At 63.2% G+C, this 56,519-nt stretch carries 60 protein-coding genes and 2 tRNA genes (2 of these 62 only partly in view); 16 read left to right on the top strand and 46 right to left on the bottom strand.

All coding sequences use genetic code 11. From position 1 onward, the window contains the following. The 3 genes from HYR72_03890 to HYR72_03900 all read right to left on the bottom strand — a co-directional run. Positions 1–511: the 5' portion of a DHH family phosphoesterase gene (locus tag HYR72_03890; protein ID MBI1814095.1), read on the bottom strand. It extends 509 nt beyond the left edge of the window; only the first 511 of its 1,020 coding nucleotides appear in the window; it begins with the start codon at positions 509–511; its stop codon lies beyond the left edge, outside the window. A 65-nt stretch (positions 512–576) separates the two neighbouring features. After that, on the bottom strand, positions 577–789 hold the full coding sequence (locus HYR72_03895; GenBank protein ID MBI1814096.1) for a hypothetical protein: 213 nt from the start codon (positions 787–789) through the stop codon (positions 577–579). A 63-nt stretch (positions 790–852) separates the two neighbouring features. After that, positions 853–1,158: a hypothetical protein gene (locus HYR72_03900; GenBank protein MBI1814097.1), complete on the bottom strand. Its 306-nt coding sequence runs from the start codon at positions 1,156–1,158 to the stop codon at positions 853–855. Between the two features lie 95 nt (positions 1,159–1,253). Between HYR72_03900 and tldD the strand changes: the two genes are divergently transcribed. The 6 genes from tldD to HYR72_03930 all read left to right on the top strand — a co-directional run bounded on the left by tldD (position 1,254) and on the right by HYR72_03930 (position 7,862). Then, positions 1,254–2,705 (top strand): metalloprotease TldD, encoded by a 1,452-nt coding sequence (gene tldD / locus HYR72_03905; GenBank protein MBI1814098.1) that lies wholly within the window; start codon positions 1,254–1,256, stop codon positions 2,703–2,705. Further along, the gene (locus HYR72_03910) at positions 2,702–4,054 is read left to right on the top strand and encodes a TldD/PmbA family protein (GenBank protein ID MBI1814099.1); all 1,353 of its coding nucleotides are present in this window, start codon (positions 2,702–2,704) and stop codon (positions 4,052–4,054) included. The genes tldD and HYR72_03910 overlap by 4 nt, the downstream gene beginning before the upstream one ends. Positions 4,055–4,105: 51 nt before the next feature. Continuing rightward, entirely contained in the window at positions 4,106–4,759 is a 654-nt protein-coding gene (locus tag HYR72_03915) for a septal ring lytic transglycosylase RlpA family protein (protein MBI1814100.1), read from the top strand. After that, on the top strand, positions 4,756–5,403 hold the full coding sequence (locus HYR72_03920; protein MBI1814101.1) for a CPBP family intramembrane metalloprotease: 648 nt from the start codon (positions 4,756–4,758) through the stop codon (positions 5,401–5,403). The genes HYR72_03915 and HYR72_03920 overlap by 4 nt, the downstream gene beginning before the upstream one ends. A gap of 172 nt (positions 5,404–5,575) precedes the next feature. Beyond that, positions 5,576–6,685, top strand: coding sequence for a type IV pilus twitching motility protein PilT (locus HYR72_03925; protein MBI1814102.1), 1,110 nt, complete (start codon positions 5,576–5,578; stop codon positions 6,683–6,685). Positions 6,686–6,692: 7 nt separating this feature from the next. After that, complete coding sequence (locus tag HYR72_03930; GenBank protein ID MBI1814103.1) at positions 6,693–7,862, top strand: PilT/PilU family type 4a pilus ATPase; 1,170 nt, start codon at positions 6,693–6,695, stop codon at positions 7,860–7,862. Between the two features lie 16 nt (positions 7,863–7,878). Here the strand turns inward: HYR72_03930 and HYR72_03935 are convergent, their stop codons facing one another. From HYR72_03935 to HYR72_03965, 7 genes are read right to left on the bottom strand one after another with little or no spacing between them, the layout of a single operon-like run. Next, on the bottom strand, positions 7,879–8,472 hold the full coding sequence (locus HYR72_03935; GenBank protein ID MBI1814104.1) for a hypothetical protein: 594 nt from the start codon (positions 8,470–8,472) through the stop codon (positions 7,879–7,881). After that, positions 8,472–10,559: an elongation factor G gene (fusA, locus tag HYR72_03940; GenBank protein ID MBI1814105.1), complete on the bottom strand. Its 2,088-nt coding sequence runs from the start codon at positions 10,557–10,559 to the stop codon at positions 8,472–8,474. Before fusA ends, HYR72_03935 begins: the two co-directional genes overlap by 1 nt. A gap of 12 nt (positions 10,560–10,571) precedes the next feature. After that, positions 10,572–11,339 (bottom strand): type III pantothenate kinase, encoded by a 768-nt coding sequence (locus HYR72_03945; GenBank protein ID MBI1814106.1) that lies wholly within the window; start codon positions 11,337–11,339, stop codon positions 10,572–10,574. Positions 11,340–11,356: 17 nt separating this feature from the next. Beyond that, a complete protein-coding gene (locus HYR72_03950; GenBank protein MBI1814107.1) occupies positions 11,357–12,121 on the bottom strand; it encodes a type III pantothenate kinase in 765 nt (254 codons plus the stop codon). Between the two features lie 7 nt (positions 12,122–12,128). Continuing rightward, positions 12,129–12,953, bottom strand: coding sequence for a biotin--[acetyl-CoA-carboxylase] ligase (locus tag HYR72_03955; protein ID MBI1814108.1), 825 nt, complete (start codon positions 12,951–12,953; stop codon positions 12,129–12,131). A gap of 5 nt (positions 12,954–12,958) precedes the next feature. Further along, a complete protein-coding gene (nadC, locus tag HYR72_03960; protein ID MBI1814109.1) occupies positions 12,959–13,828 on the bottom strand; it encodes a carboxylating nicotinate-nucleotide diphosphorylase in 870 nt (289 codons plus the stop codon). Positions 13,829–13,840: 12 nt separating this feature from the next. Further along, positions 13,841–16,507 carry a valine--tRNA ligase gene (locus HYR72_03965; protein MBI1814110.1) on the bottom strand — a complete coding sequence of 889 codons (2,667 nt, stop codon included), beginning with the start codon at positions 16,505–16,507 and terminating at the stop codon, positions 13,841–13,843. Positions 16,508–16,729: 222 nt separating this feature from the next. On the opposite strand from HYR72_03965, the gene HYR72_03970 reads away from it, so the two are divergent. Next, a complete protein-coding gene (locus tag HYR72_03970) occupies positions 16,730–16,960 on the top strand; it encodes an RNA-binding protein (protein ID MBI1814111.1) in 231 nt (76 codons plus the stop codon). 86 nt (positions 16,961–17,046) lie between these two features. After that, positions 17,047–17,247 (top strand): hypothetical protein, encoded by a 201-nt coding sequence (locus HYR72_03975; GenBank protein ID MBI1814112.1) that lies wholly within the window; start codon positions 17,047–17,049, stop codon positions 17,245–17,247. Here HYR72_03975 and HYR72_03980 read toward each other — a convergent pair. Together HYR72_03980 and HYR72_03985 are read right to left on the bottom strand one after the other, a co-directional pair. Beyond that, positions 17,244–17,594 carry a hypothetical protein gene (locus HYR72_03980; protein ID MBI1814113.1) on the bottom strand — a complete coding sequence of 117 codons (351 nt, stop codon included), beginning with the start codon at positions 17,592–17,594 and terminating at the stop codon, positions 17,244–17,246. The genes HYR72_03975 and HYR72_03980 overlap by 4 nt on opposite strands. 216 nt (positions 17,595–17,810) lie before the next feature. Continuing rightward, positions 17,811–18,920 (bottom strand): STAS-like domain-containing protein, encoded by a 1,110-nt coding sequence (locus tag HYR72_03985; protein ID MBI1814114.1) that lies wholly within the window; start codon positions 18,918–18,920, stop codon positions 17,811–17,813. A gap of 163 nt (positions 18,921–19,083) precedes the next feature. Between HYR72_03985 and HYR72_03990 the strand changes: the two genes are divergently transcribed. The 3 genes from HYR72_03990 (at position 19,084) to HYR72_04000 (ending at position 20,575) form a co-directional block, all read left to right on the top strand. Next, the gene (locus tag HYR72_03990) at positions 19,084–19,938 is read left to right on the top strand and encodes a DDE-type integrase/transposase/recombinase (GenBank protein ID MBI1814115.1); all 855 of its coding nucleotides are present in this window, start codon (positions 19,084–19,086) and stop codon (positions 19,936–19,938) included. Then, on the top strand, positions 19,935–20,405 hold the full coding sequence (locus HYR72_03995) for a hypothetical protein (protein ID MBI1814116.1): 471 nt from the start codon (positions 19,935–19,937) through the stop codon (positions 20,403–20,405). Before HYR72_03990 ends, HYR72_03995 begins: the two co-directional genes overlap by 4 nt. A gap of 86 nt (positions 20,406–20,491) precedes the next feature. Continuing rightward, positions 20,492–20,575, top strand: a tRNA-Leu gene (locus HYR72_04000). Positions 20,576–20,951: 376 nt separating this feature from the next. Here the strand turns inward: HYR72_04000 and HYR72_04005 are convergent. The 3 genes from HYR72_04005 to HYR72_04015 all read right to left on the bottom strand — a co-directional run bounded on the left by HYR72_04005 (position 20,952) and on the right by HYR72_04015 (position 23,772). Next, on the bottom strand, positions 20,952–22,046 hold the full coding sequence (locus HYR72_04005) for a hypothetical protein (protein MBI1814117.1): 1,095 nt from the start codon (positions 22,044–22,046) through the stop codon (positions 20,952–20,954). 423 nt (positions 22,047–22,469) lie between these two features. Beyond that, a complete protein-coding gene (locus HYR72_04010; GenBank protein ID MBI1814118.1) occupies positions 22,470–23,075 on the bottom strand; it encodes a VOC family protein in 606 nt (201 codons plus the stop codon). A gap of 127 nt (positions 23,076–23,202) precedes the next feature. Next, positions 23,203–23,772: a pyridoxamine 5'-phosphate oxidase family protein gene (locus HYR72_04015; protein MBI1814119.1), complete on the bottom strand. Its 570-nt coding sequence runs from the start codon at positions 23,770–23,772 to the stop codon at positions 23,203–23,205. 125 nt (positions 23,773–23,897) lie between these two features. Between HYR72_04015 and HYR72_04020 the strand changes: the two genes are divergently transcribed. Continuing rightward, entirely contained in the window at positions 23,898–24,545 is a 648-nt protein-coding gene (locus HYR72_04020; protein ID MBI1814120.1) for a TetR family transcriptional regulator, read from the top strand. 170 nt (positions 24,546–24,715) lie between these two features. Here the strand turns inward: HYR72_04020 and HYR72_04025 are convergent, their stop codons facing one another. Together HYR72_04025 and HYR72_04030 are read right to left on the bottom strand one after the other, a co-directional pair. After that, on the bottom strand, positions 24,716–25,036 hold the full coding sequence (locus tag HYR72_04025; protein MBI1814121.1) for a transcriptional regulator: 321 nt from the start codon (positions 25,034–25,036) through the stop codon (positions 24,716–24,718). A gap of 18 nt (positions 25,037–25,054) precedes the next feature. Beyond that, positions 25,055–25,372, bottom strand: a complete 318-nt coding sequence (locus HYR72_04030; GenBank protein ID MBI1814122.1) for a type II toxin-antitoxin system RelE/ParE family toxin — start codon at positions 25,370–25,372, stop codon at positions 25,055–25,057. 505 nt (positions 25,373–25,877) lie between these two features. Between HYR72_04030 and HYR72_04035 the strand changes: the two genes are divergently transcribed. Beyond that, positions 25,878–26,996 (top strand): hypothetical protein, encoded by a 1,119-nt coding sequence (locus tag HYR72_04035; protein ID MBI1814123.1) that lies wholly within the window; start codon positions 25,878–25,880, stop codon positions 26,994–26,996. 112 nt (positions 26,997–27,108) lie between these two features. On the opposite strand, the gene HYR72_04040 is transcribed toward HYR72_04035, so the two are convergent. From HYR72_04040 to HYR72_04050, 3 genes are all read right to left on the bottom strand, one after another. Beyond that, a tRNA-Ala gene (locus tag HYR72_04040) sits at positions 27,109–27,181 on the bottom strand. Between the two features lie 184 nt (positions 27,182–27,365). Further along, positions 27,366–27,689 (bottom strand): hypothetical protein, encoded by a 324-nt coding sequence (locus tag HYR72_04045; protein MBI1814124.1) that lies wholly within the window; start codon positions 27,687–27,689, stop codon positions 27,366–27,368. Positions 27,690–27,775: 86 nt separating this feature from the next. Continuing rightward, on the bottom strand, positions 27,776–29,125 hold the full coding sequence (locus HYR72_04050; protein MBI1814125.1) for a replication-associated recombination protein A: 1,350 nt from the start codon (positions 29,123–29,125) through the stop codon (positions 27,776–27,778). Between the two features lie 235 nt (positions 29,126–29,360). Between HYR72_04050 and HYR72_04055 the strand changes: the two genes are divergently transcribed. From HYR72_04055 to HYR72_04065, 3 genes are all read left to right on the top strand, one after another. Further along, positions 29,361–30,218: an NAD(+)/NADH kinase gene (locus HYR72_04055; protein MBI1814126.1), complete on the top strand. Its 858-nt coding sequence runs from the start codon at positions 29,361–29,363 to the stop codon at positions 30,216–30,218. Positions 30,219–30,370: 152 nt separating this feature from the next. Continuing rightward, positions 30,371–32,089: a DNA repair protein RecN gene (recN, locus tag HYR72_04060; GenBank protein MBI1814127.1), complete on the top strand. Its 1,719-nt coding sequence runs from the start codon at positions 30,371–30,373 to the stop codon at positions 32,087–32,089. Positions 32,090–32,225: 136 nt separating this feature from the next. After that, on the top strand, positions 32,226–33,491 hold the full coding sequence (locus HYR72_04065) for an OmpA family protein (GenBank protein MBI1814128.1): 1,266 nt from the start codon (positions 32,226–32,228) through the stop codon (positions 33,489–33,491). Between the two features lie 47 nt (positions 33,492–33,538). On the opposite strand, the gene truA is transcribed toward HYR72_04065, so the two are convergent. The 26 genes from truA to HYR72_04195 all read right to left on the bottom strand — a co-directional run. Beyond that, entirely contained in the window at positions 33,539–34,276 is a 738-nt protein-coding gene (gene truA / locus HYR72_04070; protein ID MBI1814129.1) for a tRNA pseudouridine(38-40) synthase TruA, read from the bottom strand. Between the two features lie 50 nt (positions 34,277–34,326). Beyond that, the gene (locus HYR72_04075; GenBank protein MBI1814130.1) at positions 34,327–35,349 is read right to left on the bottom strand and encodes an aspartate-semialdehyde dehydrogenase; all 1,023 of its coding nucleotides are present in this window, start codon (positions 35,347–35,349) and stop codon (positions 34,327–34,329) included. Then, complete coding sequence (leuB, locus tag HYR72_04080; protein MBI1814131.1) at positions 35,349–36,443, bottom strand: 3-isopropylmalate dehydrogenase; 1,095 nt, start codon at positions 36,441–36,443, stop codon at positions 35,349–35,351. Before leuB ends, HYR72_04075 begins: the two co-directional genes overlap by 1 nt. Before the next feature lie 65 nt (positions 36,444–36,508). Further along, positions 36,509–38,056, bottom strand: coding sequence for a 2-isopropylmalate synthase (locus tag HYR72_04085; protein ID MBI1814132.1), 1,548 nt, complete (start codon positions 38,054–38,056; stop codon positions 36,509–36,511). Continuing rightward, positions 38,041–38,946 (bottom strand): hypothetical protein, encoded by a 906-nt coding sequence (locus HYR72_04090; protein ID MBI1814133.1) that lies wholly within the window; start codon positions 38,944–38,946, stop codon positions 38,041–38,043. The genes HYR72_04085 and HYR72_04090 overlap by 16 nt, the downstream gene beginning before the upstream one ends. A 241-nt stretch (positions 38,947–39,187) precedes the next feature. Further along, positions 39,188–39,994, bottom strand: coding sequence for a CDP-diacylglycerol--serine O-phosphatidyltransferase (gene pssA, locus HYR72_04095; protein ID MBI1814134.1), 807 nt, complete (start codon positions 39,992–39,994; stop codon positions 39,188–39,190). A 35-nt stretch (positions 39,995–40,029) separates the two neighbouring features. After that, positions 40,030–40,680: a phosphatidylserine decarboxylase family protein gene (locus HYR72_04100; GenBank protein MBI1814135.1), complete on the bottom strand. Its 651-nt coding sequence runs from the start codon at positions 40,678–40,680 to the stop codon at positions 40,030–40,032. Positions 40,681–40,852: 172 nt separating this feature from the next. Then, positions 40,853–41,869 carry a ketol-acid reductoisomerase gene (gene ilvC / locus HYR72_04105; protein ID MBI1814136.1) on the bottom strand — a complete coding sequence of 339 codons (1,017 nt, stop codon included), beginning with the start codon at positions 41,867–41,869 and terminating at the stop codon, positions 40,853–40,855. After that, the gene (gene ilvN, locus HYR72_04110; GenBank protein ID MBI1814137.1) at positions 41,866–42,381 is read right to left on the bottom strand and encodes an acetolactate synthase small subunit; all 516 of its coding nucleotides are present in this window, start codon (positions 42,379–42,381) and stop codon (positions 41,866–41,868) included. The genes ilvC and ilvN overlap by 4 nt, the downstream gene beginning before the upstream one ends. Before the next feature lie 4 nt (positions 42,382–42,385). After that, positions 42,386–42,610: a DUF465 domain-containing protein gene (locus tag HYR72_04115; GenBank protein MBI1814138.1), complete on the bottom strand. Its 225-nt coding sequence runs from the start codon at positions 42,608–42,610 to the stop codon at positions 42,386–42,388. Between the two features lie 95 nt (positions 42,611–42,705). After that, the gene (gene tsaB / locus HYR72_04120; GenBank protein ID MBI1814139.1) at positions 42,706–43,392 is read right to left on the bottom strand and encodes a tRNA (adenosine(37)-N6)-threonylcarbamoyltransferase complex dimerization subunit type 1 TsaB; all 687 of its coding nucleotides are present in this window, start codon (positions 43,390–43,392) and stop codon (positions 42,706–42,708) included. Positions 43,393–43,398: 6 nt separating this feature from the next. After that, positions 43,399–44,472, bottom strand: coding sequence for an RIP metalloprotease RseP (gene rseP / locus HYR72_04125; GenBank protein MBI1814140.1), 1,074 nt, complete (start codon positions 44,470–44,472; stop codon positions 43,399–43,401). A gap of 19 nt (positions 44,473–44,491) precedes the next feature. After that, on the bottom strand, positions 44,492–45,307 hold the full coding sequence (locus tag HYR72_04130; GenBank protein ID MBI1814141.1) for a phosphatidate cytidylyltransferase: 816 nt from the start codon (positions 45,305–45,307) through the stop codon (positions 44,492–44,494). Further along, positions 45,294–46,001, bottom strand: a complete 708-nt coding sequence (locus HYR72_04135; GenBank protein ID MBI1814142.1) for an isoprenyl transferase — start codon at positions 45,999–46,001, stop codon at positions 45,294–45,296. The genes HYR72_04130 and HYR72_04135 overlap by 14 nt, the downstream gene beginning before the upstream one ends. 61 nt (positions 46,002–46,062) lie before the next feature. Next, on the bottom strand, positions 46,063–46,620 hold the full coding sequence (gene frr / locus HYR72_04140; GenBank protein MBI1814143.1) for a ribosome recycling factor: 558 nt from the start codon (positions 46,618–46,620) through the stop codon (positions 46,063–46,065). Further along, positions 46,617–47,375 (bottom strand): UMP kinase, encoded by a 759-nt coding sequence (locus tag HYR72_04145; protein MBI1814144.1) that lies wholly within the window; start codon positions 47,373–47,375, stop codon positions 46,617–46,619. The genes frr and HYR72_04145 overlap by 4 nt, the downstream gene beginning before the upstream one ends. Before the next feature lie 12 nt (positions 47,376–47,387). Further along, positions 47,388–48,242 carry an elongation factor Ts gene (locus HYR72_04150; GenBank protein MBI1814145.1) on the bottom strand — a complete coding sequence of 285 codons (855 nt, stop codon included), beginning with the start codon at positions 48,240–48,242 and terminating at the stop codon, positions 47,388–47,390. Continuing rightward, the gene (rpsB, locus tag HYR72_04155; protein MBI1814146.1) at positions 48,239–49,021 is read right to left on the bottom strand and encodes a 30S ribosomal protein S2; all 783 of its coding nucleotides are present in this window, start codon (positions 49,019–49,021) and stop codon (positions 48,239–48,241) included. Before rpsB ends, HYR72_04150 begins: the two co-directional genes overlap by 4 nt. A gap of 85 nt (positions 49,022–49,106) precedes the next feature. Then, positions 49,107–50,399 (bottom strand): transcription termination factor Rho, encoded by a 1,293-nt coding sequence (rho, locus tag HYR72_04160; GenBank protein ID MBI1814147.1) that lies wholly within the window; start codon positions 50,397–50,399, stop codon positions 49,107–49,109. Positions 50,400–50,545: 146 nt separating this feature from the next. Next, positions 50,546–51,643 (bottom strand): RluA family pseudouridine synthase, encoded by a 1,098-nt coding sequence (locus HYR72_04165; GenBank protein MBI1814148.1) that lies wholly within the window; start codon positions 51,641–51,643, stop codon positions 50,546–50,548. After that, positions 51,644–52,576, bottom strand: coding sequence for a bifunctional riboflavin kinase/FAD synthetase (locus HYR72_04170; protein ID MBI1814149.1), 933 nt, complete (start codon positions 52,574–52,576; stop codon positions 51,644–51,646). A gap of 45 nt (positions 52,577–52,621) precedes the next feature. Next, entirely contained in the window at positions 52,622–53,473 is an 852-nt protein-coding gene (gene ybgF, locus HYR72_04175) for a tol-pal system protein YbgF (GenBank protein ID MBI1814150.1), read from the bottom strand. 1 nt (position 53,474) lies between these two features. Continuing rightward, positions 53,475–53,993, bottom strand: a complete 519-nt coding sequence (gene pal, locus HYR72_04180; protein MBI1814151.1) for a peptidoglycan-associated lipoprotein Pal — start codon at positions 53,991–53,993, stop codon at positions 53,475–53,477. Between the two features lie 55 nt (positions 53,994–54,048). Beyond that, positions 54,049–55,359, bottom strand: coding sequence for a Tol-Pal system beta propeller repeat protein TolB (gene tolB / locus HYR72_04185; GenBank protein MBI1814152.1), 1,311 nt, complete (start codon positions 55,357–55,359; stop codon positions 54,049–54,051). Positions 55,360–55,367: 8 nt separating this feature from the next. Next, on the bottom strand, positions 55,368–56,399 hold the full coding sequence (tolA, locus tag HYR72_04190) for a cell envelope integrity protein TolA (GenBank protein ID MBI1814153.1): 1,032 nt from the start codon (positions 56,397–56,399) through the stop codon (positions 55,368–55,370). Further along, positions 56,396–56,519, bottom strand: the end of a protein-coding gene (locus tag HYR72_04195) for a biopolymer transporter ExbD (protein ID MBI1814154.1). The gene runs 224 nt beyond the window's last position; the window shows 124 of its 348 coding nt (coding positions 225–348); the start codon falls outside the window, past its right edge; it ends in the stop codon at positions 56,396–56,398. The genes tolA and HYR72_04195 overlap by 4 nt, the downstream gene beginning before the upstream one ends.

The raw sequence follows: 56,519 nt of genomic DNA on the forward strand, positions 1-56,519 counted from the left end.
TTTCCGCCGCGATCCCGTAAAAGAGCGCGGTGGCGATTTTCGGTTCGATTTCCAACCGCGACTCTTGCAGGTACTCGGTGAGAATCGTGGAGGTGGCGCCGTACTCATCACGCAAGTCGAAGAATGGAACCTGATGCGTATCGCAGTAGGCCGGGTGATGATCGATCACCACCGCCGGCGGGAAGCCTTCGGGAAGCGAGTTGTTGGTACGCCCCGGTTGCGTGTCGACCAACGCGACGACGGTGTCGCGCGCGAACGGAATGTCGCCGACCGGAACGAGATTGATGTTGAGGTAGGTTAGCATCGCGCGGTTCTCTGCCCGCCCGACGATCCCGCCGAGGGCGATGACGGAATCCTTCCCGAGCCGATGCTTGACGATGTACTGTAGCGTCGCGGCGCTGGCGAGCGCGTCGGGGTCCGGGTTGTCGTGCGGCAGGATGACAAACGGGCCGGCCTGCTCCACCACGTCGAGGAGAGCCCCGAGCGCCCCTTTACCCGAGTTATTGGGCATACGCGGCGGTTATAGTCCGCCCCGTGCCGCGCTCGCAACCGGCGCGAGCGAGCGATGACTCGACCTCATCGACTCGACGACTCGACGTGGCCCTGCAGCTCCGCGCGGGCCGCCATGTGCGCGGCGCGCAGACCGGCGAGCTGGCCGTCTTCGTAGTTGAACTCCGGATCGCGCACGAGCGCGGGAAAATCGTGCGGGTTGCGGAGATCCTCGGACGTGAGATCGGGAACCACTTCACGCGCCATGCGCAGCAGCTTGCTCTCCTGCTGCGCGATCATTTGCGTGAACAGCCGATCGAGCGCGGCGAGCGTGTCCTCGGCCACCGACACGATCCATCCGATCTAGGCGAGTAAGGCGGCGAAGCGGCGCAGCAGGTTCGCGCGCACCGACTCCGGCACTTCGTCGTCGGGCGCGCGCGTCAGCGTGCTGTGATACCACTGGCACGCCGCCACGTAGAAGTAGTCGAGCACAACATCGAAGACGATGCGGACGGTCAACGCGAACTCATCCTCGCGCAGCGCCAGTACCGATTGCTCGTCGTCGAGAAAGACGCCGGGCGTGTGCATCGCGCGAAAGACATTGACCCGCAGCCCCACGCATTCGTGCAGACTCGCGTATGGTGCTGCGTCGAGCAACCGCTGACTCACGTTCCCCTCCCCCGTGAACTGCGCATGACCGGCTCGTGTACTTGACGGCGGCATGCTATCCAGTTTGAGAAGTCAATTGCAAGGATGAATTTGCCATGAGCACCACACCGCCGGTCGTCGCGCCGGAACGATTCTTCCTCGATCGCTTCGGCTTGAGTCAGAGTCTGCTCGAACAGATCGTCGGCGGCGCGATCGCGCGCCAAGCCGACTTCGCCGATCTCTACTTCGAGTTTCGTACCGTCGAGAGCTTCAGTCTCGAAGACGGCATCGTCAAGAAGGCCAACAAGAACGTCTCGCAAGGCGTCGGCGTGCGCGTGGTTGCGGGCGACAAAACCGGCTACGCCCATTCCGACGACGTCACGGTCGAGAACCTGCAACTGGCGGCGCGCAGCGCGCAAGCGATCGCGCAAGAAGGCGGCGCGAGCCAGTCGGTCGCGATTCGCGGACAGACATTGGGGCACGACCTCTACCAACTCGATCATTCACCGCTCGACGTCGCGCTGAACGAGAAGATCGCGCTACTGAACCAGATCGACATCGCCGCGCGGCGCCACGATCCACGCATCAAAAACGTGTTCGCGTCGCTCGGCGTCGAGCGCAAACTGGTGCTGATCGCCGGCTCGGCCGGCTTCATCGTCGGCGACGTGCAACCGCTCCTGCGCCTGAATGTCACCTGCATCGCGGAGGAAGGCTCGCTGCGCCAGCACGGCACGTACGGCGGCGGCGGCCGCGTCGAGTTCGACTTTCTCACCGAAGGCGAGCGTTACCTGCGCTTCGCGCGCACTGCCGCCGAGCAAGCGCTGCGCAACCTGCACGCGGTCGACGCGCCGGCTGGATCGCTCACCGTCGTCCTTGGGCCAGGCTGGCCCGGCGTCTTGCTGCACGAAGCCGTCGGTCATGGACTCGAAGGCGATTTCAATCGCAAGGGCACGTCGGCGTTCGCCGGTTGCATCGGCGAGCGCGTGGCCTCGGAGCTCTGTACCGTGGTTGACGACGGCACGATCGCGAATCGTCGCGGCTCGCTCAACGTCGACGACGAAGGCACACCGACCGGTCGCACCGTACTGATCGAGAAAGGCATCCTGCGCGCCTACCTGCAGGATCGCCTCAACGCGCGCTTGATGGGCGTGCCGCTCACCGGCAACGGGCGGCGCGAGAGTTTTGCGCACCTGCCGATGCCGCGCATGACCAACACCTTCATGCTCGCCGGTGACTCGACGAAGGACGAAATCATTCGCTCGGTCGATCACGGCCTCTACGCGGCGTACTTCGGCGGCGGACAGGTGGACATCACCAACGGCAAGTTCGTCTTCTCGGCCACCGAGGCGTACCTGATCGAAGGTGGGCAGATCACGCGGCCGGTGAAAGGCGCCACCTTGATCGGCAGCGGACCCGAGGCGCTCAAGCGCGTCAGTATGGTCGGCAACGACCTGCAGCTCGACGAGGGCATCGGCACCTGCGGCAAAGATGGGCAGTCGGTCCCGGTCGGCGTTGGGCTGCCAACCATTCGCATCGACGGTATCACCGTGGGTGGAACGCGCACATGAGCGCGCAGGCCCTCGAAGACATCGCTGAGGTGTTGCTCACCGCGGCGAAGCGCCACGGCGCTACCAGCGCTGACGTTGTGGTCGCCGAGGGCGATTCGCTGTCGGTCGGCGTTCGCTTGGGCGAAATCGAAAAGATCAAACGTGCGCGCGCCAAGCATCTCGGCTTGCGCGTGTTCGTCGGGCAATCGACCGCGATCTCCGCCACCGCCGACTTCAGCCGCGACTCGCTGACACAGCTAGCGGAAGAAACCTGCGCCCTGGCGCGCGTCACTGCACCGGACCCGTTCGGCGGTCTGCCGCCAGCGGAGGATCTCGCCCGTGCGATTCCCGATCTCGACCTGTACGATCCCGACGCGGAAACCGTCACACCCGAGCACGGAATCGAGCTGGCGCGTCGCGCCGAAGACGCCGCGCGCGGCGCAGACCCACGCATCACCAATTCCGAAGGCGCAGAGTTCGGCGCCGGACACGATCGCGTGCTCTATGCCTCCAGTACCGGATTCGTCGGCGGCTATCGCGATTCCGGTTTCTCGCTGTCGGCGGTACCGATCGCCACCGAGAACGGCAGCATGCAACGCGACTACTGGTATTCGTCACACCGCAAGCTGGCCGCGCTCGAATCGCCCGAAGCTATCGGCCGCAAAGCCGCCGCGCGCACGGTGCGCCGCCTCGGTGCGCGCCAAGTGCCGACCTGCGAAGTCCCCGTCGTCTTCGACCCCGAGACCGCGGGGAGTCTGTTGCGCCACTTGGCCGGCGCGGTGTCGGGCTATTCACTCTACAAGGGCAGCTCGTTCCTCATCGGTAAGTTGGGCGAGCGCATTGCCCCGGAGTTTCTCACCGTGTACGACGATGGCACGCTCGTCGGTGGACTCGGCTCGAAGCCGTTCGACGGCGAAGGTCTCGCGACGCGGCGCAACACCATCATCGACCGCGGCGTGTTGACCAGCTACCTGTTCGATACCTACTCCGCCCGCAAGCTCAGCAGCCGCAGCACCGGCAGCGCCAGTCGCTCGATCGGCGATGCGCCGCACGTGGGCACCACCAACATGTTTCCAGTTGCCGGTACGTTGTCGGCGGCGGAGATCATTCGCAGCGTACCGGCGGGACTCTACGTCACTGAGTTGATCGGCATGGGTGTCAACCCGGTGACCGGAGACTACTCGCGCGGAGTCGTCGGTCAGTGGATCGTCAACGGCGAGTTGGCATACGCGGTGGAAGAGATCACCATCGCCGGCAACCTGTTGGAGATGTTCCGCACCATCGAATGCCTCGGCAGCGATCTCGATCTGCGACATTCGGTTTCGGCGCCGACCATCAAGATCGCGCGCATGACCGTCGCTGGAACTTGAGAGCGGCGGGCGTTCGTCAAAACCTACCGGCTCCGGTATAACTCGCCACGTATGCGGCGGTGGGTGGTAGCGGCCGCGGCCGTGACCGCGATTGGGCTGTCCGGATGCGGGCTGTTCGGAGGCCCGCGCCCTGCGTCGAGCAGCGCCGTTACCGGCACAACCCAGACCGGCATCGCGTCGTGGTACGGCCCAGGCTTTCATGGCAACCCAACGTCGAGCGGCGAGATCTTCGACCAAGACGAGTTGACCGCCGCGCACCAGACGCTGCCATTGGGCACGCGCGTCGCGGTCACCAACATGGAGAACGGCCGCTCGGTTGAAGTTCGCGTCAACGATCGCGGGCCGTTCGTCGACGGTCGCATTATCGATCTGTCGCATGCCGCGGCACGATCGCTCGGCATGATCGGACCAGGCACCGCCCCCGTCCGACTCGAAGTGCTCGGCCAGCGGAACGCCCGGACGGAGACCGCGGCATTCGCGCTCCAAGTCGGTGCGTTCGCCGATCCGCGCAACGCGGAACAGCTCAAAGCCAGCCTGGAGAAGCGATTCGCCTATGTCCGTGTGGCGACGCTCAAGGGCGAGCAAGGGTGCTACTACCGCGTACGCGTGGGACGGTTTGCGCGACGAGTTGACGCGGTCGAGATCGCGCGCACGATCACACCGCTCGGGTTGCCCACCGTGATCGTCGAAGATCCGGGACCGTGAAGCGCGCCGACACCGATATCCTGCCGAAGCTCTGGAGTCCCAGCCTCGAAGCGCTCGCGCTGCTGGCGGTCACGTTGCCGCTGGCGCTGTACGCGCGCGAGCCCGCTCTCTGGTTTTTGGTACCGTTCGCCGTCATCACGATGCAACGGCGCACCTATGCCGACTACGGATTGGATTTCTCAGCGCGCACGATGTGGGGCACACCACGATTCCATCTGCTGACCTGTGCGATCATCTTCGTCCCCTACGCGATGGGACATATCCTGTTGGCGCGCGTGTGGTTCGGGCAACACTTCACGTTCGCCCTGCCGGAACGGTTACCGATGTTGTTGTGGGACCAGCTGCTGGGAGTCGCGCTGCCGGAGGAGTTCTTCTTCCGCGGCTATTTGCAGTCGCAACTGAACGCGAGTTTCGGCCGCCCCTACCGCACGTTCGGCGCCGCGTGGGGTCTCGGCCTGGTGTTCGGCGCGGCGCTGTTCGCACTCTGCCACGTCCCGTTGGGCGGGCCCGGACAACTCATCGTCTTCTTTCCCGGACTATTGTACGGCTGGCTGCGTGAGCGTACCGACAACGTCTTGGTGCCGACGGTCTACCACGCGGTGAGCAACGTGCTGCTCAAGACGATGCTGCTGAGTCTCCACTAACGGCTGCGGACCGTTCTCGGGACGCGTTACCTAATTAACGATCAACGACCTTTCGCCGGCACGGATCTGGGCTCCAGCTGGCCACTCAGGCCCGCGTTTTCCCCGTCGGCACGCACTGGCGTGTGGCGTGTTGATTGCTTAGAGCAGTGCCATTCGACGGAGGGGTCGAGGTATGGATATCACGCAGTTACTCACGTTCGCACATCAGCAAGGCGCCTCGGACGTTCATCTGAGCGCTGGCGAACCGCCGATGTTGCGTCTGCACGGGGACATGAAGCGGCTCGAACACGCTGCCCTGGGGGCGGAAGAGACCCGGCATATGGTGTTCGACATCATGTCGGACTCGGTACGCAAGGCCTACGACGAGACCCACGATGTCGATTTTTCCTTCGAGTTGGGCGATCTGGCGCGCTTCCGCGTCAACGTCTTTCGCCAACGCAAAGGCGATGCTGCGGTGTTCCGGCTCATCCCGTCAAAAGTCATGACCATGGACCAGCTCAGCCTGCCCCCGATCTTGAAGGACATCTGCGAAAAGGAGAAGGGACTGGTGTTGGTGACCGGTCCGACCGGCTCGGGTAAATCGACGACGCTGGCGGCCATGATCGACTTCATTAACATTACCTACGAAGGTCACATTCTGACCATCGAAGATCCGATCGAGTTCGTCCACGAATCGAAGAAGTGCCTGATCAACCAGCGCGAACTGGGCCCGCACACGCAGTCGTTTGCCAACGCATTGCGCGGCGCGCTGCGCGAGGATCCCGACGTGATTCTGGTCGGCGAAATGCGCGACCTCGAAACCATCTCGCTGGCGTTGACCGCGGCCGAAACCGGGCATTTGGTGTTCGCCACCGTCCACACCTCGAGCGCACCGAAGACGGTGGACCGAGTCATCGACGTGTTCCCTGCCGCGCAGCAAGAGCAAATCCGCACGATGTTTGCGGAGTCGATTCAGGCGGTCATCACCCAGACGTTGCTGAAGCAGCGCGTCGGCGGACGCATCGCGGCGTTGGAGATCCTGATGGGCACGCCGGCGGTGCGCAACCTAATCCGCGAAGGCAAGGTCCACCAGTTGCCATCGGCCATGCAGACGGGTCAGAATGTCGGCATGCAGACGCTGGACATGGCGCTGGTCGATCTGGTCAACAAGAACATGGTGACCATTGAAGAGGCGCAGTCCAAGACCCTGACCCCCAACTTGTTCAAAGCCGCCGGTGGAGAAGCGCGAGCGAAGCTCGTACCGCCGCCCCGCTCCGCCAGCCCGCTGGTCGGACGCGCGTGACCAATCGATGCACGACATCCGAACGCTCCTGAGCGAGATGGGCGTGCGTGGCGCGTCCGACCTGTATCTCACCGCCGACAGTCCACCGGTGTTGCGCATCGAAGGCATCACGGAGAACTACGGGGACGAAATCCTCACCGCGCCCGAGGTCGAAGAGCTCGCCAACGCGGTAATGACCGAGCGCCAGCGTGCCACGTTCGAAGAGCGGCTCGAGATGAACCTCGCGTTGGCGTCCGGCCGGCTCGGCCGCTTTCGCGTCAACGTCTTCCGCCAACGCGGCGCGGTCGCCGTCGTAATCCGCCAAATCAAAACGCAGATTCCCAGCATCGACGAACTGTGCTTACCCGCAGTGCTGAAACGCATTGTGCTCAGTCGCCGCGGACTCGTGCTCGTCACCGGAGCCACCGGCTCCGGTAAATCGACGACCCAGGCCGCGATGATCGACTACCGTAACGATCACACCCGCGGTCACATCGTCACGATCGAAGATCCAATCGAATTTGTCCACCCGCACAAACACTGCCTCATCAGCCAACGCGAAGTCGGCTTCGACACCGTCTCGTTCAGCGAGGCCCTGCGTAACACCTTGCGCCAGGCACCGGACTTGATCCTGATCGGCGAAGTGCGCGACCTCGAGACGATGGAAGCCGCCATCACCTTCGCCGAGACCGGCCACCTGTGCGTCGCGACCCTCCACTCCAACAATGCCAACCAGGCGATCGAGCGGGTGATGAACTTCTTCCCGGCGATGCGTCACCCGGAAATTTTCCTCCAACTGTCGCTCAATCTGCGCGCGATCATCTCGCAGCGCCTGGTGCAGGGGGTCGATGGCAAACGGGTCGCTGGGCTCGAGATCCTGATCGATACGCCGCGCATCCGCGACCTGATCAAGAAGGGTGAGGTCGACGTCCTCAAAGACGCCATGCAGCAGAGCATGCTCGAAGGCGGGCAGACATTCGACCAGGCGCTCTACGATCTCTACGCCGAGGGTCGAATCACCGAAGAGCACGCGCTGGCCAACGCCGACAGCGCGAACAATCTGCGCATCCGCATCAAAAACCTCGACCTGCGCGAAGCCGCCAAGGCCGATGCCGGCAAGCCCTCTCGGCACAGCAAGCCTGACAAGGACGATTTGCGTATCGAAGGCGTCCCGACTGTCAACGTCCGCCGCCTGTAAGGACCCGCGCCCGCGCTCAGTGGCCGGTTCGCGCCAACAAAATCCGCTTCGCGCTGCCGGCCACCGCCGAGGGAATGTTTTTACTCTTGGCGAGCAGACGGAGTTCGCGCTCACTCAGTGAGTTGACGAATTTCAACGCCACCGCGATTGGGGTCTTGGGGTTGCCGACCAACGCACTGCGTATCTGCGGATTGCGACCCCACTCCTTGTCGTCGCCGATGATGCGCAGCAGGTCCGCATCGATATTGCGGTTGCGTGAGACGGCTACGATCTCATCGTCGGTGATGCGGGGATTCTGCATGACGAAGCGCGGCACGATGTGGCTGGCATCGCGGATCAGGATGTTGCGCGCATCGCGATTGCCTTTCAACGCGAGCTTGATCTTCTCGCCGACGGTCAATCGCATGACTTGATTGTACAGGCTCTCGTTGATCTTCGGTTCCACCGGTTCGCCAGCGATCAACTCCTCGGGCGCGACTGGGGCCGGGCGTGGCGCCGATGCGGGCTCTGGATCTTCGATCAAGACTTCGGGCAACTGATATGGATCCTCGCCGCGGTCGATCTGGTCGACGAGCGCAGCGAGTTCTTCGGCGCTGATCTCACCTGCCATTAGGCTTTCGCGGCGCGCGCCGCCTCCGCTTCTTTGACGATCTTCTCGGTGAGGTGCGCCGGCACTTCGTCGTAGTGATCGAACCCGATCGTGAACGAACCCCGGCCACTCGTCATCGAGCGCAGGTCGGCGGCGTACTTGAGCACTTCCGCCATCGGAACGAGCGCACGAATCACCTGTCCACCCGCTTTGGTGTCCACACCGAGCACCTTGCCGCGACAACTGTTGAGGTCACCGATGACGTCACCCATGCAATCGTCCGGCACGGCGATCTCCATGGTCATCACGGGTTCGAGCAGGATCGGCTTGGCCTGGCTCATCGCGGCCTTGAACCCGAGCGACGCGGCGATCTTGAACGCCATTTCCGAGGAATCGACGGCATGAAACGAACCGTCGTACAGCGTCGCGCGGACATCGACCACCGGGTAATGCGCCAGAATGCCTTCGCCGAGCGCTTCGCGGATGCCCTTTTCCACTGCCGGAATGAATTGCCGCGGGACCACGCCGCCGACTATAGCATCGACGAACTCGAAGCCGCTACCGCGCGGCAGCGACTCGACCTTGAGCCAGGTGTCGGCGAACTGTCCGCGACCGCCCGATTGTTTCTTGAGTTTGCCCTGCGCCTCGGCGCGGCCCTTGATCGTCTCGCGATACGGAACCTTGGGCGCCTTGAGAGTGACCTCTACACCATACTTGCGCTTGAGCTTCTCGACCGCCACCTCGATGTGCAGCTGTCCGACACCCGACAGGATGATCTCGCGCGTCTCCGCATCGCGCGTCACGTGCAGCGTGAGATCTTCCTCCATCATCTTGTGCAGCGCCAGGGTCGCCTTCTCTTCGTCGCCCTTCGACTTGGGTTCCACCGCGAAGGACATCGACGTGGGGATCTCGATCAAGCCGGGATACAGGATGGGCGCCTTTTCATCCGCCAACGTATCGCCCGATGCGGTTTCCTTGAGCTTTGGCACCGCAACGATCTCGCCCGCGATCGCGTACGCGATTGCTTGCTGCTTCTTGCCTTCGAGTTTGAACAAGTGGCCGAAGCGCTCCTTGGCGTCGCGGCTGACGTTGAGCACCGTCGCGTCGGCGTTGACCCGGCCCGACAACACGCGAAACACCGAGAGCTTGCCGGCGAACGGATCGACGATGGTCTTGAACACCAGCGCGGAGAACGGCTCATCGATCGCCGGGCGACGGCTGATCGGTTCGCGTATTTTGGGATCGCGGCCCTCGGCCTCGCCCCGATCGGCGGGTGACGGCAAGTACGAAACGATCGCGTCGAGCAACGGGGGAATGCCGATGTTCTTCGCCGACGAACCGCACAACACCGGCACCAGTTTGCCCGCGACCGTACCCACGTGCAGGGCGTGTTGGATCTCCTCGGTGGTCAACGCGCCCGCGTCGAGATATTTTTCGAGCAACTCATCGTCGGCTTCCGCCACCAGTTCCATGAGCTGCTCGCGCGCCGCCTTGGCGTCGGCCTGCATGTCGGCGGGAATCGGCTCCTCCGCCATCGTGCCGTTCTCCTTCGCCACCAGCGCACGCATACCGACGAGGTCGATCACACCGCGAAACGTCTCCGCGGCGCCGAGCGGCAATTGAATCGGCACCGCCTTCGCACCGAGGATCGTCTTGAGATCGTCGACCGCCGCTGCGAAGTCGGCACGTTCACGATCCATCTTGGTCACAAACGCGATGCGCCCGAGTTGCAACTGATCGGCACGCTGCCACAGATTCTCGGCTTCGACTTTGATCTCGCCGTGCGCCGCAGCCAACACGAACACCAACCCGCTGGCGGCGCACATGCACGCCAGGGCGTCGGGGACGAAGTTGGCGTAGCCCGGCATGTCGAGCAGCGTGACATCGTGCTTACGCCAGGTCAGGTGATGAAACGCGGTGGTCAGTGTGAGTTGTCGACGCACTTCCTCCGGCTCGTGGCCGAAGGCGGAGGTGCCGTCATCGAGCCGCCCGATGCGTGTCGTGGCGCCGCCATCGAACAGCATGGTTTCTCCGAGGGCGGTCTTGCCGACACCGCCCTGACCAACAATGCCAAGGTTGCGAATCGATCCAACGTCCTCGACGGGCATAGTCCCTCCAAGTCAGTTTCCGACACGATTGCGTTCAAAAATCAGCCGCAGACCTTCCAGCGTGAGAAACTCGTCCACCTCTTCGATGGTTTCCGATTCCGGCGCCAACAGACCGGCGAAGCCGCCCGTCGCGATCACACGCCCACGCACGCCCTGTTCTTTCCGAATCCGCTCTACCAAGCCATCGACCATCGCCACATAGCCATAGATCAAACCGGATTGAATGGCATTCACCGTATTGCGCCCGACCACGTGCTTGGGCTTGGCCAACTCGACCCGGTAAAGCTTGGCGGCGCGCTCGAACAACGCCTCGCTGGCGATGCCCAACCCCGGCGCGATGATGCCGCCGACGTACTCGCCCTTCTCCGAAATGTAGTCGAAGATCGTCGCGGTACTGAAATCCACGACGATGGTGGTGGTCCGCGTGCGCTCGAACGCGGCGATGGCGTTGACGATGCGGTCGGCACCGACTTCGCGCGGGTTGTCGTAGAGAATCGGCATGCCGGTCTTGACGCCAGGCCCGATGAACAGCGGCGCCGTGCCGAGGTAGTCGCGGCACATTGCCTCGATCACACCCGTCATCGCCGGCACCACGCACGACACAGCGATGCCCGCGACCTGCGGTCCGAACTCCGCGCCGAGCAAGCCGCGGACGAGGAAACCGTATTCGTCGGCGGTTCGTTCCACGTCGGTCATCACCCGCCAATGCCGCCGCAAGCGCCTGCCCTCGTACAGTCCGAGCAGAGTCTGCGTGTTGCTTACGTCGATGGCCAGAAACATGGGCGCGGCTCCACTCCTCAGTTCATCGCGTTGCGCTTGTAGATCAGCCGAATGCCATCGAGGGTGAGGAACTCGTCGACTTCGTCAATGGTCGCCGATGCGGGCGCGAGCAAACTCGAGAACCCGCCGGTCGCGATGATGCGGGCCGTAACGCCGCACTCGCGCTGAATGCGCGCGACCAGTCCGTCGATCATCGCCACGTAGCCGTAGAACAGTCCCGATTGAATCGCGGTCATCGTGTTGCGGCCGACGACCTGCGATGGCTGGCTCAGCTCGACCCGCGAGAGCAGCGCGGCGCGGGCGAACAGCGCGTCACTCGCGATGCCGACGCCCGGGGCGATGACTCCGCCGATGTACTCGCCGTCGGCCGAGATGTATTCGAACTTGGTCGCCGTGCCGAGATCGACCACGATGGTAGCAGCGTGTGTCCGCTCGTAGGCCGCGACCGCGTTCACGATGCGGTCGGCGCCGAGTTGGCGCGGGTCGTCGTACAGGATCGCCATACCGGTCTTGATGCCGGGCCCGACGAAGAGCGGCGCCAGCCCCAAGTAGTCGTGGCACACGGTGGCGATCGTTCCAGTCATCGCCGGCACCACCGAAGCCACCGCGACGCCGGCGAGGCCGCTCCCGGTCGATTCGCCGAGCAGACTGCGCAACAGAAACCCGTACTCATCGGCGGTGCGCGCGGGCTCGGTGACCAACCGCCAGTGGCGCTGCAACCGCGCACCGTCGTAGAGCCCGAGCACCGTGTTCGAGTTGCCGATGTCGATGGCGAGCATCATGGCTGACTTAGTCGGTCCTCGCCTCTCGCAATTGATCGTAGCCACCCAACACGGTCACGTCGCCCGCCACCACGCGGCACTCGCGGCCATCGGCGCCACGCACGCGCAAGGCTCCATCATCGGCCAAGCCCAGCGCGACCCCCTCGATACGTTCCGACTTTCCATGCACATCGCTCTGCACCACAATCGGCTGGTCCGTCAAACACGAGAAGCGCTCCCATTCGGGCGCCAACGTCGCAAACCCATCGCGCTGCCATTGATCGTAGCGTGCCTCGCAGCGGTTCAACAGCCGCGCCGTGAAGCGTGCGCGATCGATCGCCGCGCCGGTGATCATCGACAGCGAGGTGGCGATGCCGCGCACCGCGGGTGGAAAATCCTCGGGCGCGCTGTTGAGGTTGACACCGATGCCGGGGATGACGAAACGGACGCCGGACTCGTCCGCCACCATCTCGGTGAGAATGCCCGCCAGCTTGCGCCCGCCGCTGACCAGATCGTTCGGCCATTTGATCGCGACGTTCGATGTCCACTCGCGGACGGTCTCGGCGGCGGCGAGACCCACAACCAAGGTGAGCTGTGGAATCACTTCGGACGGCAGCCTCGGCCGCAACACCAACGACAGATAGAGATTGCGCTGCGGCGGCGACACCCACTGCCGGCCCAGCCGTCCACGCCCGCGGCGTTGACTCTCCGCGATCACCACGGTGCCCTCTTCCGCGCCCGCCTCGGCCAACTCGCGCGCGGTTGTGTTGGTCGAGTCGACCTCCTCGAACACGTGCAGGCGGCGACCGAAGCGCCGCGTCGTCAGGTGCGGCTCGATGTCGGTGGCCTGCATGCCATTCACCCCGCGCCTCTTCCAGAAAGAGTAGGGGGAGAGATCTTCATGCTGAAGTCGAACGCGGCGGCGGAATGCGTCAGCGCGCCGACCGAAATCAGATCGACCCCCGCGGCGGCGACTGCCCGCACGCGTCCGAGAGTCATGTTGCCCGACGCTTCAACCAGCGCGAGGCCGCCGATCTGCTTCACCGCAGCGGTGGTCATCGCCACGTCCATGTTGTCGAGCAAGATGCAGTCGGCGCCGGCCGCCAACGCCTCTTCGACTTGTTCGAGCGTGCCGCACTCGATCTCGATCTTGAGCGTGTGCGGCGCGCCGGCGCGCGCACGCTCGACCGCCGCGGCGACTCCGCCGGCGGCGGCGATGTGATTGTCTTTGATCAGAATGCCGTCGGAGAGATTGAAGCGATGATTGCCGCCGCCACCGACGCGCACCGCATATTTCTCCAGCAGGCGCAGACCCGGCAGCGTTTTGCGCGTGTCGACAATGCGGCAACGCGTGCCGTCTACCGCTTGCACAAACGCGTTGGTGAGCGTGGCGATGCCCGAGAGGTGCTGCAAGAGATTGAGCGCAACCCGTTCACCGTTCAGCAACGCGCGAGTCTTGCCGCTCAGCGCCGCCACCACCGCGCTCTCTTCGAGCGGATCGCCGTCCTGATAGTGCGGCTCGATCCTTACATCGCCGAGGACATCGTAGACGCGCTGCACGAGCGGCAAGCCGGCGAGCAATCCGCCCTGCTTGGCAATGATGTACGCGGTCGAACGGCTATTCGCGGCGACGGTGAGCGCCGTAGTTACATCGCCGGAACCGAGGTCTTCCGTCAACGCGGCTCTGACTAAGTCGACAACGGCAGGCAGGCTGAGCACGTCGTCCATCAACAAGTCCGTTCACGACCCGCGCCGCAAGGTCTCCAAGTGTCTCGTCAAGGTGGCGCTGCGCTCCGCCAATGCCGCGGCACGCGCGCGTTCTTTCTCGACCACGTCGGCCGGCGCTTTGGCGACGAAGTCGGGGCGGCCGAGTTTGGCATCCACCGACTGCAGATCCTTGCTCACTTTCTTGAACTCGTTCTCCAAGCGCTTGCGCACTTCGGCCGGATCGACCGCGCCGCGCAGCGGCACGAACACTTCGCCGACCTCGGGCACCACCGCCGAAGGTTCGTCCGGTGGCCGCTCCGACGCGGCGAGCACATCGATGCTGGTCACGCGGGCCAGCGCCTTCAAGTACGGCTCGTAGACCGCGACACCATCGGCTCCCGCGCTCGGCGCAATGCGCGCCGTCACCGCAGTCGTCGGGGCAATGCCGAGCTCCGCACGGATGTTGCGGATGGCGCGCACGATGTCGATCATGCGCGCCACCGCCGCATCGGCGGCGGGATCACGCAGCGCGTCATCCGCCACCGGATAAGGCGCCACCATGATGCTGTCCGATGAACGCGCGAGCGGGAGCGCTTGCCAGATCTCTTCGGTAACGAACGGCATGAACGGATGGAGTAGGCGCAGAATCTGTTCGAGCGTGTGCAGCAACACCGAGCGTGTTCGCTCTTTGGCCGCCGCGTCGTCGCCGTAAAGGCTGAGCTTGCTGAGCTCGACAAACCAATCGCAGAACTCGCCCCAGATGAACCGATAGAGCGTCATCGCCGCTTCGTTGAAGCGATACGCGTCAAGCGACGCCCGCACTTCGTCAGTCACCGCCTGCATGCGGGACAAAATCCATCGCTCAGGTAAATCCAACATCACCAAATCCGCACTGCCTACTGCCGTCTGCTCACTGCCTACTGCTTCCAGGTTCATCATGCAGAAGCGCGCGGCGTTCCAAATCTTGTTGGCGAAGTTGCGGCCGAACTCGACGCGATCGTCGGCGAAGCGCACGTCCTCGCCCAGCGGCGCGGCCGACACGATTGTGAAGCGCAGCGCGTCGGCGCCGTAAGTGTCGATGACCTGCAACGGATCGGGCGAGTTGCCGAGCGACTTCGACATCTTCCGTCCCTGCATGTCGCGCACGATGCTGGTGAAGAAGACGTCTTGGAACGGACACTCACCCATGAACTCGTAGCCCGCCATCACCATGCGCGCGACCCAGAAGAAAATGATGTCGGCGGCCGTGATGAGCGTATCGGTCGGATAGAAGCGGCGCAGCGTCGGCGTCTCGTCCGGCCAGCCCATGGTAGAGAACGGCCACAGCCACGAGCTGAACCAGGTGTCGAGCACGTCGTCGTCTTGATGAATCTTCGCTGAGCCACACTGCGCGCAGTGTGTCGGGTCTTCGCGCGCCACTGTCAGCTTTGGGCAGTTGTCGCAGTACCACACCGGGATGCGATGGCCCCACCACAATTGGCGGCTGATGCACCAGTCGCGGATGTTAGTCATCCAATGGAGGTACACCCCCACCCAGCGTTCGGGGTAGAAGCGCAGGCGGCCGCTCTTGATCGCTTCGATCGCGGGCCGGGCGAGCGGCTCCATGCGCACAAACCACTGATCTGACAGATACGGCTCGATGATCGTGTCGCAGCGCTCGCAGCGTCGCACCGGCACGCGATACGGTTCAGTCTTCACCAACAACCCGTGCGCTTCGAGATCGGCGACGATGCGTTTGCGCGCCTCGAAGCGATCGAGACCGCGATAGGCGCCGCCGTTGTCGTTGATGTGGCCGTCGGTGGTCATGATGCACAGCGGCTCGAAATGATGGCGCTGGCCGATGTCGAAATCGTTGGCGTCATGCGCTGGCGTGACCTTCACCGCGCCGGTGCCGAAGGCCGGATCGACGGCGTCGTCGGGGACCACCGGGATCGGCCGGTTCATCAGCGGCAGGATCACGTTGCGACCAAGCAGGCCGGCGTAGCGCGCGTCGCTCGGATGCACCGCAACGCCGGTGTCGCCGAGCATGGTTTCGGGACGCGTGGTTGCGACCACGACGCCCGGGCCACCGTCTTCAGCGGGGTAGCGGATGTGCCACAGGCTGCCGTTCTCGCCGCCTTCGGTGGTGATGGCTTCTTCGTCGGAGAGCGCAGACTGGCAGCGCACGCACCAATGGATGATGCGATGGCCCTTGTAGATGAGGCCCTTCTCGTACAGTCGGACGAACACTTCGCGCACCGCGCGCGACAGGCCGGGGTCCATGGTGAAACGTTCGCGCCGCCAGTCGCACGAGGCTCCGAGGCGGCGCAGTTGGAGGAGGATCGTGCTGCCGTATTTTTCTTTCCAACCCCACACGCGTTCGAGAAATTGCGCGCGCCCGAGGGTATGACGATCGAGTCCTTCTTTCGCGAGCGCCTTCTCGACCACGTTCTGCGTCGCGATGCCGGCGTGATCGGTGCCTGGCATCCACAGCGCGACCTTGCCGTTCATCCGCTGGTAGCGGATCAGGATGTCTTGCAGCGCGTTGTTGAGCACGTGCCCCATGGTGAGGCTGCCGGTGACGTTGGGCGGCGGGATGACGACGCAGAAGCGCGCGCCCGGCTGGTTCTCGTCGGCGTGAAAGTAGCCTCGATCTTGCCAGAACTCGTACCAGCGCCGTTCGACGGTGGCGGGATCGTACGTCTTATTCAGCTCGGCCATGGGCGAAACAGATGCGTGCTGTCGCTACCGGAATCGAGTGCGCTGAGCAAGTGATGGTAGGCAGCTTCTGGTCTGTGGTTTCTGGTTTCTGGTCTGTGGTTTCTGGTCTCTGGCTTTCAGCTTTCGGCTTTCCGCTTTCAACTTCTTCCCTGCCTAGGTAGTGTCTCAGTTTGAAAATTCAACGGGCTTGGAACGACCCGGCAATCGTGCGATCTTGTCCGCATGCCGAAGGGACCGCAAGGCCAGCGCAGACCCGCCGACGTGATCGGCAACGCGGTCCACGTGATGCGGATTGCGACCGGCGAGATTGAGGATACGCCACGCGACCCCGGCAAAGAGTACATGCGCAAGGGTGGGCTGAAGGGCGGGAAGGCGCGGGCGGCGACGCTCAGCAAGAAACGGCGGACGCAGATTGCAAAAAATGCCGCTCGGGCACGATGGGAGAAACCGTGAACCAAAACAAACAACGAAATTGCGGCGTGGTAGGCAACTTGCTGTCGTCTCCGAACATGGCGGATACAGTCGAACGAGTCGTTCTCTTGGCCGAGATCGAAAAGGGCCTCCGGAGTCGCGTTGCTGGAATTGACGGATGGCTGGCTGAAATTGGTAGCTCCTGTAAAACGGACCAGCGTCATTGCGAAGAGGGGACGGTCGAGCGCGCCTATTGGCACTACGGCTATGCCGTAGCGATCAAGGACGTGCTCGACCTCCTTCAGTCAGCGGCGATGCCGATCAACTAAGCACCACACGCCGGGCAGTGGTTCCAGGCGTAAGGCTTCGCCGGATGGATCTCGTTGTCCAGCCGCCCCTGCGCACCACCGAATGCATGGTAGAGGAGGCATTCCTTTTCGTAAGCGGCCGTTGCATTAGGAAAGTGGCCGTACATGAAGTACCGGTATTTGCCGATCCAATCCTTCAGACGGCCGTTCAAGTCGTCGTCGGATCGTCCGGCATAGCGAATGGTCAGCGAGTTATCGGGAAGGAGCACATCACCAAGAAGATAAGCGCCGATCGACCTGCTGACGTTCGCATCAATTTCTGAGCGTGTCAGGCTAAAGATTCCGGAAAGACCAGTTGCAATTGCCATTGCAAACCTCATCATCTGCGGTTCGTGACCGCCGTAAAGGACTTGCCAGGAATTCATGGACTCGCTAAGAAGGCTTCTGCTCGGCTAATTCTGGCAAACCCGAGTTGATACCACCGACAAGGCCGCTGCGTGGGGCAGCGGCCTTGTCGCCTTGATGGGACTGAATCTTCTTGTACGGCACTTCCAGATAAGCGTCCTCCCTTCCCCTTCTGCACTCTAAGCTATTTCCGTCTCCCCCTTTGGGCGCGGTCCTTCGCCATTCTCGCTCAGTGGCGTCATGCCGGGCAGAAATGGTGTTTCGGTATTGCCGCCGTCGCTCTTGACGTGCAGAATCATTCGCACCACGTCGGAACTAGCGTTCACTTGCCAGATGTGAATGTCTGGATGCTCGCGGGCGAACACTCGAAATATCTCGTCAGCGAATCCCTGGCCAATACTTTCAACCCCAGAGAAGTCGAGAACGACCTCCCTAAAGTGGTCAACCCGCTTGAGGAGTCGGCGCGCCTGCGATCGAGAAACCAGCATCTCGCCGTCATGCTGAGCAAGGCTTGCGACCAAGTGGGTGCGCGTAAACCCGTAGTGGTCGGTGCTCGGCGCAAATTGGTTGAACACTTCCAACGCTGTTCGCAGCGACAGAGGATGGATGGTCATGTGGACATGGGTCCCTGCCGCTGGGGCCGGGTCTATCTCTAACAGCCAGTCCTTTTCGTCACGGTGCGCGAAGTACAACTGGGCCGACATGATGCCGAACAGATCGAACATCCTGGAAGTAAAAAAGATGCCTTCGCCACTGTGGTGGGCATGGTCGGTTGTGAGTTTTCCCTTTGAGAGTTCCAATACAGCGTGTCGCGGATCATCAAGTCCGAAGGCCCTTTGGAGCTTGGCGAAGATTCCGACGCCGTGGTCGACGACGGTCAGCCCGATCGCTGCGGCCGTGCGGCTGATACCAACGACAAATGCGGGAGACTCTGAATGCACGATCGCGTTGTTCACGATTTCCGTGATCCCGTGTTGACAAATGGTTCGCACGTTTGCCGGTACGTCCTTCAGGTGCGGTAGAATCTCATTTCGCCATACCTCATCTTCGTTGACGCCAGGACCGATCTCTCGTCGTGCGACATGGTTCACCAGTTGGGCGAGACAATACGATCTGCCCTTTGTATCTCCATTGGGAATGAGCCAACCCATCTGGACAAGATCATGTAGGTGGCGATGTACTGCCTGCCGACTCACATCGAAGTGTTCCGCAGTCACTCTGGCGATGTCACCAGGATGGGCCGCGACATTGTCCACAATCCACCGCTGCATGGACTCCTGCTCTGACATGGCCGTATTTGAAACCATGATCGCGCGTTTGTCAACCTACACGCTTTGATTTGGCAACGGGACATGGTAGATTTGCGCCGTTCTTCGGTTTTTGGTGGTAACGATGGCTCCAAATAGTCAATTGATGCTTGACACTCAAGCAAAAATATCATATACTCCGGGCATGAACAGATTGCCCCTAGCCAAGCGCGCCCAAATCCTCTCGCTGCTCTGTGAAGGTTCGTCGATGCGCTCAGTGTCGCGGCTCGTGGACGTGTCGATCAACACCGTCACCCGCGAGCTGATCCTTGCCGGCCAGGCATGCACGGCATTCCACGATCAGGTGGTGCGCAACGTGAACTCCAAGCGCATTCAGTGTGATGAGATTTGGTCGTTCTGCTACTCCAAGGCGAAAAACGTCCCGGAAGAGAAGCGAGGGAAGTTCGGGTACGGCGACGTGTGGACGTGGACGGCAATCGACGCCGATTCCAAGCTCTGTCTTTCGTGGTTTCTTGGCGGACGCGATGCGGGCGCGGCCTACTACTTCATGATGGACCTATCGGAACGCCTCACGTCGCGCGTGCAACTCACGACCGACGGGCACAAGACGTACCTCAGCGCCGTTGAATCCGCGTTTGGCATCGGGATCGACTATGCGATGCTGGTGAAGATTTACGGCGCATCGCCCGAGGGCGAAACGCGCTACAGCCCAGCGGTCTGCATCGGCACCGAACGCCACGCGGTCACGGGCGACCCGGACCCCGAGCACATTTCAACGAGCTACGTGGAACGCTCAAACCTCACGATGCGGATGCACATGCGCCGCTTTACTCGCCTCACCAACGCCTTCTCGAAGAAGATCGAGAACCACGGCCACATGGTTGCGCTCTATACGGTCTGGTACAACTTCGTGAGAATCCACAAGACGCTGCGGATGAGTCCGGCGATGGCTGCTGGTGTTACGTCGGCCCTCTTGTCGATGGAAAACGTGGTCGAGATGGTCGATCAGTGGGAAGCGGCGAAAAAGACCGCGACGTGATAGAGACCAAAGCCGCAATGGAAACAGAGGACAACCCACCACCGCGCGCCAGCGTGAACTACCGACGCGGCCTAACACGCTTGTATGTTGTGATCTCGGCCCTCTGGATTGCATTTGTCCTAGTCGGCGTGCCGTGGTGGGCACGTGATACATGGATACGGAACGCTAGCGTGGCTTTGGAGCAGAAAAAGCAGGAGATGTCCTCCCGCGACGCGGCCCTGAAGAAGTCCCCGATCGACCAACGCGAAGCGGATGAGCATCAACGCCTCGCCGACGAACATCAGCGTGACGCCGAGTGGTTCCGGCAGCACGCAGACAACTGGTGGTCAGAAACCTGGCTTGCCCCGCGCCTGTTGTCGCTTTGGGCAATCGCCCTCGGCGCAATACCAATAGCTCTCTATGGCATTCTCTACGCACTGATTTCGGGACTGGACTGGGCCAAGCGCGGCTTCAGAAATTCAAACTGAGACACTACCCCTGCCTACTGTCCCTTGACCGTGTCGCAGCGGGAAGCTATCACCGTCGCGCGCTAGCCGACAGTGTTCACACCCATGCGAAAGTGGCGGAACTGGCAGACGCGCAGGATTCAGGATCCTGTGGGGTAAAACCCGTGGGGGTTCAAGTCCCCCCTTTCGCACTTCGTCCGTTGAGCGCTAACGCATTTGCCAGATCTACCTGACGCTGCGTTTGTTGCTGTTTCTCGCTACCACCCAGCAGGCCCACGACCCGCATCGCAGCGCTTCGCGAAGTAAGATGCGATAGCCGGAAGCTAACACTCCGGAACGAATAGAGGACCCCTTCCCTCCCCGAGCGCCTGTTCGGCGATCTAGGGAGCGTCGTCGCTGGCATCCCACGACATGCGCCGGCGCGCCAACTATCAGCGACACGATCACGGCCGCGCCGCGTCTGGCCATCATCTACCACGATCTCTCGTGACGGCATCCTCGATACGGTCGGACAGGGAGCGATGCCGTTGCCGACACACACCCCGTTTGTGTTACCGCGCGATCACCCTATTGGCACGCGAACGTGCCGGTGACGACGACGTCACCGGTTTGCTCGTCCAGGTTGCCGAATGCGCTCACCTGCGACGAGCCGCTCAGTCCGTCCATCGGATTGCCCGCCATGATCTTACCGCAGTCGAGCGCCGACCCGGTGACCTTGGTCCGGCAGTGACTCGCGCCGCAGACCTGCCCGTCGGCGATGCTGGTGCCCTGGATATCGCTGGTGTTCAGGATTTGCGCCGTCGCCGTTCCGGTGGTGGTCGCCAGCAGGTTGGGCTTCCCTATGCCGACATCGTCGGCGGTACAGGGAATGCCGTCCGGCCCCTCTGGGGCGCCCGCCGTGTTGGGCGGCACGGTCTTGCACGTACCGCCGTCCGGCAACAGGCTGACCGACGTATTCGAGTTGATCACCGCCGAACCAGTCGGGCCGGAGCCGCTGAAGGTAGTCACCGGCATGGCGTTGCACGCCGGCTTGCTGCTGCATAGGCTAGGGTTGTGCGGATGCATATCCGAACCGTCTTCCGGCGTCCCGCTTGTGCAATTCGGATCGGGGTCGGGCGTGTCGCAGTGCGTGTCGTGGTCGATGCTGTAGAGGTAGTTCACATTCGCCAAGCCGGCGGAGCCGCAGCCGGCTTTGCCTTCGGCGGAGTTCATGCCGCCGAAGGCGGCCACCGGCACGCTGCGCACGCAGGCGCAGCCCACGCCGGACACCTTGACGGGATCGAACGTCATATCGGGCGCCGCGATGACGATCGGCACCTCCATCGCGGCGAAGGCAGGCGTCGATGACCCGGCGTAGAAAGTGGAATCCGTCCGTGGATGCCCAGTGGTGAGCGTTTGCTGGCCGGTGAGGCGGAGCTGGATCGCGAAGATGGCCGTCTGCACCTTGGAGACGGTATCGGGGCCGAACACGCACAAGCGGCGGTTTTCCACCGTGCAATTGGCCGCACAGCCGTCGCCGCCGATGGTATTGCCATCGTCGCATTCCTCGGAACCTTCCATCACGCCGTTGCCGCAGACAGCGCCTGTACTGGAGGGCGTGTTCGCCGGGGTAGCCGTCCCGCCTTCGTTATCACCGCCGCAGGCGGCGAGGAAGATCGCCATGCCGCCGGCCGCGAGGATCGCGCCGAACCACTGGTTCCGAGTCTTCATGTCATCCTCCTCAACTAGTGTACCCCGTGTCGATCTCGTGATGGCCAGGATCGAGCAGCGTGTTCAGCGACTGCGGAGTCGGCGACAGGGCAGCGGCGGGATCGATCGGAGCCGCCCGAGCCGGCAGCGCGGCACCGTGCAGTCACAGATCCCCGTCGAAGTATTTTTGGTACGTCTTACCGCGAATCCGCTCGCGGTTGATCGCGAACTGCCGCTGTGTGGCGACCGGATAGTACGTGACCCGGTTCTTCATGCTCCCTTCCGTGGGAACGGGTGTGCGCCAAGGTAGTGCGCATGCCACTCCGCGGTGAGGCGGGAGAACGTCGGCGCGGTGAGCTCGGCGGGGCGATGTCCAGCGGGCTGCCATCGTGGCGCTCAGAAGCGGAGCATGTCGACCGGGCCTGTGCCCTCGGGAAGCGGCGGTCGCGCCGTGAGTGTCTCGATCGGCTCGCCGGCCTCGTAGCGCGCGACGAGTTCCTCCGGATCAAAGATCACGCCGATCGGATTGGCGGAGAACTCGCCGCTGCGCATCCAGGCGTCAATCGCCCGGGCGGAGGGCATGCTGTCGACCTGCAGCTCGACGCGGTTGCCGTCGGGATCCTTGTAGTACAGCGAGGTGGTCGGCCCGCGGTTGATGCACCAGTACGGCTCGATACCGGCTGCCTTGAGGCACCGGAAGGTGTGCAACAGATCGCCGAGATCCGCGTAGCTGAACGCGATGTGATCGGTGCCAGCAGCCATCATTGGCTGCTCTTCGAGCCCAGGAATACTCGCGATGGCGATCCGATGGTGCTCGTCGTCGTAAGTGAGAAAGGCGAGTACGCCGTCGGAGTGCACCACCTCGGCGCCGAGGACAGTGCAATACCAACGTACCAACTCGTCGAAGCGCGCGGTACGACGCACGACGTGTGCAAGCTGGCGCGGCTTCACCACGCCGCGATTCACGGACAGCCGACGTTGGCGGTCTTCCCGAGTGCTCATGTGTTCTCCTGTCTCCTGCAGGTCCTTGGCCGTTCGTTGAAAACGTCCCTCTTGGATCGGGGCCGGACCAGAACGAGGAAATCTTCCTGCGTGGAAATCGCGCTCGTGCCGCGACCCCGTGCTCCGTTCAGGGGGAGGGACGTGCATCGTCGCTGGCATCCCACGACATGAGCGAGCTCACCCAGTGCGTGATCGGCTCCTCTTGGTCGTTGCGGTGGAGATGGCGCGGAGGCTGCGCGAACGTCTCATAGGGCTGGCAGCGGAGGACGACCCGGCCCTCCTGCTCCGCCATCGCTTGGACCATGGGGCGCGCGTGATCGGGAAGGGGCTGGCCCGACATACGACCGGCCACGGCCATCATGACGTCGACCACCAGCTCCGGATCGGTCTCGACGCGAGCGTCGCAATAGACTTGAAGATAGGCGAAGGGCCAGCGCTCGTCGAGGATGCACAGGCTCACCTTGCCGTTGCGAGCGACCGCCTTCGCCTTGGCACGACCGCGCATGGTGGAAACGAGCAGCTCATCGCCGTCAGTCGGCACGTAATACACGATAGACATAGCTGGACCGTCCAGGCGACGGGCGTTGCCGAAGACGCAGGTGCGGTGGGTCCGGACGAAGGTCCGCCGCTCGGACGGTAGCATGTCGCGATCGGTTGGGGTCGTGAAGGGTTCAACGGGCCACGGTAGCAAGTGCATTTGGGGCTCTCCTTCGGAGCAGATTGTATTATCGATCGATAATACTATATCGTAGCTCCGTGAGTTACACAAGCAAGGGCCGCCCCCGCGTTCGTCGCGATCGCAAGAACCTGCGCTCACAGTTGTTGGACGCAGCGCTCGTCGAATTCGGCGCGAAAGGATTCACCGGCGCATCGACGCGAGCCATCGCCCGGCGCGCCAACGCCCACCAGCCGCAGATCAACTACCACTTCGCCTCGAAGCGCGCGCTGTGGAACGCGGCGCTCGAGCACCTCTTCGCTCTGCTTGGCGACGCCATGGGCGGCGTCGTAGTGCCCCCGCGCACCGGCCGGAGGCACGACGTCCAGGCGCTTGCGGATGCGTTCGCCGAGGGTATCCGATGCTTCGTGCGGTTCGCGGCCGCGCACCCTGAGCTGAACCGGATCGTGGTGCACGAGGCGACGGCGGCGAGTGAGCGACTCCGTTGGATGACGAAGCGACACGTGCGGCCGTTCTACGAAACCGTCCGCGCGCTCTGGCGTCCGCTGCGCGCCGCCGGGATCGCGGCGCCCATCGACGAGAAGCTGGTGCACTACGTGCTCGTCGGTGCCGCCTCGCTACCCTACGTCAATGCTCCCGAGGCGCGGCTCCTCACCGGCGCCGAGCCAACCGATCCGGCCTGGGTTGAAGCGCACGCGGATGCCCTGGTGGCGACGTTGCTGCCCGGGCGGACCGAGAGGCCGCGAGCAGCGCGGCGGGAGGTTGCTTTCGCGAGACGCCGTCGGACCAAGTGACGGAGAAGAACGGACGCTGACGGCAGCGTCTGCATTCTTTCATGCTTAGCCCGCTGACCCTGTGGGGCAAGACCCGTGGGGGGTTCAAGTCCCCCCTTTCGCATCTAAATTCCTGCTCGACAAATCTCGCCGAGTTGCGCGCCCGCCGCGGCATGGCCGCGTAGAGTCACTCAAGCCGCCTTCGCCGTGACGGACAATCTAACGCGCGTCTTCTTCTGCAGGGTACGGACGATGCCGAAGAAATTTTCGGTGCTCGGATTTCCGTGCGGTGCCAGCATCCGATGGAGGCTCTTGCTCGGTTTGTTGACTGCCGCCGCGAGGGCCTCGAAGCCGACCGTCGCGTTAACCAAATCGCGCAAGATAGCCTTGCCAGTAGATGTGTCGCCGGCGAGATAGGCGTTGATCGCTTCGCTAAACAGCGCTTGACGGAATCGCGCATCGCGCTGGGCTCGTGCCAGGATGGTTTCCCTGAAATCTCGTGTGAGCGCCATAATCTCCTCTCTGACAATTCACGCCTTCCGGCGCCGGTAGTCGGCCCATCGCGCTCTTGCCGAGGCGATGGCTTCCTGCTGTCGTTGCTTGCTGCTCCCACCCAGCAAGATCACCAGGGCATCTCCATCTCTGCCGAAATAGACGCGGTAGCCAGGACCAAACTCGATCTTCCGTTCGAACACACCGGAGCCAACACCTTTCACGTTCGAAAAATTGCCAGCGGCCAGCTGATGGACAGCCGCAGCCACTTTGGCCGCCGCCGGCGCATTCAACGAGTCGAACCACCTCGCGTAGGCGGAACGGCCGTGGCCATCGAGGTATTCAACGAGCCGGATCGGCGCCACGCATGAAAGTAACATAAATGTTACCATTGTTGCAACCGCGGCATCGGCGGGCACCATCCATAGATCCGGCGGAGCCTCCTCGAACCGGGCGGGATTTCGGCGGCATGGCCGCGTCGAGTCGCTCAAGCCGCCTTCGCCGTGACGGACATGCCGGAATCGCGACCGAGGCACATCGCGCATCTGGCTTGGGGCACTTCCCCCAGCAAACGTTGGAGAGCGTAGTGTCTGCCTTCGATCGCCAGTTCCTGTACCAAACTCCTCTTGGCCGGACTCTTGCGTTACATTCATTCGACGCCTCGAAGATGCGCAACAACATTCCCCTTAGTTCGTTGCCATCCAGGCAGGGGTGAATACGGCCAGGCACTCATCGCGGGGAAGTTCGGTATTTCAGCTCAGATCAAGGGGAGGAATGAACGGTCACATGGAAAGGACAATGAAGGCGTCGCACGTCCTGCTCACGTCGAGAAGACTATCATTCTTGCCGATCTTTGGACTCGTGTTGGTCGCGTTGAATACGGGAGCTACGTTACAGGCACAATTCCCTGCTCGCGGAGACGATGTTACGCCGTCGCTCGGCCAATTTAATGTCGTCGTTGATCCCCACTTCGAGGCTGCAATCCAGAGCAATCCCGCGTATGGCCCGTTTCTCTCCAACAAGGGCGGTAACTTGAATTTCACCAGCCCGATCCTCTTTGATCCGACAACAACGATCGGGCGAAGTGACCCGCTCAGCGCAGGTTCGGCTGAGGATATCGCCGGGGTGCTGTCGGGGACTTTGGCGCCGCGCCTGCTTCAAGACGGCCAATTCACGGTGAGGCCCTCCTTTGCGGAGGGCCCCGACGGCACGCACGAGGTTCACACTTTCATCGAATCCCTCCACCTGATGGGAAATGGATTCGAAGTGAAGGCCGGAGACCAAGCTCCGCGGCGGCCAATCAGCGTGGGTGAGGTGGAGTCTCTGTCCGGCAACAGCGGGAATCCGATTCAGGACTTCCCGGCTAACAGCTTTTTCGATGTCTTCGTTGAGGTAGACGTTCCCGCTCTGGGGGGATTTCCGAGTGTCCAGTTGGTCAATGTCGATCCCCTCTTGGTTCAAAGCGACAGTATCACCAGCTTCCCGCCAACCGTTCTCTATGTACACGGGAACTCTTCCGCCGTGCCGCTATACTTCTACGCGGACATACCTGTTTTCGGCGTTCATCGAGGGGACCTGTTCGGCCAACTGACTGTGGCCGGCCACGGGGTCGGCTTCACCGAGGCGGACGTGGCGGAGTTCGAAGCCAAGGAAATGGAATCCGAGCAGCATCGTGGTCGTCTGCCGCTTCAGGCCAATCCAATCCCGCACGTGACCATTGTCGATGAGGTTTTGAACACTCCCACACCAACACCGACACCCACACCAACAGCGACCCCGACAACGACCCCTCCGCCCTGTATCGGCGATTGCGATGGCTCGCGCTCCGTGACCGTCGAGGAACTAATCATCGGGGTCAACATCGCGCTGGACCAAGCACCGCTCAGCGGCTGCATGAACTTCGACAGCGACAACAGTCAGACGGTCACCGTCGAGGAACTGGTGCAGGCAGTCGGCAACGCGCTGGGCAACTGCCCGTAGGCGGGAGCCATCCATAAATCGGGCGGAGCCTCGGCAACCCCGGCCTGAGGCTGGCCCGGGATGCCATCCGCGGTTACCTCGAATGCCCTGTGTATCAACGAGAAGAGAAAAGTGGAGCTGAACGGAATCGAACCGTCGACCTCCTGAATGCCATTCAGGCGCTCTCCCAACTGAGCTACAGCCCCACAGGTGAGTGGACGCAAAAGTTGTAACCGAAACGCTACGGCAGGGCAAGGTTTTGGATTGCGGATTGGGGATTGCGGAGTGCGGAATGCAGAGTGCGGAATGCGGAATGCCACCACGGTCCGCGCGAATGAGTCACGAACACGACTCACCAGTCACGAATCACGATTTCACGATCTCACGACCTCACGGTCCGCGCAGACGGATGTCGTCTTTGCCCTCCATCATCTCGGGCGTGACGATGTAGGTACCGCGGCAGGCGTTGTCCCAGATTTTCTGCGTGGCATCCGCATCGCCGAGGGTGACCGCGTACACCAGCACGCCGGTGACACCACCGATGATCGAGTAGACCAGCTTGAGCGGCAGGTAGACGATGTTGGTCAGCACCGCACCGGTGATCACGATCGGACGGTGTCCCTCGTCTTCTGCGTCTCGCCGTACCGCGTGAGCCGGCGCCACGAGCAGTGCGATCACGATGATTGCGATGAACGTTCGACTGCTCCCACGCATCCGCCACCTCCTCGTCCGCAGAATACGGAGTCCAAACCTCAAAGTCCAAGGTTCAAAGTCAACTCTTGGGCTTGGAACTTTGGACTTTAGACCTTGGACTTTGGACTCATCTTTTCCCGCCAGCGCTCGAGGCGCTCTTTGATCGCGCGCTCTTCGCCAATGTCGGTGGGCTCGTAGTAGCGGCGGCCGGCGAGCCGGTCGGGCAGGTGTTGCTGCGCGACGACGTGTTCGTCGTAGTCGTGAGCATACTTGTAGTCGCGCCCGTAACCCAATCCCTTCATCAGCGGCGTCGGCGCGTTGCGCAAGTGCAGGGGAGTGGACAACGCGCCGTGTTCCTTGACGTCGGCGGCGGCCGCCAGCATCGCCTTGTACGAGGCATTCGATTTCGGTGCAGTGGCCAAGTACGTCACCGCTTGCGCGAGCGGGATACGACCTTCGGGCAAGCCGATAAAATGGAACGCGTCCTTCGCCGCCACCGCGATCTGCAACGCGCGCGGATCGGCGTTGCCGACATCTTCGGCCGCAAAGATCACCATCCGGCGCGCGATGAAGAGCGGATCTTCACCGGCTTCGATCATCCGCATCATCCAATACACCGCCGCGTCGGGATCGCTGCCGCGCATGCTCTTGATGAACGCCGAGATGACGTTGTAGTGCTCTTCGCCCGCTTTGTCGTAGAGCAGCGCGCGGTGCTGCGAAGCTTCTTCGGCGTGCGTCAACGCGATCACCGGCGTGCCCGCTCGGCCGGCGAGATCGGCGGCCGCTTCGAGCACGTTGAGGGCGGAGCGCGCGTCGCCGTGCGCTTGCTCGGCGATAAACGTGCGGGCCGCCGCATCGAGGGTCAGACGGCGCTCGCCCAAGCCGCGCTCGTGATCGTGGAGAGCGCGATCAAGCAAGCCCGCGATTTCCTCGGCCGTCAGCGCCTGCAGCACAAGCACCGAGCAGCGCGACAGCAACGGCGCGATCACCTCGAACGAAGGATTCTCGGTGGTCGCCCCGATCAACACGATCGAGCCGTCTTCGACGTGGGGCAGAAACGCATCCTGCTGCGCCTTGTTGAAACGGTGGATCTCGTCGACGAACAGAATCGTGCGGCGCCCGTTGAGCCGTAGGGCCTCGTGCGCTTCTTCGATGACCTGACGCAATTCCTTCACTCCCGAGAGCACGGCGGAGAAGTGGGTGAAGTGGCACTGCGTCGAGTGCGCGATCAGCAGCGCGAGTGTGGTCTTGCCGGTGCCTGGAGGTCCCCACAGAATCAGCGCGTGCAGCCGTTGGCCGTCGATCATCTCGCGCAGCAAACGGCCGGGCGCGATCAGATGACTCTGACCGATCACTTCGTCGAGACTGCGCGGCCGGATGCGATCGGCGAGCGGGGCACCCTCCTGGCGCACGCGCTCGGCCTCGGCGGTGAACAAATCCGGCCCGCTGCCGCGCATGGGAGATCGCTTGGGCATGCGCATTCAATAGATGGTCTGCGTCGTGAGGTCCACTCGCGCAGATGTCGCGTTCCCCTGTAGGGGTGACGCATGCGTCGCCCGCGATCGAGGTGGTCGACCGCGGAGAAGACGGAGGGCGATGCATGCATCGCCCCTACGTTTCAGAGACGGCCGCGTCTCCGTGGCAGCGGCACACGCGGTATGGTAGCGTTCGCGGCGTGACGGGATCCAACTGATGCAGCGCATCGGGGTGGTGGTGAAACGCGGGCGGGCCAAAGCGCTGGCCCTTGGTCGCGAGTTGGTCACGTGGCTGCGCCAACGCGATCTCGTCCCGCTGATCGATGCCGACAGCGCCACCGAACTGCACGACGGCACGGGCGTCTCCAAGGCCGAAATGGCGGCGACCGCCGATCTCATCGTCGTCCTCGGCGGCGATGGGACACTGCTCAGCATCGCCCGCTGCCTGCGCGAGCGCGCGGTGCCGATCCTTGGTGTCAACCTCGGCGGCCTCGGTTTCCTCACCGCCGTCACCTCGGACGAATTGTTCCCTGTGCTCGCCGAAGTACTCGCCGGCAAGTACACGGTCGAGCAGCGCATGACACTGGCGGCTTCGCTGCGGCGCGGCGGTAGCGTCATCGGGACGTATCAAGCGCTCAACGACGTGGTGATCACCAAGGCCGTGCTCGCCCGCATCATTGATCTCGAGACCAACGTCGATGGCCAACACGTGGCGACGTACAAGGCGGACGGCTTGATCGTCGCCACCCCCACCGGCTCGACTGCGTATGCGATGTCCGCCGGAGGCCCGATCGTCTACCCATCGCTCGGTGTCATGGTGCTGTGCCCGATTTGCCCCCACACGCTCACCAACCGGCCGATGGTGTTGCCGGAAACCTCGGTGCTGCAAGTAACAGTACGCTCCGACGCGCAGCAGGACGTGGTCCTCACGCTCGACGGACAAGAGGGCTACCCGCTGCACAACGGCGACGTGGTCGAGATCCGCAAAGGCGCGAGCGTGGTGCCGCTGATCGACTCGCCCGACCGCCGCTACTTCGAAGTGCTGCGCCAGAAGCTGCGCTGGGGCGAGCGGTGAGGCGCATGCGCCGGCAGATGGCTGATCGCCGATGGCTGATCGCAGAGCGAGCGTTCCGACTGGTTTTGCGGTTCTCCCTCCCACCATCAGCCATCAGCCATGTGCCATCAGCCACTCCCGCCATCAGCCACACGCCATAAGCCACCGCGGCCATGCTCCGTTCTCTTCGCATCGCGAACTTCGCCATCATCGACGAGCTGGCGCTGGAGTTTGCGCCCGGCCTCAACGTCCTGACCGGCGAGACCGGTGCCGGCAAGAGTATCATCATGCAGGCGCTCGGGTTGCTCTGCGGAGCGCGCGGATCGGCCGACCTCATCCGCACGGGCGCCGACGAAGCGGCGATCGACGCGGTGCTCGATTTGTCTGCCGATGCCCGTACGGCCGCAACGGAGTTGGGCCTCGACGGCGACGACGAACTGAGCTTGCGGCGCATGATCGCGCGCGCCGGCAAAGGGCGGCTGCACCTCAACGGCAGTCCGTCGACGCTGGCGGTGCTGACGCAACTCGGGTTGCGGCTGCTGCACATCTACGGTCAGCATGAGTATGCGCTGCTGTTGCACCCGGATACGCATCTCGACTTGCTCGATGACCTTGGCCGGCTTACGGCGCCTCGGCACGAGTTCACCACGGCGTATCGTGCCCTGGTGGCTGCGCACCACAATCTGACGGCGCTCACACAGGGCGGGCAAGCGGCGCGCGCGCACGCTGAGCTGCTGCGTTTTCAAATCACCGAACTCGAAGCCGCGGCACCGGAGCCGGACGAAGAATCTCACCTTCAACAGGAACGCGAAGTGCTGCGCCACGCCGAGCAATTGGCGCAAGCGTGTGACGGCGGCGAGGCGGCACTGTACTCGGGCGACGATGCGGCGGCGCCGGTTGTCGCCCGCATCCGCACGCAATTGCGCGACCTCGCCCGCATCGACCCGCGCCTCAGCGAGATCGCCGCGTTGCTCGACGCTGCGCATACGCAACTCGACGAGGCGGCGCTGCAGTTGCGACAATACGCCAATCGCATTCATCACGATCCAGACAGATTGGCGGCGGCCGACGAGCGGCTCGCGCTGCTGCGCCAGTTGGCGCGCAAGCACAACTGCCGCGGCGACGAATTGGCCGCGCAGCTCGAGACGCTACGCGCCGAATTGGATCGCGTCACCGGTGCCGGGCTCGATCTCGAATCGGCACAGCAGGCGGTGACCGTCGCCGCCCGCGCGGCCTGGCGAAGCGCCGCCGCCCTCTCTGCGGTGCGGCGCCTCGCCGGGTGCGAACTCGAGCGGCGCATGCACGCCGAGCTACCGACTCTGGGGATGGAAGGGGCAACCTTCACCGTGCAGTTTGCCAGCGAGATGAACGCCAGCGAGCCGTCGGCGAGTGATCCGTTCGTCCTTGGCGAGGCGCGGCTGAGCGAACGCGGCGGCGATCGCGTCGAGTTTCATCTCAGCGCCAACCGCGGTGAGGCGCCGCGCCCGCTCGCCAAGGTCGCCTCGGGCGGTGAGCTGTCGCGCATCATGCTGGCGCTCAAGGTCCTCACCGCCGGTGCCGGCGAAGTCGACACGCTGATCTTCGACGAAGTCGACACGGGGATCGGGGGCACCGTGGCCGACGCCGTTGGGCGCCGGCTCAAGGCGCTCGCATGCGAGCGGCAGATCCTGTGCATCACGCATCTGCCGCAGATTGCGGTCCACGCGGATCACCACTTCGCAGTCGAGAAGCGCGTGCGCAAGGGCCGCACGGTGACCAGCGCAAAGGCGCTGAGTCCCGACGAGCGCGTTGTTGAGTTGTCGCGCATGTTGGGCGGTGCCGTCACCAGCCGCGAGGCGGAACGCTACGCGCGCCGCCTGATCTCCGAGGCGCACAAGGGGTCTCCAGCCTGACCCTCGCCGTTAATCGCAGAACAAGCTTGACATGTTTGCGAGGGTCGGCGTAGCATCCGCGCGCTTTTTGAGTTTGGGACGGGCCAGCATGCGGAGACGCCAGGGGGGAAACCTGGCCCCGTTGAAGGAGGAGGCGATGAAGGGTGTAGCTCGCACGGTGATACTGGCAGGACTCGGGGTTCTCGGGTGGTCAATCGCCGCCCGCGCGTCGGACGCGTCAGCGGTACAGGTGACCGATGAAGACCGCACATCGCGGAACTTCACGCGCGATAGCGCCACCGTCGGCGACGGAAAAATCCGGCTCGAAGTTCGCGCCATGGCGTTGAACGACGAAGGCGACACCCGGCTCAATCTGCTGGGATTCCCGGCGCGCGAGGAAGTCTCCCGCGAGAACGGCGGCATCTTCGACGTGATCGGCTCCTACGGCCTCGGTAAATCCACCGAGCTGGGCTTCTCGGTGCCGACGTTCATCGAGAAGCAGCGCGTGGGAGACTCGACGACGCAGAACAAGGATGTCGGTGATGTGCTGCTGTATGGGAAGTTCAAACACGACGTGGCGACGCACTGCAGCATCGCCGGCGGTGTTGAACTCACGATCCCGACCGGTATCGAGCGCAAGAGCTTCGGCACCGGAAATTATGCCACCAATCCTTTCGTGTCGACCCGCTACGCGAACGGCCGCTTCTCGATCGGCGCGCATGCCGGCTACCAGATCTACGCCGGTGACACTCCTGACGTATACAACTACAGCGCAGACATCATTCTGCGCGCAAGCCATGAGTATGCGTTGCGGGTCGAGATGTCGGGCCGGATGTTCCAGCAATCCGGGTTGAAGTACAACGACCTTGTGGTCATGCCCGGCATCGACTACTTCCTGACGCCTGATTTCGTCATTCGACCAACCGGCCTCGCTGGCATAACGACCGAAGCGCTCGATTGGGGCATCGGCTTGGGCCTCGTGTATACCTTCCAGGCACCGAGCTTCAGTCTGCCACAGGCGCCGCCACCAGCAGTCGCGCAGGCAGCGGAGCCGCCGCCCGCTCCGGCGCCGGTAATGAAAAAGAAGATCGTGCTGCGCGGCGTCAACTTCGATTTCAGTAAGTCCAACATCCGTCCGGACGCGGTACCGATCTTGGATCAAGCCATCAGCACGCTCAAGGAGTCGAGCGGCATCACGATCTCCGTCGAAGGACACACCGACGACATCGGTTCCGACGAGTACAACCAAGCGCTCTCGCTGCGGCGCGCCGAAGCGGTGCGCGACTACCTGGCATCGCACGGCATCGCCGCCTCGCGCATGACCGTACAGGGCTTCGGCGAATCGAGCCCGGTGGCCACCAACGATACGGATGAAGGCCGGGCACAAAACCGCCGGGTCGAGTTGCGCGTAACTCAAGAATAGTCGATTCGGCCGGTGACGAGTCCGCGCGACTCGTCACCGGCCACGATTCATCTTTCGTACGTCACCGCCATCAGACACAATCCCTGCGCCGGAGCGGTCGGGCCCGCTTGGCGCCGATCCCGCTGCCCCAGCAGGTCGCGAAACTGCGCGACACTGCGCGTGCCGTCGCCGACCTCGATCAGGGTTCCGATCAGGTTGCGGACCATGTGCCGCACGAACGCGGTGGCCTCAACGGTGTAAACGAGCTGCTCGGGCTCGACGCTGAAGTCGCTCCGCAGCACGCGCCGGATCGCGTGGTCCGCGTCGCAATCCGCGGCTTGGAACGAGGTGAAGTCGTGCTCGCCGATCAACGCCGCCGCGGCCGTGCGCAGCGCATCGACATCCAACGGTGCGCACACATGCCAGCTGTAACGGTGCCAAAACGGGGAGCGCCAGCGCGGCCGCCAGAGACGATAGCAGTACGTGCGACTGGAGGCGTGGCGCCGCGGATCGAAGTCGTCTGCGACCACCTCGACCGCGGCAATCGCGATACCGTCCGGCGTGAGCGCATTGAGCGCGCGCTGCAGGTCGGCGACCGGCATCGCCTTGAGGGCGCGAAAGCACGCGACTTGTCCCAGTGCATGGACGCCGGCATCCGTGCGACCGGCCGCAGTCACGCGCGCGGGCGCACCGAACAGCCGTTGCACGGCCGACTCCAACGCCCCTTGAACCGTCGGCCCCTGCGGTTGCAGCTGCCAACCGAGAAAGTCGGTTCCGTCGTACTGGACGATGAGCTTGTAGTGCATTGCTTGGTCCAGGGTTCGAGTTGGATACCCCTTGAACCCTCGAACCCTTCCTACAAGTACTCGCGAATCAGAATCTCGGCGATCGCCACGGCGTTGAGCGCGGCACCCTTGCGCAGGTTGTCGCCGACGATCCACAGATTGAGCCCATTGTCGACCGACTCGTCATCGCGGATGCGGCCGACGCACGTCGCCTCGCCGCCAATCGTTGTCATCGGCGTCGGATACTCGTTGGCGCCTGCGTCGTCTTGCACCAACACCCCAGGCGCACTGCGCAGCACTTCGCGCGCGGCGGCGGCGCTCAGTGGTTCGGTGGTCTCGACGTTCACCGACTGGCTCAGCCCATAGAAAAGCGGCACTCGCACGCTCGTGGCCGTCATCGCCAGCGCCGGGTCGTCGAGCACGCGCCGCGTTTGCGCCATCAGATTCTGTTCAGCGCGCGTGTAGCCACCGTCGAGAAACTCGCCGACCTGCGGGAAGACGTTGAAGGCGACACGGTGCGGGAACAGCGCGCTGACTACGTCCTGTCCGTTGAGCAACGCGACCGTCTGTTGGCTAAGCGCGTCGAGCCCGGCGCGGCCAGCATCCGACACCGGCTGGTAGCTCGACACTACGACGCGTTTCAACCCGGCGGCATCGCGCAACGGCTTGAGCACCGCGGCCAGTTGCACCACCGCGGCGTCCGGACTGGCGATGATTCGGCGGCCGGAGTACTCGGCAACAACCGCCGCATTGACTTCGGAAACCACCAGCGGCACCGCAACGTCCTCAGCGTACAATCGACTCAAGTCGATGACGACGGCGTCGGCGGCAGTCGCGCGCCCGGCCCATTCGGCGGTAATTTGTTCCGGCGTCGCGAAAAACACGATGTCGACGCCGTGGAACTCCGCTCGCGCCAGCAGTTCCACGACAACCCGCACACTGCCGGCGGACACATCATCGCCCGCCGTTCGTTCGGACGCGTAACAGGTCAGCTCGCCGAGCGGGAACTCGCGTTCTGCGAGCACGGTGAGGATCTCGGCCCCGACCAAGCCGGTCGCACCCACCACCGCAACGTTGTACGACGCGCGACTCATCAAGGCGCCAGGTGCTCGCGCACGGCGGCGCCCATCGCGCTAGTGTTCACCGCGCGCCCGCCCGCCGCCATGATGTCGGGCGTGCGATAGCCGGCGTGCAGCACGCCGGCGACCGCGGTCTCGATCGCCGCGGCCGCCTGCGGCTGGGCGAGCGAGTAGCGCAGCATCATCGCCACCGAGAGAATCGCCGCCAACGGATTGGCCTTGCCCTGCCCGGCGATGTCGGGGGCGCTGCCATGAATCGGTTCGTACAATCCGCGCGGTTGCCCGAGCTGATTGCGGGCTTCGCCGAGCGAAGCAGACGGCAACAGACCGAGCGAACCAGCCAGCATCGAAGCCTCGTCCGTGAGAATATCGCCGAAGAGATTTTCCGTGGCGATCACGTCGAAGTCGCGCGGGCGTTTGAGTAAGTGCATCGCCATCGCGTCGACAAGCACGTCTTCGTAGGCAACGTCGGGATACTCTTTGGCCACCTCGTGCGCCACTTCGCGCCACAGCCGTGACGACGACATCACGTTGGCTTTGTCGACCGAGGTCACCTTCTTGCGCCGGGTGCGCGCGAGTTCAAACGCGCTGCGCATCAGCCGCGCGATCTCGCCCTCGGTATAGATCAGGGTATCGATCGCTTCGCGCCCGTTCGACGTCTGGCGTCGCTCGCTCGGCTTTCCGAAGTAGATGCCACCGGTCAGTTCGCGTACGACAACGAGATCGACGCCGCGCAGAAGGTCGGTTTTCAGCGGCGCCGCTTCGAGCAACTCCGGGAACACGGTGACCGGGCGCAGATTCGCGAACACCCCGAGTTCCTTGCGCAGGCCGAGCAACCCTTGCTCGGGACGGACGGTCGCGTTGGGGTTGTCCCACTTCGGACCGCCAACGGCGCCGAGCAGCACGGCATCACTCGCCGTGGCCAGCGCGCGCGTCACTTCCGGCAGCGCGATGCCGTGCGCGTCGATGGCGCAACCGCCGAACATCGCTTCGGCACAGGCCACTGAGAAATTGAACCGCTGCGCACAGTCCTGCAGGACCGCGACGGCTTCAGTGATCACTTCCGGCCCGATCCCGTCACCGGGCAATACACACACATTCGCGGTCACGAATCCTCCCGATGAAATGAGCTGGGGAGCGGGGGGGCGAACCCCGTCTCCCCAGCTCCTTCGATTCACGGTCCACCGCTGCGTTGCTGCTGATAGTGCTGGCGCCGGTACTCCAATTTATTGAGCGCGTTGATGTAGGCGAGCGCGCTCGCCTGTACGATGTCGCTGTGCGCACCCTGGCCACTGGCGGTGACCCCGTCTTGATGAATCAGGCATGAGACTTCGCCGAGCGCGTCGGTACCGCCGGTGATCGCCTTCACCGCGTATCGATCAAGTTCCGGCTGCATGCCGGTGATCTGCGCGATCACCTTGTAGCAGGCGTCAACCACCCCATCGCCATCGCCCTCGCCTTCGCGCTGCTCGCCATCGACGCGCAGCCGCAACTTCGCGTGCGGCAGCGTGCCGCTCAGAGCCGTGACGTTGAGCTCGATCAATTCGAAGCGATCCGGCACGCGCACGGTCTCTTCGGTCACGATCGCGACGAGGTCGTCGTCGTAAACGTTCTTCTTCAGGTCGGCGAGCACCTTGAAACGTTCGAACGCCTTGTTCATGTCGACTTCGTACAACTCGACGCCGAGTTGCTTGAGCCGCTCGGCGAACGCGTGGCGGCCGGAGTGTTTACCCAGCACCAACTTATTGCTGGAGATGCCGACGTCCTCAGGACGCATGATTTCGTACGTCTGCTTGTCCTTGAGAACGCCGTCCTGGTGAATACCGGCCTCGTGCGCGAAGGCGTTGTCGCCGACGATCGGTTTATTCGCCGGCACCGTCAGGCCGGTGACCTGGGCGAGCAAGCGGCTGGCCGGATAGATCTGTTCGGTGACGATGTTGGTGCGCACGGTATGGAAGAAGTCCTTGCGCGTGGCCAGAGCCATCACCACTTCTTCGAGCGAGGTATTGCCGGCGCGCTCGCCAATGCCGTTGATCGTACACTCGATCTGCCGCGCGCCGTTGCGGACTGCGGCGAGCGAGTTGGCCACCGCCATGCCGAGGTCGTTGTGGCAGTGCGCGCTCCAGCACACCGTGTCGCCACCCGGCGTGTTGGCGATGAGGTACTTGAACAGTCCGCCAAATTCTTCGGGCACCGCGTAACCGGTGGTGTCGGGCACGTTGAGCGTCACCGCGCCGCAACGAATCACTTCGCCGAAGACCTTGACCAAGTAGTCGCGATCCGTGCGTGAGGCGTCTTCAGCCGAGAACTCGACGTAGTCGAGGTGTTTCTTCGCCATTTCGACGGCCCAACACGCCGCGTCGAGCACCTCTTGCTGGCTCATCATGAGTTTTCGCTTGAGATGCAGATCGGAGGTGGCGATGAAGATGTGTATGCCGGGCCGCTTCGCCTTCTCGACGCTCTTGATCGCTTGCCGGATGTCGGCTTCCTTCGGGCGCGCCAAGCTCAGCACGATCGGCCGCGCCACAGTCTCGGCGACGCGGGCGACCGAATCGAAATCTCCCGGCGATGAAACGGCGAAGCCCGCCTCGATCACATCGACGCCGAGCTTTTCGAGCTGCCGTGCGATGACCACCTTCTCTTCGACGTTCATCGTCGCCCCGGGCGACTGCTCGCCGTCGCGGAGCGTGGTGTCGAATATCTGCACTACTGCTGGTTCCATGGCGCACCCCCTATAGCATCGACTCCGGTGGGCGGCGACACCCACATCGGGTCGGTCTGAATTGCGTGAGTCATGCGGCCGACCATGCGGCTGGTCGGTGCGACTTCGCCGGCGACGATGCGGGTCGGCAGAGCCTGGAAGGACTCTGCGCGCACCGTCATCGCCTTGAACACGGCCTCGAACGCGGTGTTACCGCCGCGCGGGCCGAGTCCGTTGATCGTACACTCGATCTGGCGCGCTCCGTTGCGCACCGCGGCGAGTGAGTTGGCAACCGCCAGTGACAGATCGTCGTGACAGTGCACGCTCCAGCACACCGTACCGCCGCCCGGCGTGTGGCCGATGAGGTACTGGATCAGCGCGCCGAATTCATCGGGCAGCGCGATGCCGGCGGTATCGGGGACGTTGACTGTGGTGGCTCCGCAGCGGATCGCCTCGCCGTAAATTCGTACCAACGCGTCGCGATCCAGTCGCGAGGCGTTGGCCATCGTGAACTCGACCTCGTCGAGTTGCTGCTTGGCATACTCAACCGTGCGGCAGGCGGTGTCGACGACCTCCTGCCGCGTGCGCACGAGCTGAGCGCTGGAGGCAGCCACGAAGACGTGAACGCCGGGATGCTTTGCCTTGGCGACGCTGCGCACTGCGTGGTCGATGTCGGACTCAATGGCGCGCGCCAGGCTGAGCACAACCGATTCGCTCACCGCCGCGGCGATCGCCGCGACCGCTTCACCGTCGCCATCGAACGCTCCCGGAAATCCCACCTCGATGACATCGACGCCCAGTTTCTCAAGCTGACGCGCGACGGCGACCATCTCGGAGACGGACAGAAGAGCCGACGACGATTGGCCGTCGCGCAAGGTGGTGTCGAGAATCCGAACTCGGTCTGCTTCCATGGCGCACTCTCCTTCGCCGCGGTGCCGTTGCCGACCCGCTGCGGGCTATGCGACCAAAAGAAAGGGCCACGGGGTGCGCCACCCGTGGCCCTCTAGAAGCAGAAACGCCACGGAGCGGTCATCCCACCCGTGGCGTCTTTCGGTCGCGTATTGGTAGTCTACGCTCCCCCGGACGCAGCGGGTGGGCACGGCAGCAGCAGCCCGAGGAGCAGAAGACCCAATGCGTTGTGCGAGCGAGCGTTCATTGCGCACCCTTCGTAGGCGACTCGCTCGATGTTGTCAAGGTGGGATTTTCGACGACCTTGAGCGGATGCCGTCGCCCGCGCGCATGCAACAGCCAGCGGCCGCGCACAAACAGCGAGCGCGCCGGTCCTGAGAGCGCGAACAGCGTCGAGCCCGCGAATGCCATCCATTGCGGCTCGGCGATGAGCAGGTTGAGCACGAGGATCACGAGCACCAGCATCGAGAACGGATGGCGACGGTGCAATTGCAACTCTTTGAAGCTGAAGTATTTCACGTTGCTCACCATCAACGCGGCTAAGCCGTAGATGACGAGTAACACCAACAGATGCTTGTGGGTGGCGCCGGCGCCGCCGTACTTGTAGTAGAGCAACACAGTCGCCGCGATCACGTCGGCGGCGGCTGGAATTGGGAGGCCGATGAAGTGGCGCTTCTCGACATTGTCGTACTGCACGTTGAAGCGCGCCAAGCGCAACGCGCCGCAGGTGACGTAGAGCGATGCGGCCAGCCAGCCCCAGTTTTGCCACGGCTCGAGTGCCCAGCGGTAGGCGAGAATGCCGGGCGCCACGCCGAAGGCGACGAGATCCGCCAACGAATCGTACTCGATGCCGAAGCGGCTGGTGGTGCGCGTCAGGCGCGCGACCCTTCCGTCGAGGATGTCGAAAATCTGCGCCAGCAAAATCGCCAGTGCGGCGAGTTGGAAATCGCCGTGCAGGCTGGCGATGACCGAGTAGAAACCGGAGAACAATCCGCCGGTGGTGAAGAGATTGGGCAGGATGTAAACACCCTTGCGTAGCGGCGCGGGCATGCCCCGACCGCCGCGAATGACGCGCACGCGTTCTTTTACTGCCATGAGCCGATCACCGTTTCGCCCGCGGTGGTGTGGTCGCCGACACGTACCTGCACCGCGACCTCGGGTGGCAGATAGATATCCACCCGCGATCCGAACTTGATGATGCCACAGCGCCGTCCACGCTCGACGTTCATACCGGGACGAAGATAGCAGACAATCCGGCGCGCCAGAAAGCCCGCGATCTGCACGAAGCACACGCGCCGCCCATGCTTGTCTTCGACGACGATGGCGTTCTGTTCGTTGTCGAGCGAGGCTTTCTCAGCGAAGGCGCGGAAGTACTTGCCGTGATTGTAGTGCGTGCTCACCACCGCACCGCTCACCGGATTGCGGTTCACGTGGACGTTCAGCGGCGACATGAAGATGCTGACCTTGATCGTATCGGCGTGGAGAAAGCGATCCTCGCGTACCGGTGCGACGGTGATCACACGGCCGTCGGCTGGAGCGACGATCAGCCGTTCATCTGCTGGGGAGATCCGTTCCGGATCGCGAAAGAAGTTGAGCACGATTCCAAACAGCCCGGCACCAACGATCGCGCCGATCGCGCCGCCGAGCAGCCACAGCAACAGCGCAATGCCCGCGGCGCCAGCGATCAGCGGATAGCCCTCGCGCGCAATGGGAAGCCCCGCCCAGTGGGCGGGCATCTCTCGGGTCGCCTCAGTATTCACGGTGCGCGGACTATAGCGGAAGGACGGCGGAGACCCAACTCTTTGGTGTGACGAGCGCTGCTGGCCCTCGGCGGCACCGGGTCGAGTCCTCGGTTGGACAGCGATGGGCTTCGCGCGCAGGCGCGGAAGCCTGCCGCTACCTAGATTGTCAGTTCTTGCTCTTATCTACCAAGCGCTCCGAGGCGAGCCATGGCATCAGTGACCGCAGCTTGGCGCCGACTTTTTCGATCGGATGGTTCGCGCCTTCTTTGCGTAGCTCCTTGAAGTGCGGGCTGCCGCAGCGGTACTCGGTGATCCACTCGTTGGCGAACTTGCCGCTCTGGATGTCGGCGAGCACTTGCTTCATCGCCGCCTTTACCTCGGGACCGATGATCTTCTTGCCGCGCGTCATGTCACCATACTCGGCCGTGTTGCTGATCGAGTAGCGCATGTTGGCGATGCCGCCTTCGTAGATCAGGTCGACGATCAGCTTCACTTCGTGCAGGCACTCGAAGTACGCCATCTCCGGCGAATACCCCGCTTCGACGAGGGTCTCGTAGCCAGCGCGAATCAACTCGGTGAGACCGCCGCAGAGCACCGACTGTTCGCCGAACAGATCGGTCTCGGTCTCCTCCTTGAAGTCGGTCTCGATCACCGCAGCCCGCGTGCCACCGATGCCCTTCGCGTACGCAAGGCCGACGTCTTTGGTATTCTTCGACGGGTCTTGATGGATCGCGAGCAGACACGGCACACCGCGACCCTTTTGGAACTCGCTGCGCACGAGATGGCCGGGGCCCTTCGGCGCTACCATGAACACGTTAACGCCGGCCGGCGGAACGATTTGTTTGAAGTGGATGTTGAAACCATGTCCGAAGGCGAGGTACTTCCCGTCGCGCATCCCGGGGGCGATTTCGTTCTCGTAGATCTCCCCGCCTTGTTCGTCCGGCACCAGGATCATCACGATGTCGGCCGCCTTCGCGGCGGCGGCGGTCTCCATCACCGTGAGGCCGGCGGCTTCCGCCTTCTTCCAGGAGCTGCTGTCGCGACGCAAACCAACGACCACGTCGAGCCCGCTGTCGCGCAGATTGTTGGCGTGTGCGTGGCCTTGGCTGCCGTAGCCGATCACTGCGATCTTCTTGCCTTGGATGTGCCGTAGATCGGCGTCTGGGTCGGTGTAGATCTTCACGCTGCTTGCTCCTTCCCGTTGCGCGCGGCGAGCATTTGCATGCCGCGGTGCATCGCCACCTTGCCGGTGCGTGCGATTTCGACGATGCCGAGCGGGCGTAGGAGATCGACAATCGCGCGGATTTTGTCCTCGTCGCCGGTCAGCTCGATGATGTAGCTCTGCGCGCTCACGTCGATCACTTTGGCGCGGAAGATGTCGACGATGTTCATGACTTCCGCGCGCGTGGTCTCGGTTGCGGTGATTTTGATGAGCGCCAGCTCGCGCTCGACGTGCCTGGTGTCGAGGAAGTCGATCACCTTGATCACGCTGATCAGCTTGTTGAGCTGTTTGGTGATTTGCTCCAACACCTGATCATCGCCGTGAGTGACCAACGTAATGCGCGAGACCGTCGGATCGAGGGTTTCGGCGACCGTGAGACTCTCGATGTTGAAACCGCGTCCGCTGAAGAGGCCGGCGACGCGAGCCAGGACGCCGAATTCGTTCTCGACCAGGACAGAAATCGTGTGGCGCATGAGGTCAGTGCGATCGATACTTGCCGAGAATCTCCATGATGTGATCCTTGCCGGCGAGCTTGAGCTTCTGGAGGCGTTTCTTTTCGACTTCTTCTTCTGGCGTGAGGAAGTGTTTGTGCTGGAACGTGGCGAGCTGCTTTTCGAGTACGAGGTGCTCCTCGTAATAGCGGCGCAGCTCAACGTCCTTGTCCAACAGAGTACGGATCAACTCTTCTTCATGCTTCTCCATAGTGATCTCCATCAGGCAGGTGGCCGGAAGCTACCGCAGGGCTCGGTCACTGTCAAATTACCCCGATGCGATGAAAGTGTCACGATTCTAGTGCGTTAACAAAATTTTCGCTCGGCCTCAGAGGCCCGAACGTAGAACGGCTCCACGCTCGCCAACTCGGCCGCAACACCTGCCGCGAGGCGTTCACGCCCGATGGCCGCAACGGCCGCGCCAGACGGTGGCGCCGCAGCGAGCGGTAGTCGTTTGACCACGGCGCCGAAGAGCTCGATCAACACGTCTTGGTATTCGTCGACGCCATCACCGATGAAGACCACATCCTCTGGGCCGCTCACAAAACGAGCCAGTTCGCGCGGAGCGATGGCCATCTCGGCGACCACACGATCGAGCTGGTCGCCGCGCCAGCGAAAGCTGGCGGCGTAGATCTCGCTGCGGCGCGCATCGAGGATCGTCCACACCGTTTCGGTACGAGGGCCGAGTGCGCGTGCGAGCGCTTCCAGCGTCGGCACCGCCACCAGATGAGCGTTGGCAGCGTACGCCAACCCCTTCGCCGTGCTGAGCCCAACACGCAGCCCGGTAAACGACCCAGGGCCGGCTGACACCGCGATCGCGTCGAGATCACTGATCGCGATGCGCGCTTGAGTGAGAACGCCGTCAATCAGGGGAATGATGGCGGCAGCGAGCGTGTTCTCGACGCGTTCGGTCCGCTGCGCGACGGCCACGCCGTCGCGATCAATCCCGACACTCGCGGTCCACGTCGCGGTGTCGAGTCCGAGGGTCCACACGGTGTGCTAGCCCTGTAGGACGCGGGCGATGTCGTTGTAGAAGGCGAACAGCATCAACGCGATCAGCACAAACAAGCCGACCTGCTGCGCCAGTTCGCGGTAGCGCAGCTCAATCGGGCGGCCGAGCAGTCCTTCGATGGCAAAGAAAAACAGGTGCCCACCATCGAGCACCGGGATCGGCAGCAGGTTGAGGATGCCGAGATTGATGCTGATCACCGCGGTGAACATGAGGAGAAACTCGATGCCCAGCGCCGCCTGCTTGCCGGCTTGGCGGACGATCTCGATTGGCCCGCCGATTTCGCTCGATGGGATCTTGCCCGAGACCATCTTCACCAATCCCACCAGAATCGTCTCACCCCAGATGAACGTTTGCTGACCAGCCATCCAGACAGCTTCGAGCGGGCCAACGTTCTTCACGTCGAGCCCGGGCTCGATGCCGATGAGATAGAGTTTGGTTTCGAGTTCTTCGCCGAAGATCGTCTTGTTGGGGCGCTCCTTCGGCGTGACGTTGATCTTGCGTTCGCCGCCGTTGCGATCGATCGTCAGCGTCAGCGTGCGACCGCCACTCTGACGGATCGCCTGCGACATTTCGTCCCAGGTGCTGACCGGCTTGTCATCAACAAAGCGAACGACATCGCCGGCTTCGACGCCGGCCTCGATCGCCGGCATGCCGGCCGACAGCCCGCCGACCTTCGCCTGTTCGCTCGGTGTGCGTACGCCGAACGCGATGTACGTCACGCAAAAGATCAGGAAGGCAAATAGCAGATTCGTGCCCGGTCCGGCGAAGACGATGGCAAAGCGCCGGCTGACAGGTTGGTGCGCAAACGACACCTTCTTCGCCGCCTCGTCCAGTTCGGCGTCGGAATCCTCGCCCTCCATTTTGACGTAGCCGCCCAGCGGGACGACACTGAGTTGATACTCCGTATCGCCGGAGCGCCAACCGAATAGTTTTGGACCGAAGCCGATGGAAAAGCGGAGCACCTTGACGCCAACGCGCTTGGCTACCAAAAAGTGACCCAGCTCGTGCACCAAGATCAGAAATCCCAGGACGATGATGGCCGCGAGAATACTGGTGGGCATTGAATCTCCTCACTCCACCTCAACGGCAGAGATCGACGTAATAGTATAGGAGGGCTACCGGGAACACCAGACTGTCGATGCGATCCAGCACGCCGCCATGGCCGGGGAAAATCCATCCCGACTCCTTGGCGGCGAACGTGCGCTTCATCATGGATTCGCACAGATCGCCTACCTGCCCCACCACGCCAATCACTACCGCAACCACCGTCGCTTCAGTCCATCCCAGGTCGGGGACATCGAGTCCCATCAGCGGTAGCAGCACCAGCTCTACGATACCGACCCCCGCCACGCTTCCGGCGAGAATGCCGAGTGCGCCTTCGACGGTCTTGCCGGGGCTGACGCGCGGCATGAGCTTGTGCTTGCCGAACGCGTGGCCGGCGAAGTAGCCGCTGCTGTCACCCCCCATCCCCGCACCAAGGAGAAGAATGACCCAGCCGGCGCCGTGCGGCGTCTGCCACAGCCACACGAAGTACGGCAGCAACACGCTGACGTACAAAATCCCCAACAACGTCAGGCCGAGATCGCCGATGCCCTTCTCGAAATCGACACGCGCCAGCAACGTCCAGCTCAACCCGATCACTAAAGCGGCCACCATCGCGAAGGCGAGCCAGTCGGCGCGGGTCGACGCGCTCGCGATCGCCAGCATCCAACCGAGCGCCACACCCAACGCGCGCGAGCCCGGTTGGCTCGGAAACGCCATCACGAAATATTCGAGGACACCAACCGCCGCGATCAGCGCCAACACCGCGGCGAAGAGCCAGAATGGTGCGTACTTGATCAGTAGCAGCAGCAGAGGGATGGCGACCGCGGCAGTCGCGAGCCTAGCGCGCAACACGGAGCGGTTCCCCTTGCGGCGATTCGAGCACGCGGCCGAAGCGCCGTTCGCGTTGCTGAAACACCGCGAGTGCTTCACAAAACTGGCGCTCGCGGAAGTCCGGCCACAGAGTCTCAGTGACGAAAATTTCGCTGTACGCCAGCTGCCAGAGGTAGAAGTTCGACAGCCGCATCTCGCCACTGGTGCGAATGAGCAGATCGGGATCAGGAATGCCGTGCGTGCTGAGGTAACGGTCGACGACAGCTTCGTCGATGCGGTCGGGGTCGAGTCGCCCCGCTTCACACTCACGGGCGATCACCCGCGCGGCGCGGACAATGTCCGAGCGGGCGCCGTAACTCACCGCTAGCACGACCGTCATCCCGGTGTTGTGTTTGGTGGCTTCGATGTCCGCCGCCAAGTAGCGCTGCACCGCGAGCGGCAGGCGAGTCGTGTCGCCAACGGCGACCAACCGGATGTCGCGCTCCATCATTTTCTTGAGTTCGGTGCGCAGGTAGCGGCGCAGCAAGCCCATCAACGCGCTCACTTCGGTGCGCGGACGTTGCCAATTTTCCGTCGAGAAGGCGTACAGGCTGAGATACTCGATGCCCAGGTCGCGCGCTTGTTCGACGATTGCCCGCACGGAGTCCTTGCCGTGTTTGTGCCCTTCGATGCGGCTGAGGCCGCGCTGCTGCGCCCACCGGCCGTTGCCGTCCATGATGATGGCGACGTGACGGGGCAGACGCGTCAGGTCCAGAGAAGGCAGCGCCGGCACCGGATCAAACCTCGAGAATTTCTTCTTCCTTGGTCTTCAGCGCTTTGTCGATGCGTTCAATGTAGCCGTTGGTGATCTCCTGCACCTTCTCCTGGCCGCGACGCAGATCGTCTTCGGTAATTTCCTTGTCCTTCTCCAGCGTCTTGAGCATGTCGATGGCCTCATGGCGATGATTGCGCATCGAGACGCGATGGCCCTCCGCTTCCTTGCGAACATGCTTGACCAAATCGCGCCGCCGCTCGGCGGTCAGTTCAGGGATGGGGATGCGAATGATCTTGCCGTCGTTCATCGGCGTCAGGCCGAGGTCCGACTGCTGAATGGCGCGTTCGATTTCCTGCATCGCGCCCTTGTCGTACGGCTGCAACACGAGCATCCGCGGCTCCGGCGCCGAGATCCCCGCCAGTTGGTTGAGCGGCGTCTTGGTGCCGTAGTAGTCGACCATAATGCCGTCGAGCAGCGCCGTGGAGGCGCGGCCGGTGCGCGTGCGCCCGAAGTCACGCCGGCAACTGACCAGCGTCCGCTCCATGTCCTTACGCAGTCCTTCAATGACCTCGTCTATCATGGTCGTTGCCTTACTATGGTGCCGACTGCCTCGCCGGTAACTGCACGCTTGATGTTGCCGCGCGCGGAGAGATCGAACACGATGATCGGCAGCGAGCTCTCTTTACAGAGCGATATGGCGGTCGCGTCCATGACCTTGAGTTCCTTGCTCAGACACTCCAGATAGGTCAACTCCGTGAACTTCTTCGCGTTGGGTTTCTTGCGCGGGTCGGCGTCGTAGATGCCATCGACGTTGGTGGCTTTGAGCATCACTTCGGCCCCGATCTCCGCCGCGCGCAAGCTCGCCGCCGTGTCAGTAGTGAAGAACGGATTGCCGGTGCCGCCGGCAAAGATCACCACCCGCCCCTTTTCAAGATGGCGCGTGGCGCGCCGGCGGATGTAGGGCTCGGCGACTTGCTGCATCTCGATGGCCGACTGGACGCGAGTCTGCACGCCTTCGCGTTCGAGCGCGTCTTGCAATGCTAAGGCGTTGAAGATGGTGGCGAGCATGCCCATGTAGTCCGCGGTGGCTCGCTCCATGCCGCGACTGCTGCCGGCCACGCCGCGAAAAATGTTCCCACCGCCAATCACCACGGCGACCTCGGCGCCGAGATCACGCACTTCTTTGATCTCGCCGGCAATGCCTCGCAAGACATTATTGTCGATCCCAAACTCCTGCCCGCCGAGGAGGGCTTCGCCGCTGAGTTTGAGGAGAATACGCCGGTAGCGCAGCCGGGTTGGCGACGCTGTTGCTGCCGCTCCGCCGCGGCGAGGCACTCCGGCCACGACTTATGCCGCCTGCTCGGTCTGCTCCCCGAGCTGGTACCGCGCGAAGCGCTTGACCGTTATCGATCCACCGACCCGCTTCACGACCTCCGCCAACCACGTGCTCACGGAGCGATCGGGGTCCTTGATGAACGGCTGTTCGAGCAAGCAGACATCTCTGAAAAACTTGTCCAACTTGCCGGTCACCATCTTCTCGATCACTGCGTCGGGCTTTCCCGAGGTGGCGGCTTGAGCGCGATAGATGGCGCGCTCGCCATCGAGGACATCGACCGCCACTTCCTCACGGCGGACGTAGCGCGGATTCGCCGCAGCGACTTGCATCGCGAGATCGCGGACCAGTTGGGCGCAATCCGCTGAATTCGTGATCGCTCCGTCGCGGGCCAGTTCGAGCAGCACGCCGATCTTGCCGCCAGCGTGGATGTAGGAGCCGACTAACCCGCCGTTCGCCGGTGATTCGAAGCGCGCCGCCCGGCGCATCACGACGTTCTCGCCAGTCTTCGCCACCGCAGTGGTAATCAGCTCACCCAGATTCACGTCGGCGCCATGCGTCAACACTTGTTGGGCCGCCTGCTCGACCAGCGCGCCGAATTCGGGCGTGCGGGCGACGAAATCGGTTTCGCAGTTCACTTCGACCAGGGCGCCGACCGTGCCGTCGCCATTGCTGGCCGCGACGATCAGACCTTCGCTCGCCACGCGGGTGGCGCGTTTCGCCGCCGCGGCGAGTCCCTTCTCGCGCAGTACGACGATCGCCTTTTCGAGGTCGCCTGCACTGTCGGCGAGCGCCCGCTTGCAATCCATCATTCCCGCCCCGGTCTTATCGCGCAGTTCGCGAACCAGGGCGGCGCTGACTTCACTCACTGCACCATCCCTCCTTCGACAGTGGCCGCGGGGGCCACCTGGCTCGGGCCGGCGTCGTCGGCAACCTGGTCGCTCACACCCTTGGCGCGCTCTTCGGCGCGTGCGCGACCTTCGAGGACCGCATCCGCGATCGCCCCGCAGAACAGACGAATGGCGCGGATGGCGTCGTCGTTGCCGGGGATCTTGTGATCGATCACGTCGGGGTCGCAGTTGGTGTCGACCACCGCGACCACCGGGATGTGGAGCTTGTTGGCTTCCTTGACCGCGATCTCTTCCTTCTGCGGGTCGATCACAAACAGCGCGTCGGGCAGCTTGCGCATGTTCTTGATTCCACCGAGGGCACCGAGGAGCTTGTCGCGCTCGCGACTGACGTTGAGCATTTCCTTCTTGGTGAGAGCTTGGGCCATCACCGGGTTCTCGAGCGTCTCTTCGCACTTCTTCAACTTGTCGATGCTCTGCTTGATGGTTTGGAAGTTCGTGAGGGTGCCGCCCAGCCAACGGGTGTTGACGTAGAACATGCCGCAGCGGTCGGACTCTTCCTTGATCGCGTCCTGGGCTTGCTTCTTGGTGCCGACAAACAGGACGTGGCCGCCCTGGGCCGCCACTTCGCGCACGAACGCGTAGGCGTTCTCGAAGAGCTTTACCGTCTGCTGCAGATCGATGATGTAGATGCCGTTGCGGGCGCCAAAGATGTACGGCTTCATCTTTGGGTTCCAGCGGCTCGTTTGGTGGCCGAAGTGCACACCGGCCTCCAAGAGCTGCTTCATGCTCACTTCCATACAGATCTCCTCTCCAACATTCAGAACCGGGTCAGATTCAAGAGCACAGAGATAACAGAAAGGGAATTCCTCAGGCAACCGCCCGCTACTGGTTCATCGAGGCCAGGAACTCGGCATTGGTCTTGGTGTCGCCGACCTTGTCGAGCACGAATTCCATGGCCTCGACCGGGTTCAACTGGGCCAACAGCTTGCGCAAAATCCATACGCGGCTGAGGGTTTCGCGTTCCAGGAGCAGCTCTTCCTTGCGCGTGCCCGAACGGTTGATGTCGATGGCGGGGAAAATACGCTTGTCGACCAGCCGGCGATCGAGGTGGATTTCCATGTTCCCGGTGGCCTTGAACTCTTCGAAAATCACTTCATCCATGCGACTGCCGGTGTCCACGAGGGCGGTCCCCATGATGGTGAGACTGCCGCCGTCTTCGATGTTGCGCGCGGCACCGAGAAACTTTTTCGGCTTGTGCAAGGCGTTGGAATCGACGCCACCGGAAAGGATCTTGCCGCTCGGCGGCACCACCGTGTTGTAGGCGCGCGCCAAGCGCGTGATGCTGTCGAGCAGGATCACCACGTCGCGGCCGTGCTCGACCAGCCGTTTCGCCTTCTCGATCACCATTTCCGCCACCTGCACGTGGCGGGTAGCGGGCTCGTCGAAGGTCGAACTGATCACTTCGCCCTTCACCGAGCGCTGCATGTCGGTGACTTCTTCCGGCCGCTCGTCGATGAGCAGGACGATCAGCACCACCTCCTTGTGATTCTGCGTGATGCCGTGCGCAATATGTTGCAGCATCATCGTCTTGCCGGTACGTGGCGGCGCAACGATCAGGCCGCGCGTGCCCTTCCCGATGGGCGTGAACAGATCGATCAGTCGCCCCGTGAATTCTCGCGGATCGTGTTCCAACTTGAGCTGCTCATTGGGATACAGCGGCGTGAGGTTGTCGAAGAGGATCTTCTCGCGCGCCTTCTCCGGCTCCTCGTAGTTGATCGCTTCAACCTTGAGCAGGGCAAAATAGCGCTCGCCCTCTTTGGGTGGCCGAATCTGACCGGAAACCACATCGCCGGTACGCAAGTTGAAGCGGCGAATCTGACTCGGAGAGATGTAGATATCGTCGGGGCCGGGGAGGTAGTTGTAGTCGGGCGCGCGGAGGAATCCGAAACCGTCGGGCAGTATCTCAAGGACGCCTTCGCCGTAGACGAAGCCACTCTGCTCGGTCTGCGCGCCCAAGATGGCAAAGATCAGCTCCTGCTTGCGCAGATTGGCGGCGCCTTCGACATTGAAGTCTTTCGCTATCTGCGCCAGCTCGTTGATCTTCTTTTCCTTGAGCGCCTTCAGGTTGAGCGCACCCTCACGCTCGGGTGGCTCTTCGACCGGTTCGGTGGGCAAGCCTTGCACCGGTGCGGGCTCGTGCCGCTGCTGCCCACCGTCGTCCCCGTGATGATTGTTGTGGTGCGAGTGATGACGGCGGCGGCGCTCCGGGCGTCCCCCTGAGCCTTGCGGTCTCTCTCTCCCGACAACGTCGTCGGCCATACTTAGGTCCTCTCTTCTTTCAACGATCTCAATTTCGGAGATGCGCGGTGTGATGATCGGGCGGTTCCGAGGCGGGTGTCGTGCTCGGAGGCCCTCGGTCGTGACGCGCGTTGCTGTTGTGGGGAAACGCTACTGGATGGTCTGGGTGAAGTCAAGCTGGCAAGCGCCAATCTGGCTAGTCCCATCCGGTCGAGCAGGCCGAGCAGATCGTCGGGCAACCCTGCCGAGACGCCGATCGACTTACCGGTGTGCGGATGCACAAACTCGATTCGCGCTGCGTGCAGGGCCTGCCGCGACATCGCCAAGGCGGCTGCACGCGCACCGCCACCACCGTAGAGGGCGTCGCCGACAACCGGATGTCCCAGGGCGGCGAGATGGACGCGAATCTGATGCGTGCGACCGGTTTGCGGCCACACGCGCACCACGCTCATGCCGTTCGTGTCCGCTACCACTTCGTAGCGCGTAATCGCGGCACGCCCGCCGGCGCGCACACTCATGCGTTTGCGCTGCACCGGATGACGGCCGATCGGCCGCCGGATCTCACCTTGACGCTCGCGCAACGTGCCCCACACCAGGGCGAGATACTCCTTGCTGACCTCGCGGGCGCGAAACTGCGCGCCCAACGCGGCCAAGGTCGCGGCGTCTTTCGCGATCACCAACACGCCCGAGGTATCCTTGTCGAGCCGGTGAACGATTCCCGGCCGCAGCGGGTCGAGATCGGCGGGCCGGCTCTGCCAGCGGTGCAGTAGCGCACTCACCAGAGTGCCCTGCCAATGGCCCGGCGCCGGATGCACGACCAAACCCGGCGGCTTATTGATGATGAGCAGCCAGTCGTCTTCGTGCAGCACATCGAGCGGGATGGCTTCCGGCATCACGTCAGCACACGAGGGGTGGCGACGCGCGGGGCGAACTTCAACGCATTGGCCACAGCGCAGCACAGAACTGGGTTTCGCCGGCACCCCATCGATCCACACACCACCGTCGGCGATGAGTCGGTGCACTTGCGAACGGGTCCCCCAAGTCCCAACGCCGGCCAAGAAGCGATCGAGCCGTTGCCGCGCATCGGCGCGTTCGATCGTAACGGTGAACACGTCCATCATTCAGACTAGCTCTTGCGCCAGCACCGCGCGCGCCGCCGCCACGTCTTGGTGGATCTGCGTGACCAACGCCTCGGCGTCGGCGAACTTCACCTCACCGCGGATGCGCTTGAGAAACGCCACTTCCACCCGCTGCCGATAGAGATCGGCAGCGAAATCGAAAACGTGAGTCTCGATGCTGCGTTCACGATCGCCGAAGGTCGGGTTGAACCCGATGTTGGCGATCGCCGCGCGCCACTGATCGCGGTACCGCAGGCGTACCGCATATACCCCGTCCGGCGGTAACATCGCCGCCTTCACGCGCAGGTTGGCGGTGGGAAAACCCATCGTGCGACCGCGATGGTGGCCATGAATCACGCGCCCGGCGATGGTGTGCGGCCGGCCGAGCAGGAGGCGCGCGTGCTCAATCTCCCCCGCGCGCAACGCTCGCCGCACGGCGCTGCTGCTGGCAACGTGGTCGCCGACACGAACCGGCTCGACCACTTCGACCTCCACGCCAAGTTCGGCGCCCAGTCGACCTAGCACCGCCGCGTTGCCGCCTCGGTTGTGGCCAAAGCTGACGCTGTGACCAACCACCAGACGCCGCACCCCGAGCCGCTCGACGATCAAGCGCCGAACGAAGTCTTCCGCCGTGATGCGAGCGAAGCGCAGGCTGAAGCGTTGCGCGATGATCACATCGACACCGCATGCGGCCATCAATTCGAGTCGCTGGCGCAAACCCATGATCACCGCAGCCCCGCGGGCCGGCGCGAGCACCTGCGCCGGGTGCGGCCAGAAGGTGATGGCGATGGCTTCCCCATCCTGCGCACGCGCCGCGGCGACCGTGCGGGCGAGGATCGCTTGATGGCCGCAGTGGACTCCGTCAAAGTTACCGAGCGTCAACACCGGCGTCGCAAACCGACGCTCGATGTGCTCGAGATGCCGCAACACGAGCATAGGCAAGGTATACAGGCGAATGGCCGCGGCGACAGCGCGCCACCGTCAGTCGCCGAGACTGCGTAGTTTCTGTCGTCCCTGCTCCGCCTCTTCCGACTTCGGATGATCGCTGATCAATTTCTGCAGCACGAGGCGGGCATCGAGCTTGTCGCCAGAGTCTTCAAACGCCGCAGCCAGCGTCCACAACGCGCTCGGCACCTTGTCGCCCTTGGGATACTTGGAGAGCACGTCGTTCAATTCGACGATGGCCTTGTTGTAGTTCTTCTGCCGGTAGTAGCACTCGCCGACCCAATACTGCGCGTTGTCGGCCAGATCGGACTTGGGATTTTTGCGGATGAAGGCGCGGAACTTCGGCTCGGCTTGATCACATTGACCGGCCTTCACCGCGCGAATGCCGTCGCGATACTCTTCATCAACCTTGGTGCCTTGCAGCGCGGCGTCTTCGCGTGCGAGCGCCGCTTCAGAAACCGTCAGCGGCTTGGTCGGCTCGGGAGTTGGCGGCGGGGACGCGACAACGGGCGGCGCTTCACCCGTCGTTGGGGTACCCGGCATCACACCGGCCGGCGGCGATCCCCCCGGCGGCACGCCGACCGGCGGAATAGTCTGCCCCTGCGCGGCGAGTCGCGCCTCAAGCTCAGCCAGACGCTTCTCCAAGTCTTCCGTTGAGCGCGAACCACCGCGCGCGCCATGACCGCCAGCGCGATTGGCTTCGTCGATCTGACTACGGATCTGTTCCACCTTTCGCCGCAAGCTATCGACTGCGACCTGGGTGTCCGCCAACAGCGCGCGGACCTCGCGCTGATCCTTTTGCACCTTCACCAGATCGGCGCGCGTAGCGCAGCCGCTCGCAACCGCGGCGAGGACACAGAGAAGGAATGGATAACGGAACGGACGCACTCTATTCGGCCAAGACGACGAAATGGGCGCGCCGATTGCGCTGCCAACAGCCCTCGTCGTGCTCGCGGCAGAGCGGGAGCTCTTCTCCGTAGCTGATCGTGGTGAGTCGATCGGCCGCCACCCCGAGCGTGACCAGGTAGTCCTTCGCCGCGCGGGCGCGCTTGGCGCCGAGCGCGAGGTTGTATTCAACCGTGCCCCGTTCATCGCAGTGACCTTCGATCTCGGCCTTCTTCTTCGGATTGTCTTTCAGCCAATCGCTGTTCGCGCGCAACGTCGTCCGTGCCGTCTCGTCGAGTTCAGATGAGTCGAAGGCGAACGGTACATCCGCCAAGGGTCCGCCTTCGGTCGGATTCAACCCGGCCTTGTTCCGTTCCAAGCTTCCGGCGCCGGCGAGCTCTGAATCGCTGAGCTTGGCGACATCATCACCTTCTCCGACACCCTTCTTTTTAGTGGGACAGCCCGTGCCAACGAAAGACAGCAGCAGCCCGAGAGTCACGAACGGAATTAGTCGCCGACCCATCACACAACCTCCCTTCGCCCGGTCAAATACCCTCACAACAACCAGTGGCGAGTGGTCATTCCAACCAGCGCGACCAAGCCGGGCTCGTATCATCTCCCGCTCCACGGGTCAACGGAACTTGGCTCGCGCCGCTACGATCCATCACATAGAGCAGCGCCGCGCCGCTGCGCGTCGAGGTGAACACCAAGTACCGCCCGTCGGGCCCCCAACTCGGATCCTCGTTGTTGCCTTCGCCGTTGGTGAGCTGTTTCACGTCACTGCCGTCGGGCTTGATGGTGAAGATGTTGAACCGCCCGTTGCGGCTGACGTACGCGATGCGATCGCCCTTGGGCGACCACGCCGGCGAAGTATTGTAGCTGCCGTTGTATGTGACTCGCTTTACGTTACTACCGTCGGCGTTCACGGTGTAAATTTGCGGGTTGCCGGTGCGGCTCGAGCAGAAGGCCAGCTGCGTGCCGTCGGGCGACCACGATGGCGACACGTCGATCGCCCAGTGATCGGTGACCCGCCGGATCAGCCGTCCGTCTTTATCGAGGATGAAGATGTCGGAGTTGCCGTTGTCCTCCAACGCGACGGCGATGCGCGTACCGTCGGGCGACCACTTGCCGCCGAGGTTGAGTCCTCTCTCGGCCGACAGGCGCACTTCGCGACCAGCCGACAGGTCGAGCGAGTACAAATCAGGATTGCCACGCTTGTACGAAGTGTATAGCAGGCTGCGCGAGTCGGGATTCCACGATGGAGAGAGATCCAATGTCTTGCCGCTGGTGACTTGCAGCAGATCGCCGCCGTCGACGCTCATCACGTAGAGGTTCTTGAAGCGCCCACCGCGGGTCGACACGAACGCGATCTTCGCATCGAACGGACCACGTTCGCCGGTGAACTGTTGCAGGATCTCGTCGGCGAAGCGGTTGGCCACGCGCCGCATCAGACTCGGCGAGCCGTTGGTGTAGCGGCGCCCGACCAATTGCCGCCGTTGATAGACGTCGAACAGCCGCGCTTCCACGGTCATCTGATCGCCGACCATCTGCACGCTGCCTTTCACCAGCGCCAGCGCGCCGATCACCGACCAATTGTCGAAGTTGGTCTGCTCGGCGGTGATGCCCGCAGTTTCGGGCGGCTCGATGTATGCCTTGCGATCAATGATGCGGAACAAGCCGGAGAGTTCAAGGTCGCGCACCACGATATCGGCGAATTCCGTCGCCAGCTTCGCACCCGCGCCGTGAGCGGAGAGGTCCTTCAGCGGCGACACCGCGATCGGATAACTGCGCGAGCCGGGTCCCTGAATGCTGAGGCTCGTCTGCGCCCACGCTGACGAGCCACCGACCACACACGCGGCCAACAACCACCCACACACTCGTTGTCTCATCCTGCTTCTCACTCCTTGCTGGCATCTTCTGGCGTGAACGTGGTTTCGAGATCAGAAAGCTCCTTGCGATACGCCGCTGGCGGTGCGGGCAGCGGACTCACGGCGCGGACCGCACGGATCACGGATGTATCGTAACTCGCATCACCGCTCGACTTGGTAATGCGGATGTCGGAAATCTCGCCGTCCTCGCCAACACGAAAGCGCACCATGGCCTCGAGATTCGGATTCGCGCCCGCCCATGCCCATGCTTCCTTCAACCGCGCACGAACCTGGCTCTGATAGAGGACAAACTCCAGTCCCATGAGCTGGCCCGCGCCCGGCCCCTTGCCTGGCCCGACCGAAATTGGTCCGCCGCCGGACTTGTCTCCGCCTTTCGTCGTGCCGCCACCTTGAACGCCTTCGCTCTTCACCCGCTCGATCGCTTTGGCGAGTTGCTCGTCGCGCAAGCGCGCGGCGATTGCCTCCTTGCTCGGTGCCGGCGTGCTCGGCGCTTTCTTCGCCGGCGTGGACACGACCGCGACCGGTGCGGCTTTCGCTTCCGGTTTCGCCTTCACCGCCTCCACTTTTGCCTTCGACGTATCAGCTTTGGCTTGCGCGATCGGTGTGTGAGTCGGCTCCGCCGCTTTCGGTTGCGTCGCCACCGCCACTGCGACGACCTTCTCTTCCACCGGCTTCGCCTCTTCCTTCTTTGGCTCCGGCTTCGGTGGAGGCGGCGGTTCGACCTGCTTCACTTCTTCCTTCGGCGGAGGCTCAGGAGGCTTCACTTCTTCCTTGGGTGGCGGAGGTGGCGGCTCCACCTTCGGCGGCGCTTCGAGTTTGCCCTTGCTGCCGGGAATCACATTGGTGCCTGCGAGTTGATCGGAGTTGACGAGATCGACGACGTACGCCGTCACGGGCCGCGGTCGCAACGTAAAGCGGCCCGGCAGCAATGCGATCACCAGTACCCCGCCGAGATGTGCGAGTGCCGACAACAGCACCATCCAGAACAGGCCGCTGTCCCACTCTGCACGGTGCAAGATGACCGGGTCGTGGCGGCTCACCGCTGTTCGGCTGGAGGTTCGGTTACCATTCCCAACCGCTCCACCCCGGCACCTTTGATGGTCGCGATCACATGCGCAACGACTCCGTAGCGCACGTTCTGATCCGCGCGCAGAAACACT

This window comes from Deltaproteobacteria bacterium, from assembly GCA_016178705.1.
In the GTDB taxonomy this organism is placed as follows: Bacteria; Desulfobacterota; Binatia; order HRBIN30; family JACQVA1; genus JACOST01.

What these genes read in the sequence shown, in the direction of transcription:
- HYR72_03895 (MBI1814096.1), bottom strand. Translation starts at nt 789, where the DNA reads ATGATCGCGCAGCAGGAGAGCAAGCTGCTGCGCATGGCGCGTGAAGTG.
- tldD (MBI1814098.1), top strand. Translation starts at nt 1,254, where the DNA reads ATGAGCACCACACCGCCGGTCGTCGCGCCGGAACGATTCTTCCTCGAT.
- HYR72_03910 (MBI1814099.1), top strand. Translation starts at nt 2,702, where the DNA reads ATGAGCGCGCAGGCCCTCGAAGACATCGCTGAGGTGTTGCTCACCGCG.
- HYR72_03915 (MBI1814100.1), top strand. Translation starts at nt 4,106, where the DNA reads ATGCGGCGGTGGGTGGTAGCGGCCGCGGCCGTGACCGCGATTGGGCTG.
- HYR72_03925 (MBI1814102.1), top strand. Translation starts at nt 5,576, where the DNA reads ATGGATATCACGCAGTTACTCACGTTCGCACATCAGCAAGGCGCCTCG.
- HYR72_03930 (MBI1814103.1), top strand. Translation starts at nt 6,693, where the DNA reads ATGCACGACATCCGAACGCTCCTGAGCGAGATGGGCGTGCGTGGCGCG.
- HYR72_03935 (MBI1814104.1), bottom strand. Translation starts at nt 8,472, where the DNA reads ATGGCAGGTGAGATCAGCGCCGAAGAACTCGCTGCGCTCGTCGACCAG.
- fusA (MBI1814105.1), bottom strand. Translation starts at nt 10,559, where the DNA reads ATGCCCGTCGAGGACGTTGGATCGATTCGCAACCTTGGCATTGTTGGT.
- HYR72_03945 (MBI1814106.1), bottom strand. Translation starts at nt 11,339, where the DNA reads ATGTTTCTGGCCATCGACGTAAGCAACACGCAGACTCTGCTCGGACTG.
- HYR72_03950 (MBI1814107.1), bottom strand. Translation starts at nt 12,121, where the DNA reads ATGATGCTCGCCATCGACATCGGCAACTCGAACACGGTGCTCGGGCTC.
- HYR72_03955 (MBI1814108.1), bottom strand. Translation starts at nt 12,953, where the DNA reads ATGCAGGCCACCGACATCGAGCCGCACCTGACGACGCGGCGCTTCGGT.
- nadC (MBI1814109.1), bottom strand. Translation starts at nt 13,828, where the DNA reads ATGGACGACGTGCTCAGCCTGCCTGCCGTTGTCGACTTAGTCAGAGCC.
- HYR72_03965 (MBI1814110.1), bottom strand. Translation starts at nt 16,507, where the DNA reads ATGGCCGAGCTGAATAAGACGTACGATCCCGCCACCGTCGAACGGCGC.
- HYR72_03970 (MBI1814111.1), top strand. Translation starts at nt 16,730, where the DNA reads ATGCCGAAGGGACCGCAAGGCCAGCGCAGACCCGCCGACGTGATCGGC.
- HYR72_03980 (MBI1814113.1), bottom strand. Translation starts at nt 17,594, where the DNA reads ATGGCAATTGCAACTGGTCTTTCCGGAATCTTTAGCCTGACACGCTCA.
- HYR72_03985 (MBI1814114.1), bottom strand. Translation starts at nt 18,920, where the DNA reads ATGTCAGAGCAGGAGTCCATGCAGCGGTGGATTGTGGACAATGTCGCG.
- HYR72_03990 (MBI1814115.1), top strand. Translation starts at nt 19,084, where the DNA reads ATGAACAGATTGCCCCTAGCCAAGCGCGCCCAAATCCTCTCGCTGCTC.
- HYR72_04005 (MBI1814117.1), bottom strand. Translation starts at nt 22,046, where the DNA reads ATGGCGATCTTCCTCGCCGCCTGCGGCGGTGATAACGAAGGCGGGACG.
- HYR72_04010 (MBI1814118.1), bottom strand. Translation starts at nt 23,075, where the DNA reads ATGAGCACTCGGGAAGACCGCCAACGTCGGCTGTCCGTGAATCGCGGC.
- HYR72_04015 (MBI1814119.1), bottom strand. Translation starts at nt 23,772, where the DNA reads ATGCACTTGCTACCGTGGCCCGTTGAACCCTTCACGACCCCAACCGAT.
- HYR72_04025 (MBI1814121.1), bottom strand. Translation starts at nt 25,036, where the DNA reads ATGGCGCTCACACGAGATTTCAGGGAAACCATCCTGGCACGAGCCCAG.
- HYR72_04045 (MBI1814124.1), bottom strand. Translation starts at nt 27,689, where the DNA reads ATGCGTGGGAGCAGTCGAACGTTCATCGCAATCATCGTGATCGCACTG.
- HYR72_04050 (MBI1814125.1), bottom strand. Translation starts at nt 29,125, where the DNA reads ATGCGCGGCAGCGGGCCGGATTTGTTCACCGCCGAGGCCGAGCGCGTG.
- HYR72_04055 (MBI1814126.1), top strand. Translation starts at nt 29,361, where the DNA reads ATGCAGCGCATCGGGGTGGTGGTGAAACGCGGGCGGGCCAAAGCGCTG.
- recN (MBI1814127.1), top strand. Translation starts at nt 30,371, where the DNA reads ATGCTCCGTTCTCTTCGCATCGCGAACTTCGCCATCATCGACGAGCTG.
- HYR72_04065 (MBI1814128.1), top strand. Translation starts at nt 32,226, where the DNA reads ATGAAGGGTGTAGCTCGCACGGTGATACTGGCAGGACTCGGGGTTCTC.
- truA (MBI1814129.1), bottom strand. Translation starts at nt 34,276, where the DNA reads ATGCACTACAAGCTCATCGTCCAGTACGACGGAACCGACTTTCTCGGT.
- HYR72_04075 (MBI1814130.1), bottom strand. Translation starts at nt 35,349, where the DNA reads ATGAGTCGCGCGTCGTACAACGTTGCGGTGGTGGGTGCGACCGGCTTG.
- HYR72_04085 (MBI1814132.1), bottom strand. Translation starts at nt 38,056, where the DNA reads ATGGAACCAGCAGTAGTGCAGATATTCGACACCACGCTCCGCGACGGC.
- HYR72_04090 (MBI1814133.1), bottom strand. Translation starts at nt 38,946, where the DNA reads ATGGAAGCAGACCGAGTTCGGATTCTCGACACCACCTTGCGCGACGGC.
- pssA (MBI1814134.1), bottom strand. Translation starts at nt 39,994, where the DNA reads ATGCCCGCGCCGCTACGCAAGGGTGTTTACATCCTGCCCAATCTCTTC.
- HYR72_04100 (MBI1814135.1), bottom strand. Translation starts at nt 40,680, where the DNA reads ATGCCCGCCCACTGGGCGGGGCTTCCCATTGCGCGCGAGGGCTATCCG.
- ilvN (MBI1814137.1), bottom strand. Translation starts at nt 42,381, where the DNA reads ATGCGCCACACGATTTCTGTCCTGGTCGAGAACGAATTCGGCGTCCTG.
- HYR72_04115 (MBI1814138.1), bottom strand. Translation starts at nt 42,610, where the DNA reads ATGGAGAAGCATGAAGAAGAGTTGATCCGTACTCTGTTGGACAAGGAC.
- rseP (MBI1814140.1), bottom strand. Translation starts at nt 44,472, where the DNA reads ATGCCCACCAGTATTCTCGCGGCCATCATCGTCCTGGGATTTCTGATC.
- HYR72_04135 (MBI1814142.1), bottom strand. Translation starts at nt 46,001, where the DNA reads ATGGACGGCAACGGCCGGTGGGCGCAGCAGCGCGGCCTCAGCCGCATC.
- frr (MBI1814143.1), bottom strand. Translation starts at nt 46,620, where the DNA reads ATGATAGACGAGGTCATTGAAGGACTGCGTAAGGACATGGAGCGGACG.
- rpsB (MBI1814146.1), bottom strand. Translation starts at nt 49,021, where the DNA reads ATGGAAGTGAGCATGAAGCAGCTCTTGGAGGCCGGTGTGCACTTCGGC.
- HYR72_04165 (MBI1814148.1), bottom strand. Translation starts at nt 51,643, where the DNA reads ATGATGGACGTGTTCACCGTTACGATCGAACGCGCCGATGCGCGGCAA.
- HYR72_04170 (MBI1814149.1), bottom strand. Translation starts at nt 52,576, where the DNA reads ATGCTCGTGTTGCGGCATCTCGAGCACATCGAGCGTCGGTTTGCGACG.
- pal (MBI1814151.1), bottom strand. Translation starts at nt 53,993, where the DNA reads ATGGGTCGGCGACTAATTCCGTTCGTGACTCTCGGGCTGCTGCTGTCT.
- tolB (MBI1814152.1), bottom strand. Translation starts at nt 55,359, where the DNA reads ATGAGACAACGAGTGTGTGGGTGGTTGTTGGCCGCGTGTGTGGTCGGT.